Annotated in this window: 38 protein-coding genes and 2 pseudogenes; 14 read left to right on the plus strand and 26 right to left on the minus strand. The window is 71.9% G+C overall.

Going from position 1 to position 44,639, the window contains the following annotated elements; translation table 11 throughout:
• Positions 1-296: 296 nt before the first annotated feature.
• The 9 genes and pseudogenes from prs to HUN59_RS15145 all read right to left on the minus strand — a co-directional run.
• Positions 297-986: pseudogene (gene prs / locus HUN59_RS15105) on the minus strand (ribose-phosphate diphosphokinase); the annotation flags it as partial.
• Positions 987-1,035: 49 nt separating this feature from the next.
• Positions 1,036-2,472 carry a bifunctional UDP-N-acetylglucosamine diphosphorylase/glucosamine-1-phosphate N-acetyltransferase GlmU gene (gene glmU, locus HUN59_RS15110; RefSeq protein WP_174778830.1) on the minus strand — a complete coding sequence of 479 codons (1,437 nt, stop codon included), beginning with the start codon at positions 2,470-2,472 and terminating at the stop codon, positions 1,036-1,038.
• A gap of 191 nt (positions 2,473-2,663) precedes the next feature.
• Positions 2,664-4,064 carry an MFS transporter gene (locus tag HUN59_RS15115; RefSeq protein ID WP_174778831.1) on the minus strand — a complete coding sequence of 467 codons (1,401 nt, stop codon included), beginning with the start codon at positions 4,062-4,064 and terminating at the stop codon, positions 2,664-2,666.
• A gap of 160 nt (positions 4,065-4,224) precedes the next feature.
• Positions 4,225-5,271: an NAD(P)-dependent alcohol dehydrogenase gene (locus HUN59_RS15120; protein WP_174778832.1), complete on the minus strand. Its 1,047-nt coding sequence runs from the start codon at positions 5,269-5,271 to the stop codon at positions 4,225-4,227.
• Complete coding sequence (locus HUN59_RS15125; RefSeq protein WP_174778833.1) at positions 5,268-6,575, minus strand: ROK family transcriptional regulator; 1,308 nt, start codon at positions 6,573-6,575, stop codon at positions 5,268-5,270. The genes HUN59_RS15120 and HUN59_RS15125 overlap by 4 nt, the downstream gene beginning before the upstream one ends.
• A gap of 156 nt (positions 6,576-6,731) precedes the next feature.
• Entirely contained in the window at positions 6,732-7,775 is a 1,044-nt protein-coding gene (locus HUN59_RS15130; protein ID WP_174778834.1) for a sugar phosphate isomerase/epimerase family protein, read from the minus strand.
• A 26-nt stretch (positions 7,776-7,801) separates the two neighbouring features.
• Entirely contained in the window at positions 7,802-8,902 is a 1,101-nt protein-coding gene (locus tag HUN59_RS15135; protein WP_174779518.1) for a Gfo/Idh/MocA family protein, read from the minus strand.
• Positions 8,899-9,597 (minus strand): ThuA domain-containing protein, encoded by a 699-nt coding sequence (locus HUN59_RS15140; protein ID WP_141860448.1) that lies wholly within the window; start codon positions 9,595-9,597, stop codon positions 8,899-8,901. Before HUN59_RS15140 ends, HUN59_RS15135 begins: the two co-directional genes overlap by 4 nt.
• Positions 9,594-10,790 carry a Gfo/Idh/MocA family protein gene (locus HUN59_RS15145; RefSeq protein WP_254629903.1) on the minus strand — a complete coding sequence of 399 codons (1,197 nt, stop codon included), beginning with the start codon at positions 10,788-10,790 and terminating at the stop codon, positions 9,594-9,596. The genes HUN59_RS15140 and HUN59_RS15145 overlap by 4 nt, the downstream gene beginning before the upstream one ends.
• Before the next feature lie 97 nt (positions 10,791-10,887).
• Here HUN59_RS15145 and xylA point away from each other — a divergent pair, with 97 nt between their 5' ends.
• From xylA to HUN59_RS15160, 3 genes are all read left to right on the plus strand, one after another.
• Positions 10,888-12,081, plus strand: a complete 1,194-nt coding sequence (xylA, locus tag HUN59_RS15150; RefSeq protein ID WP_174778835.1) for a xylose isomerase — start codon at positions 10,888-10,890, stop codon at positions 12,079-12,081.
• A gap of 56 nt (positions 12,082-12,137) precedes the next feature.
• Positions 12,138-13,622 (plus strand): xylulokinase, encoded by a 1,485-nt coding sequence (locus tag HUN59_RS15155; RefSeq protein ID WP_174778836.1) that lies wholly within the window; start codon positions 12,138-12,140, stop codon positions 13,620-13,622.
• A 147-nt stretch (positions 13,623-13,769) separates the two neighbouring features.
• The gene (locus HUN59_RS15160; protein ID WP_174778837.1) at positions 13,770-14,759 is read left to right on the plus strand and encodes an acetylxylan esterase; all 990 of its coding nucleotides are present in this window, start codon (positions 13,770-13,772) and stop codon (positions 14,757-14,759) included.
• 22 nt (positions 14,760-14,781) lie between these two features.
• On the opposite strand, the gene HUN59_RS15165 is transcribed toward HUN59_RS15160, so the two are convergent.
• Together HUN59_RS15165 and HUN59_RS15170 are read right to left on the minus strand one after the other, a co-directional pair.
• Positions 14,782-15,354, minus strand: a complete 573-nt coding sequence (locus HUN59_RS15165; protein ID WP_058742651.1) for a TetR/AcrR family transcriptional regulator — start codon at positions 15,352-15,354, stop codon at positions 14,782-14,784.
• Between the two features lie 120 nt (positions 15,355-15,474).
• Positions 15,475-15,645 (minus strand): hypothetical protein, encoded by a 171-nt coding sequence (locus HUN59_RS15170; RefSeq protein WP_167510013.1) that lies wholly within the window; start codon positions 15,643-15,645, stop codon positions 15,475-15,477.
• An 83-nt stretch (positions 15,646-15,728) separates the two neighbouring features.
• On the opposite strand from HUN59_RS15170, the gene HUN59_RS15175 reads away from it, so the two are divergent.
• Entirely contained in the window at positions 15,729-16,127 is a 399-nt protein-coding gene (locus HUN59_RS15175; RefSeq protein ID WP_174778838.1) for a hypothetical protein, read from the plus strand.
• Positions 16,128-16,138: 11 nt separating this feature from the next.
• Here HUN59_RS15175 and HUN59_RS15180 read toward each other — a convergent pair whose 3' ends face one another.
• The 5 genes from HUN59_RS15180 to HUN59_RS15200 form a co-directional block, all read right to left on the minus strand.
• A complete protein-coding gene (locus HUN59_RS15180) occupies positions 16,139-16,573 on the minus strand; it encodes a bleomycin resistance protein (protein ID WP_174778839.1) in 435 nt (144 codons plus the stop codon).
• A gap of 148 nt (positions 16,574-16,721) precedes the next feature.
• A complete protein-coding gene (locus HUN59_RS15185; RefSeq protein ID WP_174779520.1) occupies positions 16,722-19,112 on the minus strand; it encodes a glycoside hydrolase family 3 N-terminal domain-containing protein in 2,391 nt (796 codons plus the stop codon).
• 111 nt (positions 19,113-19,223) lie between these two features.
• The gene (locus tag HUN59_RS15190) at positions 19,224-20,102 is read right to left on the minus strand and encodes a carbohydrate ABC transporter permease (protein ID WP_114848865.1); all 879 of its coding nucleotides are present in this window, start codon (positions 20,100-20,102) and stop codon (positions 19,224-19,226) included.
• On the minus strand, positions 20,099-21,127 hold the full coding sequence (locus tag HUN59_RS15195) for a carbohydrate ABC transporter permease (RefSeq protein WP_058743122.1): 1,029 nt from the start codon (positions 21,125-21,127) through the stop codon (positions 20,099-20,101). Before HUN59_RS15195 ends, HUN59_RS15190 begins: the two co-directional genes overlap by 4 nt.
• 7 nt (positions 21,128-21,134) lie before the next feature.
• Positions 21,135-22,430, minus strand: coding sequence for an ABC transporter substrate-binding protein (locus tag HUN59_RS15200; RefSeq protein ID WP_174778840.1), 1,296 nt, complete (start codon positions 22,428-22,430; stop codon positions 21,135-21,137).
• Between the two features lie 156 nt (positions 22,431-22,586).
• Between HUN59_RS15200 and HUN59_RS15205 the strand changes: the two genes are divergently transcribed.
• On the plus strand, positions 22,587-23,624 hold the full coding sequence (locus HUN59_RS15205; protein ID WP_174778841.1) for a LacI family DNA-binding transcriptional regulator: 1,038 nt from the start codon (positions 22,587-22,589) through the stop codon (positions 23,622-23,624).
• 157 nt (positions 23,625-23,781) lie between these two features.
• Here HUN59_RS15205 and HUN59_RS15210 read toward each other — a convergent pair whose 3' ends face one another.
• Positions 23,782-24,765 (minus strand): helix-turn-helix domain-containing protein, encoded by a 984-nt coding sequence (locus HUN59_RS15210; protein ID WP_174778842.1) that lies wholly within the window; start codon positions 24,763-24,765, stop codon positions 23,782-23,784.
• 115 nt (positions 24,766-24,880) lie between these two features.
• On the opposite strand from HUN59_RS15210, the gene HUN59_RS15215 reads away from it, so the two are divergent.
• Both HUN59_RS15215 and HUN59_RS15220 read left to right on the plus strand, forming a co-directional pair.
• Positions 24,881-25,327 (plus strand): MarR family winged helix-turn-helix transcriptional regulator, encoded by a 447-nt coding sequence (locus HUN59_RS15215; RefSeq protein WP_058743118.1) that lies wholly within the window; start codon positions 24,881-24,883, stop codon positions 25,325-25,327.
• A 160-nt stretch (positions 25,328-25,487) separates the two neighbouring features.
• The gene (locus HUN59_RS15220; protein ID WP_167510011.1) at positions 25,488-25,643 is read left to right on the plus strand and encodes a hypothetical protein; all 156 of its coding nucleotides are present in this window, start codon (positions 25,488-25,490) and stop codon (positions 25,641-25,643) included.
• A 100-nt stretch (positions 25,644-25,743) separates the two neighbouring features.
• On the opposite strand, the gene HUN59_RS15225 is transcribed toward HUN59_RS15220, so the two are convergent.
• The 4 genes from HUN59_RS15225 to HUN59_RS15240 all read right to left on the minus strand — a co-directional run bounded on the left by HUN59_RS15225 (position 25,744) and on the right by HUN59_RS15240 (position 30,070).
• Positions 25,744-26,592 carry a carbohydrate ABC transporter permease gene (locus HUN59_RS15225; RefSeq protein ID WP_217508269.1) on the minus strand — a complete coding sequence of 283 codons (849 nt, stop codon included), beginning with the start codon at positions 26,590-26,592 and terminating at the stop codon, positions 25,744-25,746.
• Positions 26,592-27,560 carry a carbohydrate ABC transporter permease gene (locus HUN59_RS15230; protein ID WP_174778843.1) on the minus strand — a complete coding sequence of 323 codons (969 nt, stop codon included), beginning with the start codon at positions 27,558-27,560 and terminating at the stop codon, positions 26,592-26,594. Before HUN59_RS15230 ends, HUN59_RS15225 begins: the two co-directional genes overlap by 1 nt.
• Positions 27,557-28,876: an ABC transporter substrate-binding protein gene (locus HUN59_RS15235; RefSeq protein ID WP_174778844.1), complete on the minus strand. Its 1,320-nt coding sequence runs from the start codon at positions 28,874-28,876 to the stop codon at positions 27,557-27,559. Before HUN59_RS15235 ends, HUN59_RS15230 begins: the two co-directional genes overlap by 4 nt.
• A gap of 165 nt (positions 28,877-29,041) precedes the next feature.
• Positions 29,042-30,070 (minus strand): LacI family DNA-binding transcriptional regulator, encoded by a 1,029-nt coding sequence (locus HUN59_RS15240; RefSeq protein ID WP_231050230.1) that lies wholly within the window; start codon positions 30,068-30,070, stop codon positions 29,042-29,044.
• Positions 30,071-30,295: 225 nt separating this feature from the next.
• On the opposite strand from HUN59_RS15240, the gene HUN59_RS15245 reads away from it, so the two are divergent.
• The 5 genes from HUN59_RS15245 to HUN59_RS15265 are packed head-to-tail and all read left to right on the plus strand — an operon-like array spanning position 30,296 to position 35,368.
• Positions 30,296-31,531, plus strand: a complete 1,236-nt coding sequence (locus HUN59_RS15245) for a sugar ABC transporter substrate-binding protein (RefSeq protein ID WP_174778845.1) — start codon at positions 30,296-30,298, stop codon at positions 31,529-31,531.
• A gap of 58 nt (positions 31,532-31,589) precedes the next feature.
• The gene (locus HUN59_RS15250; RefSeq protein ID WP_058743274.1) at positions 31,590-32,537 is read left to right on the plus strand and encodes a carbohydrate ABC transporter permease; all 948 of its coding nucleotides are present in this window, start codon (positions 31,590-31,592) and stop codon (positions 32,535-32,537) included.
• Complete coding sequence (locus HUN59_RS15255) at positions 32,534-33,424, plus strand: carbohydrate ABC transporter permease (RefSeq protein WP_058743273.1); 891 nt, start codon at positions 32,534-32,536, stop codon at positions 33,422-33,424. Before HUN59_RS15250 ends, HUN59_RS15255 begins: the two co-directional genes overlap by 4 nt.
• Positions 33,425-33,467: 43 nt before the next feature.
• Positions 33,468-34,262 carry a ThuA domain-containing protein gene (locus HUN59_RS15260; protein ID WP_174778846.1) on the plus strand — a complete coding sequence of 265 codons (795 nt, stop codon included), beginning with the start codon at positions 33,468-33,470 and terminating at the stop codon, positions 34,260-34,262.
• The gene (locus HUN59_RS15265) at positions 34,259-35,368 is read left to right on the plus strand and encodes a Gfo/Idh/MocA family protein (RefSeq protein WP_302690929.1); all 1,110 of its coding nucleotides are present in this window, start codon (positions 34,259-34,261) and stop codon (positions 35,366-35,368) included. The genes HUN59_RS15260 and HUN59_RS15265 overlap by 4 nt, the downstream gene beginning before the upstream one ends.
• Positions 35,369-35,626: 258 nt before the next feature.
• Here the strand turns inward: HUN59_RS15265 and opgC are convergent, their stop codons facing one another.
• The 4 genes from opgC to HUN59_RS15285 form a co-directional block, all read right to left on the minus strand.
• Entirely contained in the window at positions 35,627-38,185 is a 2,559-nt protein-coding gene (gene opgC / locus HUN59_RS15270; RefSeq protein ID WP_174777775.1) for an OpgC domain-containing protein, read from the minus strand.
• Complete coding sequence (locus HUN59_RS15275) at positions 38,173-38,580, minus strand: ATP-binding protein (RefSeq protein ID WP_058742853.1); 408 nt, start codon at positions 38,578-38,580, stop codon at positions 38,173-38,175. Before HUN59_RS15275 ends, opgC begins: the two co-directional genes overlap by 13 nt.
• Before the next feature lie 2 nt (positions 38,581-38,582).
• Positions 38,583-40,610 carry a glycosyltransferase gene (locus HUN59_RS15280; protein WP_254629904.1) on the minus strand — a complete coding sequence of 676 codons (2,028 nt, stop codon included), beginning with the start codon at positions 40,608-40,610 and terminating at the stop codon, positions 38,583-38,585.
• Positions 40,611-40,730: 120 nt separating this feature from the next.
• Positions 40,731-41,465: a TetR/AcrR family transcriptional regulator gene (locus HUN59_RS15285; protein ID WP_174777776.1), complete on the minus strand. Its 735-nt coding sequence runs from the start codon at positions 41,463-41,465 to the stop codon at positions 40,731-40,733.
• Between the two features lie 122 nt (positions 41,466-41,587).
• On the opposite strand from HUN59_RS15285, the gene HUN59_RS15290 reads away from it, so the two are divergent.
• The gene (locus HUN59_RS15290) at positions 41,588-42,520 is read left to right on the plus strand and encodes an NAD-dependent epimerase/dehydratase family protein (RefSeq protein ID WP_174777777.1); all 933 of its coding nucleotides are present in this window, start codon (positions 41,588-41,590) and stop codon (positions 42,518-42,520) included.
• A 123-nt stretch (positions 42,521-42,643) separates the two neighbouring features.
• Here the strand turns inward: HUN59_RS15290 and HUN59_RS15295 are convergent, their stop codons facing one another.
• Positions 42,644-44,467: a DEAD/DEAH box helicase gene (locus tag HUN59_RS15295; RefSeq protein ID WP_058742849.1), complete on the minus strand. Its 1,824-nt coding sequence runs from the start codon at positions 44,465-44,467 to the stop codon at positions 42,644-42,646.
• Between the two features lie 16 nt (positions 44,468-44,483).
• On the opposite strand from HUN59_RS15295, the pseudogene HUN59_RS19785 reads away from it, so the two are divergent.
• A pseudogene (locus tag HUN59_RS19785) lies at positions 44,484-44,639 on the plus strand (DEAD/DEAH box helicase); the annotation flags it as partial.

The raw sequence follows: 44,639 nt of genomic DNA on the forward strand, positions 1-44,639 counted from the left end.
CGCGCGATCCACGAGGTCTTCGACGACGGTTCCGTCACGTCGATGTTCGACGGCGCGGCTTGACCACAGCGCGGGACGCGCTCGCCGCCCGGCTCCGGGCGGCGGGCAGCGTGTTCGCCGAGGACGAGGCCGACCTGCTGCTCGAGGCAGGCGACGGCGATCCGGTCCGTCTGCGTGCCCTGGTGCAGCGGCGCCTCGCCGGTGAGCCGCTCGAGGTCGTCCTCGGCTGGGCGGCCTTCGACGGGCACCGGGTCCGCGTCGCCGCGGGGGTCTTCGTGCCCCGGGCACGCACCGCGGTCGTCGNCGAGCAGGCAGACGCGGCCGGAGACGTCACCGACGATCTCGTGCACGGAGACCTGGTTCGGGACGAGCGGGTCACGCCGCTTGTGGATGATGGCGAGCGGGGCGCCGAGCTTCTCGGACCAGATGTCGGCGACGCGCACGCGGCCCATGTCCGGCGAGACGACGGTGAGCGTCTCCGGGTCGAGGATCTGCTGGAAGCGCTCGAGCAGCACGGGCATGGCGAACAGGTGGTCGACGGGGCCGTCGAAGAAGCCCTGGATCTGGGCGGCGTGCAGGTCGACGCTCATGATGCGGTGCGCTCCGGCGGCCTTGAACAGGTCGGCGACCAGTCGGGCCGAGATCGGCTCGCGACCGCGACCCTTCTTGTCCTGTCGGGCGTAGGGGTAGAACGGCGCCACGACAGTGATGCGCTTCGCCGAGGCACGCTTGAGCGCGTCGACCATGATGAGCTGCTCCATGAGCCACTCGTTGATCGGTGCGGTGTGCGACTGGATGACGAACGCGTCGCAGCCGCGGACCGACTCGTCGAAGCGGGCGTAGAGCTCACCGTTCGCGAAGGTGCGGGCGTCGGTCGGGACCAGCTCGACCCCGAGTTCGTCGGCGATCTGCGCCGAGAGCTCCGGGTGCGCTCGTCCCGAGACGAGGACGAGTCGTTTCTGGCCGGTTGTCTTGATTCCGGACAAGTGCGGTGCTCACTCCCTGACCCGCTCGGGGTCGCTGCCGACGGCCGGGTCAGGTCGCCGTGTTCTGTTCGCCGTGCGCGCGCCGAGCCGCCTCGGCCGCCGGCGTACCGGGTCGGTGTTCCTCGACCCATCCGTCGGTGTTGCGCTGCGGGGCGTAGCTGATCGCGAGCGACCCGGCCGGTACGTCCTTGCGGACGGTCGTACCCGCGCCGGTGTACGCCCCGTCGCCAATCCTAACCGGGGCGACGAACACGTTGTGCGAGCCCGTCCGCACGTTCGACCCCACCTGGGTGCGGTGCTTGTGCACGCCGTCGTAGTTCGCGGTGATGGTGTTGGCCCCGATGTTGGAGTCCTCGCCGACCTCGGTGTCGCCGATGTAGGACAGGTGCGGCACCTTGCTGCCCCGCCCGATCACGGCGTTCTTGGTCTCGACGAACGTGCCGATCTTGCCCTGGTCGCCCAGGATCGTGCCCGGCCGCAGGTACGCGAACGGGCCGACCGAGGCACCGTCCCCGATCACGGCGAGCGTCGCGTCGACCCGGTTCACGGTCGCGCCGGCGCCGACCTCGGTGTCGCGCAGGGTCGTGTCCGGTCCGACGACGGCCCCGGCCGCGATCGCGGTGGCGCCGATCAGCTGGGTGCCCGGGAGCACCTCGGCGTCGGCCTCGATGGTGACGTCCAGGTCGATCCACGTCGTCGCGGGGTCCTGGACGGTGACGCCGGCGAGCTGGTGCCGACGGACGATCCGGGCGTTCAGCTCCCGCGCGGCGTCGGCGAGCTGTGCACGGTCGTTGATCCCCGCGACGAGCCACGGGTCGGTGAGGGTCACGACGTCGATCGCTCCGCCGCGCGCGGCGATGAGGGCCGGCACGTCGGTGACGTACTTCTCGCCCTGGGCGTTGGCCGTCGTGAGACCGGGGAGCACGGCACGGAGGTGCGCGACGTCGAACGCGTAGATCCCGGCGTTCGCCTCGGTGATGGTGCGCTGCTCGTCGGTCGCGTCCTTGTGCTCGACGACGGCGACGAAGGCCCCGGAGGCGTCGCGGACCACGCGGCCGAGGCCGGTCGGGTCGGGGGCGATCGCACTGACCAGGGTCGCGGCGTTCCCGGCGTGGGCGTCCACGAGCATGCGGAGCGACGCGGCGTCGAGCAGCGGGACGTCGCCGGAGAGCACGACCACGGCGCCCTCGAAGTCGGCGGGGAGTGCCTGGACCGCGACCTCGACGGCGCGCCCGGTGCCGGGGACGTCGTCCTGGTCGACGACGATCGCGCCGGGTGCGCGCTCGGCGACCTCGGCGGCGACGCGCTCCCGCTCGTGCCGGACCACCACGGCGACGTGCTCGGGCTCGAGCGACGCCGCGGTGCGGAGCACGTGGGCGACGAGGGGCAGGCCGGCGAGGCGGTGCAGCACCTTGGGGGTGGAGGACTTCATGCGCGTGCCCTGCCCGGCGGCGAGGACGACGACGGCGATCCGCTGGTCGGTCATGCCCTCCATCCTGGCGCACGGGAGCCGAGCGGGTGCCACGGGGCCGTCACCGTGGACGATCCGGCCCATCGCAGGTGAAATGGGAGGCAAGACCGCGCAAGGGGTGCCGGAAGGAACGACACACCACGCGCGGATCAGCACCCGACGAGCGGAAACGCCTCCGACGCGCGGAACGGCACCCGACGCGCGGATCAGCCTCCGACGCGCGGGACGGCCGCCGCCCCGTCCTCCCGCTTGACGAACGCCATGAGCACGAGGCCCGCGACGAGCACCACCACGATGCCGAGGATGCCGAACCGCGTCGAGCCGGTCACGGTCACGGCGACCCCGAACAGCGCCGGCGCCAGGAACGACGCCGCCCGCCCGGTCGTGGCGTACAGGCCGAACAGCTCCCCCTCGCGGCCCGGCGTCGCGAGCCGCGCCAGGTACGCCCGCGACGACGACTGCACCGGCCCGACGAACACGCACAGCGCGAGCCCGAGCACCCAGAACCCGATCTGGGCCGTCCCGACCGCGAGCACCGCCGTGCCGCACACGACGAGTCCGATCAGCGACACCGTGATGAGCGCCCGGGAGCCGAACCGGTCGTCGAGCCGCCCGGACAGGAACGTCGCGACCCCGGCGACGACGTTCGCGACGATGGCGAACAGGATCACCTCGGACGCACTGAAGCCGAACACCTGCGCGGCGATGATCCCGCCGAACGTGAACACCGCCCCGACCCCGTCGCGGAACACCGCGCTCGCGACCAGGAACGCCAGGACGTTCCGCCGCTCGCGCCACAGCCGGGCGACGTGGCGTCCGAGGTCCCGGTAGGCCCCGAGCAGGCCGCCGGTCTGCGTCCGGTCCGGCGCGGCCTCGGGGACGGTCAGGAACAGCGGCACCGAGCTCACGGCGAGCCACACGGCGGCGATGCCGATCGCGACGCGGACGTCCCACTGCCCGGTCGCCACGGTCGCCGGCAGCTGCAGGACCCCGGCCACGCCGGGCGTCCCGAAGTCCTGGATGCACAGGACGAGCAGCACGACCAGCAGCACGATGCCGCCGAAGTACCCGGCCGCCCAGCCGATCGCCGAGACCCGGCCGGTCTTCGGCCCGGAGGCGACCTGGCCGAGCATCGCGTTGTACCCGACGGTCGCGATCTCGTACGCGACCGTCCCGATCCCGAGCAGGGCCGCGCCGAGCACGAGGTACGGCTGGCTCGGTGCGACGAACACCATCGCCCCGATCGACAGCGCGATGCCGATGGTCGCGACGAGCACCGACCGGCGCCGGTGCCCGGAGGAGTCCGCGAGCCGGCCGACCGCGGGGGCGACGAGCGCCACGACGATCCCGGCGACGGTCAGGGCGGTCGAGACGGTCGCCGCGTTCTGCGCGAGCTCCCGATCGACCGCGCGGGTGGCGGCAGCCGAGGCGCCCTCGGCCGCGACGAGCCGCGGGTCGACGAACGCGCGGCTCGCCAGGTAGGTGCTGAACACGAAGGTGGTGACGACGGCGTTGAACGCCGCGGACCCCCAGTCCCAGAGGGCCCAGGACACGAGGGCCCGTCGGTCGGTGCGCTGCGGCACTGCGGCCGCCGGTGTCGCCGTCATGGCCGAACCGTAGCGCGTCGCGGTGTCGCGCCGGTGCCCCCGGTCCGGGTGCGCCGGCAGGTGCGGTCGCCGGACACGACCGCAGGACGGACTGGAGGCACGTGGCGGGCCCGCCACGTGCCTCCAGTCCCTGTCCTGGTCGCGCCGCGACGGAGGCGGGTCACGAGGCGGACGGGACCCCGTTCGGGTAGACGACCGACTTGAGGGAGGCCGGGTCGGTGTCGCTCTCGAGGGCCTCGCGGACGTCGTCGAGCCCGAAGCGTCCCGTGACGAGTGCGTCCAGGTCGACCTGTCCGGAGGCGACCAGCCCGATCGCGACCGGCCAGGTGTTCGTGTAGCGGAAGATGCCGGTGACCGTCACCTCGAGGTTCTGGATGTGCTCGACGGGCAGCACCATCTCGGAGTTGCCGAGCCCGACCAGGACGGCGGCGCCGGCCGGTCCGACCGCCTTGATGCCGTCCGAGACCGCGCGGGGTGCGCCGCTGGCGTCGATGAAGGCGTCGACGGGGACGATGTCCGACGTGACGTCCACCGTGACGGGGTCGACCACCTCCGTCGCGCCGAAGGACAGCGCCCGCTCGCGGCGCTCGGGGACGAGGTCGCTGACGACGACGCGGGTGGCGCCGAACGCGCGGGCGACCTGTGCGCAGATGACGCCGATCGGGCCGGCGCCGGCGATGAGGACGCTCGACCCGGGGACGATCCCGGCCTTGCGTGCGGCGGCGATGCCGACGGACAGGGGTTCGAGGAGGGCGCCGGCCTCGAACGAGACGGTGTCGGGCAGGGTGTGGGCGAACTCGGCCTCGATCGTGACGTACTCGGCGAACGCGCCGTCGACCGGCGGCGTCGCGTAGAAGCGCATGTGCGGGCAGAGGTTGTAGCGACCGGCCAGGCACTGCGCGCAGCGGTGGCAGGGGCGCTGCGGTTCGACGGCGACGCGTTCCCCGACGCGGGCGGGGTCGACGCCCTCGCCGACGGCGGTGATCGTGCCGGAGAGCTCGTGACCGAGGACGAGGGGCGCCTCGACGACGAAGTCCCCGATGCGGCCGTGGCGGTAGTAGTGCACGTCGGAGCCGCACACGCCGACGGCGGCGACGCGGACGAGGACGTCCCCCGCGGCGACCTCGGGGACGGGGCGGTCCTCGACGGTGAGGTCCTGGGTGCCGAGCAGGACGCTCGCGCGCTGGGTGGTGGCGATGTCGGTCATGCGGATCTCGCTTCCTCGACCGCGTCGTCGCGGTCGGACGGGGTGGTCGGTGTGTCGGCGGCGGGCGGGGCCGTCTGGGCCGGGACCCGCGTCGCTCGGGCCGGGGCCTGCGCCGCCTGGATCGGGGTCGCCGTCGCCTGGCCGTCGCGGAGCAGGTCGGTGAACCCGAGCTCGGCGGCCCCGCGCACCAGGACGTCCCGGCCGAGCGCCGCCGGCACGACCCGGAGCCGGTCGGTCATGGCGGCCATCGTCTGCGCCCGGACCTCGTCCTCGACGCGGTCCCCGACGTGCCCGAGCAGCTCGCCGAGGAACCCGCCGAGGACGACGACCTCGGGGTCGACCGTGTGGACGGCGTTCCGGATCGCGGTGGCGAGCGCCGTGACCTGCCGGTCGACGACCCGCTCGACCTCGTCCCGGCCCTCGGCGAGCGCCGCGGCGAGGGCGTCGAGGTCGTCCGGGGGTGTCCCGGTGACCGCGGTCAGGGACTCGCGCGAGGCCTCGGTCTCCAGGCACCCGACGGCCCCGCAGTGGCAGCGGATGCCGTTCGCGGCGACGAAGGTGTGCCCGAGCTCGCCCGCGTACCCGTCGGCACCGCTGAACGGTCGGCCGGCGCTGACGATGCCGCCGCCGATGCCGCTCGCGCCGCCGTTGAGGTAGACCAGGTCGTCGACGCCGCGGGCGCTGCCGTACAGCCGTTCGGCCCAGGCGCCGACGTTCGCGTCGTTCGCGGCGCGGACGGGCAGGCCGAGGCGATCGGCGAGCGGTCCCGCGAACGGCTCGTCCCGCCATCCGAGGTGCGGGGCGTCCCGGACGACCCCGTCCTCGACGCGGACGATGCCGGGGACCGCGACGCCGACCCCGACGAGCCGTAGGCCCGGTGCCGCCCGGGTGGTGAGGGTGCCGAGCACGCGGGCGACGGCGTCGATCGCCACGGCCGCGCTCGGGACGCTGGGCTGGGGTTCGACGAGCCGGTCGCGCACGGTGCCGTCGAGCGCGACGAGGGCCACCCCGACGGCGTCGATCTCGACCGTGACGGCGGCGGCCACGACGTCCGGCGACGCGCGGACGATCGCGCTGGGACGTCCGACGCCGGCTGTGGGGCGATCGGCACCGGGGCCGCCGGGGGCGGGGGACTCCTCGTGCACGAGCCCCTGTTCGACGAGCTCGCCGACGATCGCCAGGACCGTCGAGCGGTTCAGGCCCGTACGACGGGTGAGCTCGGCGCGCGGGAGCGGCCCGCCCTCGTGCACGATGCGGAGGACGCGCGCGGCGTTGCCGGGCGTGGTCGTGGCCGGTCGGGCCATGGGTCCTCCTCGTGGGGTGGTGGTGCGGGGTCGGGCGGTGCCGAGTCTCGGCACGAGCGACAAGTCTCGCGCGGCGCTCCGCGGAACTCGTCGCCCAGGCCGAGACTCGGCGCGGCGCCGGCGCCGGCGGCGCGGGGCCGCCGGCGCGGCCGGCGGCTAGCGCGAGCGCGAGAACGCGGCGTCGAACGCGGCGTCCGGCGGCGCGATGGTCCCGAGCTGCCGCACGAACGCCAGCGCCTCCGGGCCGCCGACGAGCCGGTCCATGCCCGCGTCCTCCCACTCGACGCTCGTCGGCCCGTCGTACCCGATGTGGTTCAGCACGCGGAACACCCGCTCCCACGGCACGTCCCCGTGCCCGGCGGTGACGAAGTCCCACCCGCGCCGCGGGTCGCCCCACGGCAGGTGCGACGACAGGCGTCCGTTGCGGCCGTCGAGCTGCTTCACCGACTCCTTGCAGTGCACGTGGTACACCCGGTCCGCGAAGTCGAGCAGGAACGCGGCGGGGTCCAGGTCCTGCCAGACGAAGTGCGACGGGTCGAAGTTGAAGCCGAACGCCGGCCGGTCCTGGAACACCTCCAGCGCCCGCTTCGCCGTCCAGTAGTCGTAGGCGATCTCGGACGGGTGCACCTCGAGCGCGAAGCGGACGCCGACCTCCTCGAACACGTCGAGGATCGGCGACCACCGGTCGTGGAAGTCCTGGTAGCCGGCGTCGATCATCGAGGGCGGCACCGGCGGGAACCCGGCGACGGTCTTCCAGATCGACGACCCGGAGAACCCGGTGACGGTCGTGACGCCGAGCGCCGCGGCCGCGCGGGCGGTCCACTGCAGCTCCTCGGCTGCCCGCTGACGGACGCCCTCGGGGTCGCCGTCGCCCCACACGTGCGGCGCGAGGATGTCCTCGTGCCGCTGGTCGATCGGGTCGTCGCACACGGCCTGCCCGGTCAGGTGGTTCGCGATCGTCCAGACCTGCAGGCCGTTGCGCTCCAGGATCGCCTTCCGGTCCGCCACGTAGTCGGGGTCCGTCGCGGCGCGACGGACGTCCAGGTGGTCGCCCCAGCAGGCGATCTCCAGGCCGTCGTAGCCCCACTCCCCCGCCAGTCGGGCGACCTCCTCGAACGGCAGGTCCGCCCACTGGCCGGTGAACAGGGTGACCGGTCGCGTCGCCACGCTCGGCCGGGAGGCACGGGTCGTCTCCGTCATGCTGCTTCCTTCCTCCTGCTGCTCGTTCACCAGGTGCTCGGCTCGGCTCCGGCGGGAACGGTCTCCGGTCGGTCGACGCGCGACCGCACGTCGACCACGGCGTGCTCGCGGGCGGCGGTCGAGACCGCCTCCATCACCTCGAGCACGTGGAACGCGAGGTCGCCGGACGCCCGGTGCGGCCGGTCGGTGGCGATCGCGTGTGCCATGTCGGCGAGGCCGTACCCGCGTCCGGCGTCGGCGTACCCGGCGCTCGTCGGCAGGTCCCGCCACTCGCGGGGCCGTGCTGTTCCCCCCTGGGCATCGGCGATCGACACCGGATCGGAGAACCGGTTCGGGTCGGGGACCCCGAGCGTGCCCGCGGTGCCGTACACCTCGAACAGTGGCGCCCGGGTGGCCCAGACCTCGAAGGACACCGTGACCGTGGAGACGACGCCGTTCGCGTGCTCGAGGACGGCGACCACGTGCGTGTCGATGTCGACCCGAAGCGGGGTGCCCGCGGCGGGTCCGGTCGCGATCCTGCGCTCGCGGTCGGAGCGGGTCGAGGCGCCGCTCACCCGGACGACCGGTCCGAAGAACGACACGAGGCTCGTCAGGTAGTACGGCCCCATGTCGAGCAGCGGCCCACCACCCGGCTGGTAGTAGAACGCGGGCGCCGGGTGCCACAGCTCGTGCCCGGGCGCCGACCAGGACACGGCGGCACCGACGGGCGTGCCGATCGCACCGCTGTCGAGCGCCTGCCGGGCCGTCTGGATCCCGGTGCCGAGCACGGTGTCCGGCGCGCTGCCGACCCGCAGCCCCGAGCGCCGGGCGAGGTCGAGCACGGGCTGCGCCTCGGCCGTCGACATCGCGAGCGGCTTCTCGCCGTACACGTGCTTGCCGGCCTCGAGCGCCCGGGTCGCGATCTCGGCGTGCGCGGCCGGGATCGTCAGGTTGAGCACGACGTCGACGTCGTCCGCGGCGATGAGCTCGTCGACGCTCGTCCCGCGGACGCCCTGGGCCGCGCCCACGGACTGCGCCCGGGCGACGTCGATGTCCGCGACGGCGGTGAGCTCGAGTCCGGGCAGCGCCGGGAAGTGCTCGAAGTACTGCTGGCTGATGACGCCGACCCCGACGACACCGACCTTCATCGCGCTGCCCACAGGAGTCCCCTCTCGATGATCGTGCGGAGCGGCTGCGACTCGACGACCTCGAGCCGGTGCCCGGGCGCCGAGACGAACACGCGCCCCTGCCCCCACTGCCGGGTCCAGATCGCCGGCGCCGTGACCGGGCGGTTCCAGGCGTCGAAGTCCCGGGCCTCCTGCGTCGTGGTCGCCAGCACGTCGTTGTACTCGTCGGAGAGCACCCAGTACTGCTCGGTCACCAGGTCGAAGTCCTCGATGCCCTGCGTGATCGGGTGCTCGTGCCCGGCCTCGGTGATGTGCACCGTGTACGGGATGTAGTTGTCGGACTGCTCGCCGGTGCGCTCGGACGGGTGCTTGCCCGCGTGGTGCGCGAACTGCCCGCCGATCATGTGCAGGTAGTCGGCGGTGTTCCGGAACGCGTCCGCGATCCCGCCGTGCCATCCCGCGAGTCCGGCGCCGCCGAGCACGGCCTTCTGCAGTCCGGCGAACTCGTCGTCCGCGATGGTCGACATGGTGACGACCTGCACGATCAGGTCGACGTCGGCCATCACGGACTCGTCGGCGTACACCGCGGTCGAGTCCGACACCTGCACGTCGAACCCGTTGTCCCGCAGGAACGGGACGAACAGGTCGGTGGTCTCGACCGGCATGTGCCCGTCCCACCCACCCCGGACGACCAGGGCCTTCTTCCCGCCGGTCATCGGATCGCCGTCCAGGCGCTGCCGTCGGCCGCGCTGCGCTCGACCGCGTCGAGGACCCGCTGCACGTGCAGGCCGTCCGCGAACGACGGCTGCGGGTCGGTGCCGGCGACGATCGCCCGCACGAAGTCCGTGACCTGGTGGCTGAAGGTGTGCTCGTAGCCGATCAGGTGCCCGGTCGGCCACCACGCGGCCATCCACGGGTGCTCCGGCTCGGTGACGAGGATGCGGCGGAAGCCCTGCTCCCCCGCGGGCGCCGACGACTCGTACAGCCGCAGCTCGTTCATCGACTCGAGGTCGAACTGGATCGCGCCCTCGGACCCGCTGACCTCGAGCGTCAGGCCGTTCTTCCGACCGGTCGCGTAGCGCGTGGCCTCGAAGGTGCCGATCGCGCCGTCGGCAGCGCCACCGCTGAGCCGCCCGAGGAAGAACGCGGCGTCGTCGACGGTGACCTGTCCGCGTTCGCTCGACGCGGTGCCCGACAGGCCGACGCCCTCGGCCATCAGCGGGCGTTCGTGCACGAAGGTCTCGAGCGTGCCGGACACGGTGGACAGCTGTGCGCTGGTGACGTGCTCGACGAGGTCGATCGCGTGCGCGCCGATGTCGCCGAGCGAGCCGGAACCGGCGAGCGCCTTGTCGAGGCGCCACGTCATCGGGCCCTCGGCGTCGGCCAACCAGTCCTGCAGGTAGAGCGCGCGGACCTGGCGGACGGCCCCGATCCTCCCGTCCTGCACCAGCTGGCGCGCGAGCGCGATGGCGGGCACGCGGCGGTAGCTGAACCCGACCATGGCGCGGACGCCGCGCGCAGCGGCGGACTCGGCGGCGGCCGTCATCGCCTCGGCCTCGGCCACGGTGTTGGCGAGGGGCTTCTCGCACAGCACGTGCTTGCCGGCCTCGAGCGCGGCAATCGCGACCTCGACGTGCGAGGAGCCGGGCGACACCACGTCGACGACGTCGATGTCCGGGTCGGCGACCACCCGGCGCCAGTCGGTCGACGCGGCCTGCCAGCCGTACTGCCGGCGCGCGGCCTCGGTGCGCTCGGCGTCCCGCCCGACGACGACCGCCATCTCGGGCTCCACGCCGAGGTCGAAGAACCGCGGGGCGGTCCGCCACGCCTGGGAGTGCGCCGCCCCCATGAAGCCGTGCCCGACCATCGCGACCCGCAGTCGACCCGGTCCGTGTCCGTCCTGTGCCATCCACTCGCTCCTTTGCGATCCGGTGTTGCCAGGATCCACCCTACCGCTTATGTTGGGCGCGGCAACATTTTGTTTCGACGACGAACGGTGACCCACCATGGCAACGACGCCCACCCGTGACGACAAGTTCTCCTTCGGTCTCTGGACCATCGGCTACAACGGCTCCGACCCGTTCGGCGGCCCCACCCGTCCCGCGCTGGACGTGGTCGAGGCGGTCGAGAAGCTCGACGAGATCGGCGCCTACGGCCTGACCTTCCACGACGACGACCTGTTCGCGTTCGGTTCGACCGACGCCGAGCGCCAGGGCCAGATCGACCGCCTCAAGGGCGCCCTCGAGTCGACCGGGATCATCGTGCCGATGGTCACGACGAACCTGTTCTCGGCCCCGGTGTTCAAGGACGGCGGCTTCACCTCGAACGACCGCCAGGTCCGCCGGTTCGCGCTCCGCAAGGTGCTCCGCAACATCGACCTGGCCGCCGAGCTCGGTGCGAAGACCTTCGTCATGTGGGGCGGCCGCGAGGGCTCGGAGTACGACTCCGCCAAGGACGTGCAGGCCGCGCTCGAGCGCTACCGCGAGGCCGTCAACCTGCTCGCCCAGTACGTCACGGACAAGGGCTACGACATCCGCTTCGCCATCGAGCCGAAGCCGAACGAGCCCCGCGGCGACATCCTCCTGCCGACCCTGGGCCACGCGATCGCCTTCACCGAGACGCTCGAGCGCCCGGAGCTGTTCGGCATCAACCCCGAGGTCGGCCACGAGCAGATGGCGGGCCTGAACTTCACGGCCGGCATCGCCCAGGCGCTGTACCAGGGCAAGCTCTTCCACATCGACCTGAACGGCCAGCGCGGCATCAAGTACGACCAGGACCTGGTGTTCGGCCACGGCGACCTGCAGAACGCGTTCTCGCTCGTCGACCTGCTCGAGCACGGCGCCCCGCAGGGCGGTCAGGCGTACGACGGCCCGCGGCACTTCGACTACAAGCCGTCGCGCACCGAGGACATCACGGGTGTCTGGGACTCCGCGAAGGCGAACATGCGCATGTACCTGCTCCTCAAGGAGCGCGCGCAGGCGTTCCGCGCCGACCCCGAGGTGCAGGAGGCCCTGTCCGCCGCGAAGGTCGACGAGCTGAGCACCCCGACGCTGAACAGCGGCGAGTCGTACGACGACTTCCTCGCCGACCGCTCGGCGTTCGAGGACTTCGACGCCGACGCGTACTTCGGCGGCAAGGGCTTCGGCTTCGTGCGCCTGCAGCAGCTCGCGATCGAGCACCTCATGGGCGCGCGGAATTGAAGGCAGACGCGCCAGCGGCTGCATTCCGCGCGCTGAGGCGGCCTGCCGCCGAAGGGGTGACCCTGGTCGCCGGGGTCGACTCGTCGACCCAGTCCTGCAAGGTCACCATCCGTGACGCGTCGACCGGTGCGGTCGTCCGGGAGGGGCGTGCGTCCCACCCGGACGGCACCTCCGTCGACCCCCGCCACTGGTGGGACGCGCTCGGCACCGCGATCGTGGACGCCGGTGGGTTCGACGACGTCGCCGCGGTCGCGGTCGCCGGGCAGCAGCACGGCATGGTCGCGCTGGACGCGGACGGTCGCGTGGTCCGCGACGCGCTCCTCTGGAACGACGTCCGCAGTGCCGACGCGGCCGCGCAGATGGTCGAGGAGCTCGGACGGGAGGCATGGGTCGCCCGGACGGGTCTGGTCCCGGTGGCCTCGTTCACCGGGACCAAGCTGCGCTGGCTGCGGGACGCGGAGCCCGAGAACGCGGCGCGGGTCGCCGCGGTCGCGCTCCCCCACGACTGGCTGTCGTGGCGGCTGCGCGGGTACGGCCCGGCGGACGAGAGTCCGCTCGGTCCGGACCTCGACGCGCTCGCGACCGACGGCTCCGACGCCAGCGGCACGGCGTACTGGGACCCGGTGCGCCGCGAGTACGACGCGGAGCTGTTCGCGGCCGCCCTCGGTCGTGGCCTCCGGGTCGCGGGTGGCGCAACCGCAGCCGCAGCCGGTGACGACGACGCGGTCGTGGTGCCGCGGGTGGTCGCACCGGACGAGGCGATGGGCACGCTGGGGTCCGACGTCGCGCTGCCGGGCGGCGCGACCGCCCGCGCCGGACTCGTGGTCGGCCCGGGACTCGGCGACAACGCCGGGGCCGCGCTCGGCCTCGGCCTCGGTCCCGGCGACGTCGCGGTGTCCCTCGGCACGAGCGGGACGGTCTTCGGGGTCACCGACACCGAGGTGACGGACCCGAGCGGGACCGTGGCGGGCTTCGCCGACGGGACCGGGTCGCGCCTCCCGATCGTGACGACGCTCAACGCGGCCCGCGTGCTCGAGGTGATCGGCGGGCTCCTCGCCGTCGACCACGACGGCCTCGGCGAGCTGGCGCTGCAGGCGCCGGCCGGCGCGGACGGGCTCGTGCTCGTGCCGTACTTCGTCGGCGAGCGCACCCCGAACCGACCGGACGCGACCGCCTCGCTGCTCGGGATGACCCCGGCGACCACGGACCGGGCACACCTCGCCCGCGCCGCCGTCGAGGGCATGCTGTGCGCCCTCGCCGACGGGCTCGCCGCGGTCGAGGGCACCGGCGTCACGGTGTCCCGACTGCTGCTCATCGGCGGGGCCGCGCGGAACGAGGCAGTCCGGGCCGTCGCCGCGCAGGTGTTCGGCCGCGACGTGTCGATCCCGGAGCCGGGCGAGTACGTGGCGTCCGGTGCCGCTCGACAGGCCGCGTGGGTGCTGACGGGGAGCCTGCCGTCGTGGGAGGTCTCCGCCACGGTCGTCCCCGCGGACCCGCGCCCCGAGGTGCTCGAGCAGTACCGGGCACACGCCGCGCGCTGACACCGCTCGCGAGCGATCGATCCCATCGCGCACGGTGTAGGAAGACGTTCTGCGCGTCGGAGGTCGGAAGGTTCGTCCTCCGACGCGCGGAACGACCCACGATGCGCGGAACGCCATCCCACGCGCAGAACGACCCCGGAGGACCTCATGCCGCTCACCGACCTGCCCCTCGACCAGCTCCGGGCGTACCGCCCCGAGGTGCGGCGTCCGGCCGACCTCGACGCCTTCTGGGCGGACACGATCGCCGAGGCCCGGGCAGCCGGTGCCGGCACCGCGCCCGTCACCACCCCCGCCGAGACCCCGGTCACCGCCCTCGACGTGCAGGACCTGACGTTCCCGGGCTTCGGCGGCGACCCCGTCCGCGCCTGGGTCTCCCGCCCCGCGGGCACGGCCGACCAGGACCTGCCCGTCGTGGTCGAGTTCCTCGGGTACGGCGGCGGCCGCGGGCTCCCCGGGGAACGGGTGTCGTGGGCGCTCGCGGGCTTCGTGCACGTCGTGATGGACACCCGCGGGCAGGGCAGCGGCTGGGGCTCCGGCGGGGACACGCCCGACCCGCACGGCTCCGTGCCGCACGTCGGCGGGTGGATGGCGAGCGGCGTCGACGCCCCGGCGAACCACTACTACCGCCGCGTGTTCACCGACGCGGTGCGGCTGGTCGAGGCGGTCCGCACGCTCCCCGGCGTCGACGTCGACCGGATCGCGCTCACCGGCGGCAGCCAGGGCGGCGGGATCACCCTCGCCGCGGCGGCCCTGGTCGAGGCACACGTCGGCCCGCTCGTCGCCGTGCTGCCCGACGTCGCGTTCCTGTGCGACTGGGAGCACGGAACGGCCGTCGCCGTCGGCGGCCCGTACCTCGAGCTCGCCACGCACCTGTCGGTCCACCGCGACGACGTCGACCGGGTGTGGGACACGGTGGCCTACTTCGACGGCGTGCACTTCGCCGAGCGCATCGCCGCGCCGGCGCTGTTCTCCGTGGCGCTGATGGACGACGTCGTGCCGCCGCGGACGACCTTCGCGGCGTACAACGCCCTGGGCTCGGCCGACCGCGAGATCGCCGTCTACCCGTACAACGGGCACGAGGGCGGCGGCTTCCGGCACTGGGAGCGCCAGGTGGCGTTCCTGCGCGACCGGCTCTAGCGGGTCCCGCGTCCTGGGCGGTTCAGCGGCCGAGCAGCTGGGCGACCGCATCCACGACGACCTGCCGACGGCGCGCGGCCACCACGGCGGACACGGAGCCCGTCGCCTCGGCGGGCAACGCGGTCCACACCCCGGCGAGCTGCTGCACGAGGGCCAGGAGCACCGCCGGCCGGAACGACCGCGGCAGGACCCCCGCGCGCTGCGCCCGCTCGACCTCGGCGACGCTGGACTCGTACCGCTCGACGAGCGCGGGGACCGGCGCGTCCGTGCGCTCGAGGCGCTGCCAGGTCGCCAGGCGCGCGACCCACGGCCGCTCGACGACCGCGTCGTGCAGGCGTCCGGCCCACGCGGGCAGGTCGTCCGTGTCGAGCGGGACGGCGTCGTGCAACCCGCCGAGCTCCTGCACGAGGAGCGCGTCGAAGAGCCCCTCCTTGCCCCCGAAGTAGTGGAAGACCTGCGCCTTGTTGCTGTCCGCCGCCGCGGCGAGGCGCTCGACGCGCGCCCCCGTCAGCCCGTGGGCGGCGAACTCGTCGCGGGCGGCGTCCAGGATGCGCGCGCGCATCGCGTCGGCGGCAGGGGGCGTGAAGCGGGCCATGCGACCACGGTACCGACCCGACGGACGGTCGCCGTCGCGACGTGGTGACCGGGCGACGCAACGGGAGGCCCGTGGCGGCGTCGCCACGGGCCTCCCGTTGCGTCGTGTGGTCGCGTCCGCCTATTCGGCTGCCTCGTCCTCTTCGTGGTTGAAGTGCGAGTCGTCCCCGGCGAAGCCGGCGGCGACGCCCTCGGGGTGGTCGGGGATGGTCCCGTCCTCGCCGAGACCGTCGGGCTTCGGCGTGCCCTCGGGGTCGTTCGTGGTGTCGCGGGGGTCGTGGGCGTCGGACATGGCCTGCTCCTTCGAGGGTCGTGAGGAACGCGACGGTACGCGCGCTCCCCGGGAGTTCGACGGCGTGCTCGTAGGATGCGACCGTGACGGACGACCTGTGGCACCGGGACGGGCCGTGGGCGCCGCTCACCAGGGACCGGGCCGGCAGGAGCGCGGCGGGGTCGGTCGGTGTGCTGGTGGCCCTCGTGTGGACGACGGTGTACCTCGCCGTCGCCGCGGCGGAGCCCGCCCTCGGCCCGGAGGACCTCACGCCCGCCGCCCGCGAGCAGATCGCGATCGGTCTGGTGCTGGCGACCGCGCTCCCGGTCGCCGTCGTCGTGACCCTGCTCGGCGTGCGGGGCGTCCGCCGTGGTGCCGTGCGCGGTCGGGCGATCGGCTGGTTCGCACTCCTGCTCGGCGGGGTCGCCCTGTTGCCGGCGCTCGTCGTGTCGGCGCTCGGTGTCCTCGCGAGCTGGCTCGCGACGGGTGTACACGTCTCCTGAAGGCGGGCTCGTCAGTCCACCGGCCGTTGTCGGCGGCCGAGGGACGACTGGAAGCGGACGAGCCACCCGTCGGGATCGGCGACGACGAACTGCTCGACCCCGGTCTCCTCGTCGTCGACGCGGTACCACCGGTGTTCCACCGGCATGAACAGCGCGATGCCGGCGTCGGTCAGGCGGGCCGCGAGCGCTCCGGCGTCGGGGACGGCGACCTGCAGGTTCAGACCGCGGCCGAAGGGGCGTTCGAGGGGGCCCGCGAGCCAGTTGCGCCCGACGCCGACCTGCTCGAGCAGCAGGTGCGCCGAGCCGAGGGCGATGGCCGCGAAGCGCTCCTCGGGGCGGGCGTACCGGACGACGAAGCCGCAGCTGTCCCGCCAGAACGCCAGGCTGCGGTCGAGGTCGGTGACCAGGAGTTCGGGCACCAGGGCGGGGTCGGGATCGAGCGGCACCCGGCCATCGTCCCATCCGGGTGCCCGGTCGGCGGCGCCCCCGAGACTCGGCCAGGCGGGCACGTTCGCGGCCGTGGGGCCGCGAACGTGTCCGCAGAGCCGAGTCTCGCGCGGGCGCACCGCGCGGTGCGCGAGCGCACCCGCGCCCTCAGACGAGCGACCAGGTGACCGTCCGCCGGTCGGCGAGCGACACCTCGTGCACCGCACCGGTCACGCGCACGACCGCACGGTCCGTGGCGGACCCGGGCACCTCGTGCCGGACCGGACCGTCCCCGGAGGCGACGATCCCACCCGTCGGCACCGGGCCTCCCGGCCGGGACGCCGCCGCGTCGGACGCGACCCAGACCTGCACGTCCCCCGGCTCGACGACCTTCCGCATCGCCCGGTCCGTGAACGCGAACCGCTGCACCGGCACGTCGAAGCGCACCCGCACCGACCCGCCGGCGGGGAGCGCGACCCGGGCGTAGCCGAGCAGCTGGGCGACCGGACGGGTGACCGACGCGGCGACGTCGTGCCCGTAGAGCTGCACGACCTCGATCCCGTCCCGGTCCCCCGTGTTCCTGATCGTGACGGACGCCGTGAACGCACCGTCGGTGGCGACGGCGTCGTCGACCTGCAGGTCCTCGTACGCGATGCTCGTGTACGTCAGGCCGAAGCCGAACGGCCGCACGGGCGTCGAGTCGGTCGCGGTGACGTCCGACGGGCCCCCGAGCCGCGGGTGCAGGTACGAGTACGGCTGCGCACCGGCGGACCGGGGCAGCGAGACCGGCAGACGACCGGACGGCGACGCAGTCCCGGTCAGCAGGTCGGCGATCGCGAGGCCACCGCCCTCCCCCGGGAAGAACGCCTGCACGACGGCGGACGGCTTCGCGTGGTCGCCGTCGAGCATCCAGCCGATCGCGTACGGCCGGCCGGTCAGCAGCACCACGACGGTCGGGGTGCCGGTCGCGACGACGGCCTCGACGAGCTCGCGCTGCACGCCCGGCAGGTCGAGCGTCTCGGAGTCGTTGCCCTCGCCGACGGTGCCACGGCCGAACAGACCGGCCTGGTCACCGACGACGACGATCGCGACCGCGGCACCGCGCGCCGTCGCGACGGCCTCCGCGAAGCCGGAGCGGTCGTCGCCCTCGACCGCGGCGCCGGGGGCGTACCGCACGGCGTCGTCCCCGAGGGCGTCCTGCAGGGCCTCGAGCACGGTCGGGATCGCGAACCCGAGCGGCAGACCCGGGTGCGTCGCGAGCACGTGGTTCGCGAAGGAGTAGCAGCCCTGCAGGGCCTCGGCACGGTGGGCGTTCGGGCCGATCACCGCGACCGGGCCCCGCAGGACTGCGCCCGCAGCGGCGACCGCGCCCGCCGCGGCGTCGACCGCGCCCGTCGCGGCGCCGGAGACCGGGCCGCCGAGCGGGAGCACGCCGTCGTTCGCGAGCAGGACGAGCGACTCCGCCGCGAGCCGCCGCGCGAGCGCCCGGTGCTCCGGCGAGTCGAGGTCGACGCCCGTCGGGGGCTCGTCCTCGAAGGCATCGGGGTCGAGCAGCCCGAGCCGCTCCTTCTGCCGGAGGACCCGCAGCACCGCCCGGTCGACGAGCGCCTCGTCGACGAGGCCGCTGCGAACCCGCTCGACGAGGGGCGCGAGGTACGCGTCACCCGTCGGCAGTTCGACGTCGATGCCCGCGGTGAGCGCGAGTGCGGCCGCCTCGCCGCGGTCCCGGGCGACGCCGTGCATCACCTCGAGGAACGCGACCGAGAAGTAGTCCGCGACGACCGTCCCGTCGAAGCCGAGCCGGTCGCGCAGGAGCCCGGTCAGGAGCTCGGGGTCGGCCGCCACGGGCACGCCGTCGACCTCGGCGTACGAGTTCATGACGCTGCGGGCGCCCCCGTCGAGGAGCGCCATCTCGAACGGCGGCAGGAACACGTCCGCCACCTCGCGCGGTCCGGCGTGCACGGGCGCGTGGTTGCGTCCGGCGCGCGAGGCCGAGTAGCCGAGGAAGTGCTTGAGGGTCGCGTCGACGCCGGCACTCTGCACCCCGCGCACGTACGCGGAGCCGACGGTGCCGACCAGGTACGGGTCCTCGCCGATGCACTCGTCGACGCGACCCCACCGGGGGTCACGCACGACGTCGAGCACGGGCGCGAGGCCCTGGTGCACCCCGAGTTCGCGCATCGAGCGGCCGATCACCGCGCCGACCTGCTCGACGAGCTCCGGGTCGAACGCGGCACCCCACGCGAGCGGCGTCGGGAAGGTCGCGGCGCGCCACGCGGCGAGCCCGGTGAGGCACTCCTCGTGCACGAGCGCCGGGATGCCGAGACGCGTCTCGCGCTTGAGCCGCCGCTGCTCCGCCCACAACCAGGCCGCGCGCTCGTCGGGCTCGACGGGCCGGGTGCCGTACACACGGGTGTACTGCCCGAGCCCGTGCCGGGTCACGTCGGCGAGCGTCTCGCCGCCCTGCGCGGCCGCCATCTCGCCCTGCATCGGCGCGACGACACCGTTCTGGTCGAGCCAGTAGCCGACGAGCTGCGCCGTCTTCTCCTCGAGGGTCATCGCGGCCAGCAGCGCGGTCACCCGGTCGGGCGCCGTCCCGTCCGTCCGTCCGGTGGCGTCCGTCCGTCGGCTGGCGTCCGTCCGTCGGGTGCGTGGACGTGTCGAGCGCCGTCACCCCTTCACCGCCCCGGTCAGGCCACCGACGATGCGGCGCTGGAAGATCGCGAAGAACACGAGCGCGGGGATCATCGAGAGCGAGGTGAACGCGAGCACGCGCGCGGTGTCCACCGAGTACTGCGACGAGAACGCCTGGACCCCGAGGGGCAGCGTGTACGCCGACGAGTCGTTGAGGATGAACAGCGGGAGGATGTAGCTGTTCCAGCTGCCGATGAACGCGAGGATGCCGACCGTCACGACCCCGGGCAGGGACAGCGGCACGACCATGCGGAAGAAGAACCCGAGCCGGCTCGCCCCGTCGATCGCGGCGGCCTCCTCGAGCTCGTCCGGGATCGCCCGCAGGAACGGCACGAGGATGATGACCGTCGTCGGCAGGGCGAACGCGATCTGCGGCAGGATCACGCCGGCCAGGCTGTTCGTCAGGCCGAGGTCCTTGACGAGCAGGTACAGCGGGGTGATCGCGACGGTGATCGGGAACATCAGGCCGGCGGCGAACAGCGAGTAGAGCGCGCCGCGACCACGGAACCGGTACCGGGCGAGCACGAAGCTCACCATGAGCCCGAGGACGACGACGCCGACCGTGGTGGTGACACCGGCGACGACGGAGTTGCCGAGCTGCTGCCAGAAGACACCGCTCGTCAGGACCGAGACGTAGTTCCCGATCTGCCACGGGTTCGGCAGGCCGGCGGGGCTCGCGGTGATCTGCGAGTTCGTGCGGAAGCCGCCCAGGATGATGTACGCCACCGGCGCGATGCAGACCGCGATGAAGACGAGGGCGATGAAGTACGTGCCGAGGTTGCGTTCCTTGCGGACCGGACCGTGGTCACGGGAGCGGCGGCGGTTCGGCGCGACGATGGAGGCGGTGGCGGTCATCGGTCGCCCTTCTCGGTCAGGGCGCCGGCGGTGTCGCGGCGCAGGACGAACCGCTGGTAGACGAGGGCGACGACCAGCGAGATGAGGAAGATGACCACGGCCACGGCGTTGCCGTACCCGTAGTTGCCGGAGAGCCGACCGTTGGCGACCATGTACGTCGCCATCGTCGAGGTCCCGGCGGTGGCAGCGATGTACTGACCCCAGATGATGTAGACGAGGTCGAACAGCTGGAGCGAGCCGATGATCGACAGGAACGCCCAGATCCGGATCGTCGGGCCGAGGAGCGGGAGCGTGATGCGCCGCTGGATCTGCCAGTAGCTCGCACCGTCGAGCTGCGCGGCCTCGAACAGCTCCTCCGGGATGCTCTGCAGGCCGGCGAGGAACAGGATCACCGCGAAGCCGATGTACTTCCACGAGATGATCGCGAGCAGCGTCCAGATGGCGATGTCCGGGTTCGACAGCCAGTCGTTCCGGAGGGCTCCGAGCCCGACGGCCTGGAGCAGGTCGTTCACTGCGCCGCTCGACTGGAGCATGAGGCTCCAGCCGGTGCCGACGATCACCTCGGAGATGACGTACGGCACGAAGATGAGCACGCGGATCAGGCCGCGCCCCCGGATGCGCTGGTTGAGCAGCAGCGCGAGGATGATCGCGATCGGCCCCTGCACGACGAGCGACCCGACGACGATGAACAGGTTGTGCCAGAGCACGCCCCGGAAGTCCGGGTCGGTGAAGATGATGGTGTAGTTCTGCAGGCCGACGAAGTCGGTCGGGGTGCCGTACCCCTGCCACTTGTAGAAGCCGTAGTACGCGGCCAGCACGACGGGCAGGATCACGAACCCGACGAACATCAGGGTGGCCGGTCCGGCGAGGACGGCGATCTCGACCCGGGTGCGGACGTCGTTGCCCTTGCGGGCCCGGCGGGCCGGGGCCGACGGCGAACCGTCGGCCCCGCCCGTGCGACGCCCCGTCCCGGACCGCGCTGCCCCGGACTGGTCCGTGGAGCGACTGGTGACGGAGGTGGTCATGGGTTCGTCAGCCCTTCGCTGCTGCCTGGTTGACGGTCGAGACGATGTCCGACACGGACCCCTTGCCGGCGAGCAGGTTGACGACGCTCGTGTTGAGGGCGTTGCCGACGTTCTGGCCGTAGACGGTGTCGAGGTAGTTCGAGACGAACGGTGCCTTGTTGTAGGCCTCGAGGACCGTCTTCAGGTAGGGCTCGCTGACGACCGACTGCGCCGACTTGTTCGCGGGGATCGCGTTGAAGGCCTTGTAGTAGGCCTCCTGCACGGGCTTCTCGGTCATGTAGTTGAGGAAGTCGGTGCAGGCCTTCTTCGGGGCCTTCGCCGAGCAGGAGTACCCGTCGACGGCGCCCATCATCGAGCCGGGTGCGCCCTTGCCGCCGGAGACCTCCGGGAAGGGGAAGAAGCCGAGGTCGGACAGCGGCTTGCCGTCCGGGGTGAGCGAGGAGATCACACCCGGGTCCCACGCGCCCATGAGCTCCATGGCCGCCTTGTGGTTCGCGATGAGACCGGCCGAGCTGCCGGCGCCCTGCTGTGCGGCGGTGGTCAGGTAGCCGTCGTTGAAGGGCTTCGTGTCGAAGAAGGCCTTGGTCTCCTCGCCGGCCTGCTTCCAGCACGAGTTCGTGAACTTCAGGTCCTGCGCGGTCTTGTTGAGGACGCTCTCGGGGCAGGCCCGGAGCGCGAAGTTGTAGTACCAGTGCGCGGCCGGCCAGGCGTCCTTCGCACCCACGGCGACCGGCTGGATGCCCGCGTCCTTGAGCTTCTGGATGTCGGCGTTCAGCTCCTCCATCGTGGTGGGGGTGCCCTCGATGCCGGCCTGCTTGAAGAGGTCCTGGCTGTACCAGATGCCCTCGGGGTTGACGTCGACCGGCATGGCCCACGTCTTGCCGTCCTGCTGGTAGCCCTTGAACGAGCCCTCGCTGATCTCGGACTTCGCGGTGGACCCGATCGAGTCGGAGATGTCGAGCAGCTGGCCGGCGTTGACCATGGCGGCCATCTTGCCGCCGCCGCGCTGCAGGAACACGTCCGGGGCCGAACCGGAGTTCAGGGCGGTCTGCAGCTTGCCGTCGAGGTCCTCGTTCTGGATGGCCTGGACCTTGATCGTGACGTTCGGGTTCTTCGCCTCGAAGTCCTTGACGGTCTGGTCCCAGAAGGCCTTGCCCGGACCGGTCGTCGAGTTGTGCCAGAAGGTCATGGTGACCTTGCCGCCGTCGCTGGAGGCATCGCTGCCCGCTGAGCAGCCTGCCGCTGTGAGAGCGGTCGCCCCGATCAGCGCGATGGCTGCCGCGGCACGGATCTTCCTCGTCATCGTGGAACTCCTCGGTGTCGTCGTTGACGTGCGGCAGCGGATGCCGCTGCGGAGAGCGTGCCAGGCGCCGAGCAGGCTTGTCAATCGTTATCGATAACGTTTTCTTTATCTGGCTCCCGAGCCGTGCCGGGTCCTGAGCGGTTGTACGGTGAGCACATGCAGACGGCCCTCGACACCCCGCCCGGACCGGGCCGGGTCACGATCGCGGACGTCGCGCGGGCTGCCGGGGTGTCCATCCCGACGGTGTCGAAGGTGATCAACAACCGGGACGGTGTGGCCGCGGCGACGATCGTGCGCGTGCAGGAAGTCGTCGAGCGACTCGGGTACGAGACCTCGCTCGTCGCGCGGAGCCTGCGGAGCACCCGGACGAACGTGATCGGCATCCTGGTCACCGAGTTCGAGCCGTTCTCGACCGAGCTGCTGCGTGGCATCTCCGCCGCGACGACGGGCACCGGGTACGAGCTGCTCGCCTACGCCGGCCTGCTCACCGGGTCGAGCCGACCGGGGTGGGAGCGGCGGTCGCTGTCCCGCCTGTCCGGCACGCTCATCGACGGCGCGATCGTCGTCACCCCGTCCGAGGCGATGTCCGCCGCATCGATCCCGGTCGTCGCGATCGACCCGCACACCGGGCCGGAGGGCCACGCCACCGTCGACACCGACAACGCCGCCGGCGCCCGCGAGGCCGTCGAGCACCTCCTGGCGCTCGGGCACACGCGGATCGCGCACCTGCAGGGCCGCGGCGACCTGGCGTCGTCCCAGCTCCGCGACGCGGGCTTCCGCGCGGCGATGGCGGCGGCGGGCGTCCCGGTGGACGAGCACCTCATCCGCCCCGGCGACTACCAGGAGGAGCGCTCAGCCGCGGTCGCGCACGAGCTCCTGACCCTGCCGGACCGGCCGACCGCGGTCTTCGCGGCGAACGACTCGTCGGCGATCGGCGTGCTGCACGCGGCCGAGGCGCTGGGCCTCCGCGTCCCCGAGGACCTGTCGGTGGTCGGCTTCGACGACGTGCCGCAGGCGTCGACGACCACGCCGCCGCTGACCACCGTCGCCCAGCCGCTGGTCGACCTCGGCGCGAGCGCGGTGTCGATGCTGCTCGCGATGCTCCGCGGCGAGCCGACGACCGACCACGTGCGGCTCCGCACGACGCTGCGCGTCCGCAGCAGCACGGCGGCGCCGCCGGTCGCGCGCGGCTGACGCCGCGGCCGCGCGCGGCGCAGGGGGCCCGTCGAAGCATCCCGTGCGCTCCGCACAACCGGAAGCACGCCGCACCACGCAAGACCACGGCTCGGCGTGCTTCCGGTTGTGCGCGAGCACACCGCACCACGCGGGCGGCCGCGCCGCGCGCCGCGCGTCAGCGCCGGAGCGTCTGCTTCGGGTACTCGCCGAACCGCTCGGCGTACGACGCCGAGAACCGCCCGAGGTGCGCGAAGCCCCACCGCCGCGCGATGTCCCCCACGGCACCGGCGTGCGGCCCGGCCTCGAGCAGCTCCTCGTGCACGTGGTCGAGCCGGACCTGGCGCAGGTACGTCAGCGGCGACACGTCGAACACCCGGCGGAAGGACTCCTGCACGGACCGGACGCTCAGACCGGCGGCGTCGGACAGGTCCGTGATGCTGACGTCCTCGGCCGCGTGCGCGTGGATGTACTCCACCGCCGCACGGACCCGGGCGTTCCGGGGCTCCGCCAGGACGTCGGGCAGGTCGTCGGTCTGCGGGGGGAACATGTCGAGGAAGACCTCGGCGGCCGACACCTTGGCGTCCTGCCACACGTCCGACTCCGGCCCGCCGACGCGCAGCGCCCGGGACAGCGCCGTGAGCGCCCCCTGCCAGCGCTGCCCGATCGTCTTCTCGGGTGAGCGGAACCCGTCGAAGCGCAGCCCCTGCTCGCCGACCTCGCCGCGGGTGGCCGCGACCCGACGCACGAAGTCGCGGTCGAAGTGCACGAGCCGCTGGTCGTAGTCGGCGCTCGTGAACCAGAACTCCTCGTCCGCGGGGAACAGCACGGGGACGTCCCGCTCCATCGGCCAGCGCTCCCCGCGGACCTCGACCTCGCCGGTGCCGGCGCTGATCCACGTGACGACGTAGTCGCCGCCGCCCTGGACGACGCCGCGGATCTCGCCGTGCATCTGGGACCGGCGGATCGTCACCTCGCTGTCGCCGATCGCGGTGTACCGGTAGTCGAACCGGCCGCCGGACGCGCTCGCGCTCCACCGGTCGCCGGCGTAGATGCCTCCGAGGTCGCGGACGGCGTGGTCGGTCCGGGTGCCGGACACCTCGAACCGGACCGGGGCGATCGTGGCCTCGGCGGCGAACGCCTCGATGAGCGGGTCAGCCACGGTTCCCTCCGACTGTCCACATGGCGCGGTACATCTCGTTATCTGGATACGCTTCCGGGGTAGGGGCGGCGTAACGTCGCCCAGGACCACGACGCGACGAGGGGGCGACCACCACGTGAGCGAGATCGACCTGACCGCCGCCCTGACCCGGCTCGAAGCCGCGATGGGCGCACTGCGTGGACGACTCCGTGAACGCCTGTCGGTCTCCGGCTCGGACCTGACCGTGCTGCAGTTCGTCGCTCGCGCGGAGGCCGCGGAGCGGAAGGTCCGCGTGAAGGACCTGGTCTCGCACCTCGGCCTGACGAGTCCCGCGGTGACGGGCACGATCGACCGCCTGGAGCGGGCCGGGCACCTGTGCCGCGTCCCGAACCCCGACGACGGCCGCAGCCGGTTCATCGAGCTCACCCCGGAGACCCAGCGCGCCTACGCGTCCGCCATGGACAGCACCAACGAGCATCTGCACGAGCTGTTGTCCTCCTTCTCGGAACGCGACCGGGTCAAGTACGTGCGGGTGATCAACCGCGTGATCGAGGCGCTCGAGTACGGCGCTCCGACCCCCTGACGCAGGCTACGGGCGCGCGAGGACACTGCTCGAACATTTGTCCAACAAGCGCAACTAGGTAACTTCCCGACCTATCTTGCCGGACGTGACGGCCGCACGTCCGTAGCGTCCTCCGTGGGAGCCCCCGATCGGGGGCAACACAGGGAGACGGGGAGGCACCATGGGCGCGTACCAGTCCGAGCCGGGCATCGACCCGGTGCGCATCGAGACGTTCCGTCGCATGCGCAAGCGTTGGAAGTACGGGGAACTGCAGGACAGCAACGGCCTGTACGCCGACTTCTTCACCGACACCGCTCGGGACCCGCGGCGCGGCTGACCGCGCGGCGCACGGTCGCCCAGGGCGACCGGCAGACGGACGGGAGGCCCGTGGCTCGACAGCCACGGGCCTCCCGTCCGTCTCCTGGGCACGCCCGGCATCAGCCCTTCACGGCACCCGAGGTGAGCCCCGACACGATCGACCGGCGGAACACCAGCACGAGGATGACGATCGGGATCGTCGCCGCCACGCTCGCCGCGAAGATCTGCGCGAAGGGCACCGTGAACTGGGTGCCGAAGAGCGCGATGCCGACCGGGATCGTGCGGAACGAGTTCTCGCTGTTGAACGTCAGCGCCATCAGGAACTCGCTCCACGACGCGGTGAACGTGAACACGCCGACCGTGAAGAGCCCCGGCTTCGACATCGGCAGGATCACCGACAGCACCGTGCGCCAGGCTCCGGCGCCGTCGATCTCGGAGGCTTCCTCGATCGTCGAGGGGATGCCCTGCAGGTAGTTCCGCATGATCCAGATGGCGAACGGCAGGTTGAACGCCACGTACGGCACGATCAGCCCCGGGTACGAGTTGAGCAGCCCGAGGTTCCGCTCGAGCAGGTACAGCGGCGTCAGCACCGCGATCGCCGGGAACACCGACAGCATCAGCAGCGACGTCATGATCGCCGTCCGCCCCGCGATCCACCGGCCGGCGAGCGCGTACCCGGCGAGGAACGACAGCGCGAGGACGATCACCGTCGTCGAGACCGACACGACGACGCTGTTCACCATGTACTGCCCGAGCGCGTTGTCCCGGAACGCCGTGACGAAGTTGTCGAACGTCAGGGAGCGCGGCCAGATCGTCGGCGGCGACTGCGCGATCTCGGACGACGGCTTGAGGGACGTCGAGACGAGCCAGTACAGCGGCAGTGCGGTGAGCACCGCGATGACGACACCGCTGACGTTGACGGTGTTGACCCACCGCCGCCAGCCCTTGCGCACACGTGTCCGGGGCATCAGTCGTCCCCTCCCTTCGCCTGGTTCCGGAACGCCCGGAGGAACAGCAGGCACCCCGCCGCGACGATGACCGCCGTGCTCGTCGCGATGGCCGCGCCCGGTCCGATGTTGATGTCCTGGAAGAGCACCTTGTAGCCCATGATCGCGAGCGACTGGGTCGCGGTGCCCGGGCCGCCGTTCGTCAGCACGAACGGCAGGTCGAAGACGCCGAACGCCTGCAGGACGCGGAAGAGCACCGCGATCGTCAGCGTCGGCGTGAGCTGCGGGAGCACCACGCGCCAGAACGTCTGCCACCCGTTCGCGCCGTCGAGCTCTGCCGCCTCGTAGTGGTCCTCGGAGATCTGCACGAGCCCCGCGAGCAGGATGATCACGACGAACGGCGTCGTCTTCCAGATGTCGGCGACCATCAGGCCGGTGATCGCGGGGACCGGTTCGCCGAGGATGACCGGGGCGTCCCCGAACAGCCCGAAGAACCACGTCGCGACGCCGTACGTCGAGTCGTAGATGTACTTCCACAGCTGGGCGTTCACGATCGTGACGAGCGACCACGGGACGAGCATCAGCGCGAGCATCCACCCGCGGGTGGCCCCGAGCCGCTCGAGGACGAGCGCGACGAGCATGCCGAGGACGAGCTCGACCGAGACGGTCACGAGCGTGTACGACACCGTGAAGCCGAGCGCCCGGTACCAGTCGGCGCTCTGCAGCAGGGCCGCGTAGTTGCCGAGCCCGAAGCCCTGGATGCTGAAGCCGTCGTAACCGATCTCGACGTCCGCGAAGCTCAGGACGATCGAGTACACGACCGGGAAGATCGTCACCGCGGCGACCACGAGGAGCGCCGGGGCCGCGAAGCCCCACGCCCCGCGCGCCCGGATGCGCTCCATGCGCGACCGGGCCGAGGTCCGGCGGTACCCGTCCGGTCCGGCGCCCGGGGTCCGTGCGGCGGGCCGGGTGGCGGTCCCGGCGCTCACAGCGCCTCCCCCGACAGGGCGAGCGAGATCGCCGAGGCCATCGCCCGGGTGCCGCCGTCCACCGACGCCTGGCCCCCGAGGATGCTGTTGCCGTTCTGGTAGACGCCCTGCGAGACCTTCGGGTAGTACGCGGTCGACGTCGGGCGGGGCACGAGCGTGATGCCGGCGGCGGTGTCGTACGTCGGCCGGTTCTGGCGCTTCGCGTCCTCGCTGACCAGGCTCGCACTGCGGGCCGGCAGGACACCGCCCTCGCGGGTCAGGAACTGCTGCGCGGTCTCGCTCGACATCCACCGGGCGAACGTCAGCGCGGCGGCGGGCTGCTGGGTGTGCGGGTTGATGTAGTTCCCCCACCCGCCGATCGTCGAGTGGTGCTCGTCCGTGCCGTCGAACGTCGGTCGGGCGGCGAGCCCGACCTTGCCCGCGACGGCGGAGTCCGGCCCGTTCGCGATCCCCCACGCGTACGACCAGTTCCGCAGGAAGGCCGCCCGTCCGCTCGAGAAGGCGTCGTTCGTGTCCTGCTCCTGGTAGGTGAGGGTCGCCCGGGGTGCGGCACCGTCGGTGATGAGCGAGCGCATGAACTCGAAGGCGCGCTTGGTCTCCGAGCTCGTGGTCTCCGGCCGGGTCAGGTCGTCGTTCAGGAGCGAGCCGCCGGCGTCCGCGACGAACTCGGTCACGTTGCAGGTGAGCCCCTCGTACACGTCGCCTTGGAACGCCAGGCCGTAGCTGACGTCACCGGTGTCGACGAGCTTCGCGGCGGTGTCCTTGACCTCCTCCCACGACCGGGGCACCTGGAAGCCGTGCTTGTCGAGCAGGTCCTGGCGGTACAGGAAGAACGACTCGTCGATGTAGAGCGGGAACATGTAGTACGTCCCGTCGACGCTCGCCGCCTGCCGCAGTCCCTCGGGGAACTGCTCGAAGAAGTCCGCCCCGACGAGCTCGTCCACGGGCGTCGCGAGCTTGTTCTTCGCGAACTGTCCCGGCCAGGCCACGTCGCCGAGGTACACGTCCGGCGTGGGGCTGCCCGCGGCGATCTGCGTCGTCAGGCTCGTCCGGTTCGTGTCGGTGTCGCTCGGTGCGCTGACGATCCGGACGCGGATGTTCGGGTGCTCCCGCTGGAACTCCGCGATGAGGCGCCGTCGCAGGTCGCCGCCGTCCTTCGAGGCGACCTGTCCGGCCCACCAGCTGATCGTGACGTCGCCGTCCGGCGGGTCCGTCGGCCAGTCCTGGACGGTGGTGCGCTCGGGTCGCGTGGAGCAGCCGGCGAGCAGCAGCACCCCCGCTCCCCCGAGCAGGAACAGTCTCCGGTCGATGGCCATCCGTCCTCCTCGACGTGTGGTGCTGCGAACCTGTGAGTCCACACAACCAAGCGTCCCTGGGAGGGCGTGCAGGCGGTGCCGTCGTCGCACTCGGCGCACGTCCGCGCGCGGCCGGCACGGACGGACGGGAGGCACGTGGCGGCGCCGCCACGTGCCTCCCGTCCGTCAGGCGGTCGCGCCGGTGGGGGCCGCGGCCACCGACTCCGCGGGGCGGAGCACGCAGGGCAGCAGGAAGTGCGGTTTGCCCTCGCTCGCGCCGTCGAGCTGGTCGATCAGGGCGTCCGCCGCACGCTCGCCGAGCTCGCGACCCGGGGCGACCATCGTCGTCAGGCGGGGGTGGTGCTGGTCGCCCGCCGTCCCGGACGAGGCGATGCTCAGCACCGAGACGTCGTCGGGGACCCGCCGCCCGGCCGCGTAGAGCCCGACGAGGAGCCCGGCAGACGAGTCGTCCTTCATGACGAGCACGCCCGAGACCTCCGGGTCGGCGTCGAGCAGTGCGCGGGCCGCCTCGCGTCCGCCCTCGCTGCCGGCTCCGGCGTAGACCACGGTCCCGACCGCGCCGCGGGCCGCGACGGACCGTCGGAAGGTGTCCTCGACGCGCAGGTGCGGGGCGTACCCGGCCATCGGCGTGCCCTCGAGGTTCTCGAGCACGAGTCCGAACCGGCGGTGTCCGAGCTCCTGCAGGTGGTCGAGGGAGTCCTCGATCGTGGTCTCGAAGTCGATGTCGACGAACGGCAGGTCGCTGCTGTCCCGGGTCCGGCCGATCAGCGTGAAGGGCACGTCGAGCTCGCTGAGCTTCCGGACGCGCGGGTCGTCCATCCGCACCTCCATGAGCACGACCCCGTCGACGAGCCCACCCGACACGAGGTCGTCGAGGTCCTCACCCGCGGGGTCGACCGGCCAGAGCACCAGGTGGTAGCCGCGCTGGGACGCCCGCTCGGCGGCGCTCATGAAGAACTCCGACGTCGTCGGGCTGAACCGGTTGCCGACGGTCGGGAAGAGCAGCGCGATGATCCGGGTCCGCCGGCTCGCGAGCGCGCGTGCCACGAGGTTGCCGCGGAACTTCAGCTCGCGCATCGCCGCCTCGACCCGGGCAGTGGTCGCCGGCGTGACGTACTTCGTGCCGTTCACGACGAAGGACACCGTCGCGATCGAGACGCCGGCGCGGTCGGCGACCTGCTGCATCGTGGCCATGGCGCCTCCGGGTCGGGTCGTGCTGTCTCGTCAGCCTGTGTGGTCAGCCTGTGTGTGGTCAGCCTGCGTCTCGTCAGCATAGACCTGCCGATCTCCAAAAAAAGCGCTTTACAGGCTAAGCGCTTTGCTGTTACGTTCTCGCCCCAAGGACCACCGCGACGACGACGTCGATGGAGCCGTCGCCGGGCGTCCCCTCATGCATCCGCCCAAGAGAAGAGCTACGCAATGAAGCACCGGTTCCACTCCTCGTCCCGTCGGATCCGCGCCCTCGTCGGCGCGGTCGCCGTGGTCGCCACGGTCCCCCTCGTCCTGTCCGGCTGCTCCGGCTCCGGGTCCGCCTCGTCCGGCGGCGGCTCCAAGACCCTCACGATCGAGGACTACTACGCCGCCAACTACGACCCCATCTACCAGCAGTGCGCGAAGACCGTCGGCGCCCAGGTGAAGATCAACCACGTCGCCGGTGCCGGTCTCATCTCGAAGGTGCTGCAGCAGGCGTCGTCGCGGACGCTGCCCGACGTCCTCATGCTCGACAACCCGGACGTGCAGCAGATCGCCGCCTCCGGCGCCCTGTCCGATCTCGGCGACTACGGCCTCGACGCGAACGACGACGTCCCGGGCGTCAAGGGTGCGAACACGTACGAGGGCAAGCTCTACGGCCTGCAGCCCGTCACCAACTCGATCGCGCTGTACTACAACAAGAAGCTCCTGGCGGACGCCGGGGTGCAGCCCCCGAAGACGTGGGACGAGTTGAAGGCCGCCGCGAAGAAGCTCACGAGCGGGTCGACGTACGGCTTCGCGATGAGCAACATCAACACCTACGAGGGCACCTGGCAGTTCCTGCCGTTCTTCTGGTCGAACGGCGGTGACGAGAAGGACATCGCGACGCCCGAGGCCGCGCAGGCCCTGCAGCTCGTCGAGGACCTGCAGAACGACGGCTCGATGTCGAAGAGCTCGATCAACTGGGCGCAGGCCGACGTCAACAACCAGTTCATCGCCGGCAAGGCCGCGATGATGATCAACGGCCCTTGGCAGCTGCCGGCGCTGAAGGAAGCGAAGAACCTGGAGTTCGACAGCGTCCCGATCCCGACCCGCACCGGCTCGGCGACCGTCGCCCCGCTCGGCGGCGAGGCCTTCACCGTCCCGCAGACCGGCGACGAGGCGAAGATGCAGCTCGCCGGCAAGTTCGTCGGCTGCCTGAACAGCGACAAGATGCAGAACGTCATCGCGGGCGTCACGGGCAACGTGCCGACGAACACCGAGGTCGGCGCCGCGTGGGCGAAGGACCACCAGGACGTCGCCTCGTTCGTGACCACGGTGCAGACCGCCCGGGCCCGCACCGGCGAGCTCGGCCCGGACTGGCCCAAGGCCGCCACGAAGATCTACACCGCCGTGCAGCTCGCGCTGACCGGGAAGGCCGACCCCGAGCAGGCGCTCGAGCAGGCGCAGTCACAGAACCAGTAGCGGATCCGGGGAGCCGGTCCCCCGACCGGCTCCCCGTCCTCGACGCAAAGGACCTGACATGAGCGCCTCGACCCAGCTCCGTTCGCGAGCGACGTCCCCGGCCCCCGTACGACCCGGACAGCGCCGCGCGCGGCTCCGTTCCGGCCTGACCCGATGGCTGTTCGTCATCCCCGCCGCCGTCTTCGTGGCCCTGTTCTTCGGCTACCCGGTGGTCAAGAACGTCGTGATGTCGTTCCAGGACTACACGACGAAGACCTTCTTCACCGGCGAGGCCCCGTGGGTGGGCTTCGGCAACTACGTTTCGGTGTTCACGAGCGCCGTCTTCACGACGAGCGTCGTCAACACCGCCCTCTTCACTGCGGGGTCGATCGTCCTGCAGTTCGTCCTCGGGCTCGGGCTCGCGCTGTTCTTCCGGCGGCACTTCCCGCTGTCCGGGTTCCTGCGCGGCCTGCTGCTGCTGCCGTGGCTGCTCCCCCTCATCGCCTCGAGCGCGGTGTGGAAGTGGCTGCTCGACCAGGACAGCGGCGCGCTGAACCAGCTGCTCGGGGTCGTCGGCATCGGGCCGGTGCCGTGGCTGGTCAGCCCGAGCCTCGCGCTCATCGCGGTGATCGGCGTCAACGTCTGGCTCGGCATCCCGTTCAACACCACGATCCTGTACAGCGGTCTGCAGTCCGTGCCGCCGGAGCTCTACGAGGCCGGCGCGCTCGACGGCGCCACCGGGTTCAAGGCCTTCTGGTACATCACCTGGCCGAGCATCCGGTCGGTGGTCAGCGTGGTGATCGTGCTCGGGGTCGTCTACACGCTGAAGGTCGTGGACATCATCCTCGGCCTGACCGGCGGCGGACCCGCGAACTCGACGCAGACGCTCGCCACGAACGCGTACCACCAGTCGTTCATCAACTTCCAGTTCGGCATCGGAGCCGCGGTGAGCAACGTGCTCATCGTCGTCTCGTTCGTCTTCGCGATGGTCTACATCGCGATCTCCAGGAAGGCGGTCGACGAATGAGCGTCGGACTCGCAGGCAGGACCGTCACGGCGACCCGGGCGATCACCACGGCACGGAGCACCCGGGCCCGCCGACCCCGTTCGAGCCGCAAGGGGATCCCGTTCACGATCCTCGGCATCGTGTTCCTCGCGATCATGATCTTCCCCGTCTACTGGATGGTGAACACGTCGTTGCAGGCCACGTCCGGTGCCGCCACCGCGACCTGGTTCCCCTGGAACCCGACGTTCGCCGGCTACCAGGCGGCGTTCGCCCAGCAGGGGCAGAACTTCGTCTCGAGCATGATCATCGGCCTCGGCACCGTCGTGCTGACGCTCGTCATCGCGACCCCGGCGGCCTACGGACTCGCCCGCTTCCGGATGCGCGGAACGAAGGCGTTCCTGCTCGTGCTGCTCATCACGCAGATGATCCCCGGGATCGTGATCGCGAACGCGCTCTACACGCTGTTCAACAACGTCGGGCTGCTCAACAGCTACCTCGGACTGATCCTGGCGGACAGCGCCGTGCAGGTCCCCTTCGCGGTGCTGCTCATGCGCGCGTTCATGGAGTCGATCCCGCCGAGCCTGGTCGAGGCCGCGCTCGTCGACGGTGCGAACGACCTGCGGGCCTTCGTGTCGATCGTCCTGCCGATCAGCCGGAACGCGATCGTCACCGCGGCGCTCTTCACGTTCCTCGGTGCCTGGGGCGACTTCCTCATCGCGCTCACCCTGACGTCGACCGACGCCGTCCGACCGATCACGCTCGGCATCTACAACTACATCGGCTCGAACGTGACCGACTGGGGCCCGGTGATGGCGACGTCCGTGCTGGCATCGCTGCCGGCCGCGGTCCTGCTCATCGTCGCCCAGCGCTACATCTCCGCCGGTGCGCTCGGCGGTGCCGTCAAGTGACGACGGCCCGCCCCGCGCTCCCACAGCCAGGAAGGCACACACCATGACCACCACCCCCCTCCGCGTCACCGTCTGGGGCGAGAACGTCCACGAACAGGTCGAGCAGCACGTCGCCGAGCGCTACCCCGAGGGCATGCACGGGGCGATCGCCGCGGGCATCCGCGAGCACCTGCCCGAGGCCGTGGTCCGCACCGCGACCATGCAGGAGCCCGAGCACGGCCTGACCGACGCCGTGCTCGCCGAGACCGACGTCCTCACCTGGTGGGGGCACGCCGCCCACGCGGACGTCGACGACGCCGTCGTGGACCGGGTGCACAAGCACGTCCTGTCCGGCATGGGGCTCGTCGTCCTGCACTCCGGCCACTGGTCGAAGATCTTCGGCAAGCTCATGGGCACGACCTGCACGCTCCGGTGGCGCAGCGAGCACGACCAGGAGCTCGTCTGGACCGTGAACCCGCAGCACCCCATCACCCGTGGCGTCCCGAACCCGATCGTCATCCCCGAGCAGGAGATGTACGGCGAGTACTTCGACGTCCCGACCCCCGACGAGTTGATCTTCATCTCGGGGTTCACCGGCGGCGAGGTCTTCCGGAGCGGCATGACCTACCGCCGCGGCCTCGGGAAGATCTTCTACTTCTCGCCGGGCGACCAGGACTTCCCGGTGTACCACCACCCGGACGTCCGTCGCGTGGTCGCGAACGGCGCGGAGTGGGCCCGGCCGGACCGGGAGCGCGAGCTGCCGACGCTCCGCCGCTACGACCTGGGCGAGTACTTCGACGGCCAGCACTACCGGGGCCCGTTCGACGACGAGCCGGTCGACGAAGAGGTCCCGGCGTGACCGCCCCGCTGCGGGTCGTGCAGGTCGGTGCCGGCGGGATGGGCCGCGCGTGGCTCGCCACCGTCGCCGCCGCCCCCGACGTCGAGCTCGTCGGCGTCGTCGACCTCGACCTCGACGCCGCACGCGCCGGGGCCGACCTGGCCGGCGCCCCGTCGATCCCGGTCGGCCGGGACCTCACGGCGCTCCTCGCGGAGACCGGTGCCGAGGCCGTCCTCGACATCACCGTGCCCGTCGCCCACCACCAGGTCACGATGGACGCCCTGCACGCCGGCCTGCCGGTCCTCGGCGAGAAACCCGCCGCCCAGACCGTCGCCGAGGCCCTGTCCCTCGCCGCCGCGGCCGAGGTCACCGGGCAGCTGTTCATGGTGTCCCAGTCCCGCCGCTACAACGACCAGCTCGTCGCCTTCCGGCAGCACGTCCGCGCGCTCGGCGGGGTCGGGAGCCTGAACACCCGGTTCGCGAAGGCACCGCGCTTCGGCGGCTTCCGCGAGGAGATGGACGACGTCCTGCTCCTCGACATGGCGATCCACGCGTTCGACTCCGCCCGCTACGTGCTCGAACGCGAGCCCGTGTCGGTGTACTGCGAGTCGTGGAACCCGTCGTGGTCCTGGTACCGCGGGCACGCGAACGCCGCCGCGGTGTTCACCTTCGAGGACGACGTCCGCTACGTCTACGACGGCTCGTGGTGCGCGCCGGGCGACGAGACGTCCTGGAACGGCGACTGGCGGGCCACCGGCGCGACCGGCTCGGCCGCCTGGGACGGCGACCACGACCCGTCGAGCGTCGTCGACGGCGGAGCGGGGTCGCCCGAGCCCGCCGCAGGGGTCGGGACGGAGATCGCGGGAGCGCTCGCCTCGTTCGTCCGCGCGGTCCGGTCCGGGCACCGCCCCGACGGCGAGGTGCACGGCAACGTGATGAGCCTGGTGATGGTCGACGCGGCGATCGCGTCGGCGCGCTCCGGGCAGCGCGTGGTCGTCGACGAGGTGCTCGAGCAGGCGCACGCGACGGCCCTCGAGACCGAGCGGGACGCGGCGGTCCGGGAGCGGCTCGCCGCGTGGGGTCCGGTCCGGCAGGCGCTCGCGACCGACAGCGGCGCGCTCGCCTGACCTGCCCCACGCGACCACCCCACGGACGGGAGGCGCGGTGCCGGCCGGCACCGCGCCTCCCGTCCGTCCGTGGTCGCGTCCGCACCCGCCCACCCGCGCTCGCGCTGCCGGATCCACGGATGCCGGGCCGATCCGTGCAACGAAGGCCGATCCGCGCGTACTGGGTCGAATCGCGCGTACCAGGTCGTTCGTTCTGACCAGGTATGCGCGGATCGGCTTCCTACGTCACGCGCGATGGGAACGACCGCGCGGGCGGGGTCAGCGGGGGATGACCGAGAAGAGGAACTTCTTGCGGATCATGTACCAGACCAGCAGGATCAGCGCGGTGTGGGCGGCGAAGCCGATCCACCCGTTGAACCAGTCGACACCGGGGATCGACGCGATGGCCAGCGCGAAGAACACCTGCCACACGAAGACGTAGAGGCTCGCCTGCCCGATCGGGATCCAGAGCCAGCCGAGGACCGCCGCGATCGGCTTCCAGAACACCGTGAGGATCGCGTACGACACGATCGCGAAGAACGCGATGTCGACGAGCCGGCCCCACTGCAGGTCCACGCGCTGGTACGCCGTGTTGTAGAGCTGGTCGTACATCGTCGCGGGGAACGGGGTCGGGGTGAAGCCGAACTGGTTGCCCGCCCAGACGTAGACCAGGAACAGCGCGTACCCGGTGATGCCGACGCCGATGAGCACCTTGCCGAGCCGACCGGTGAGCGCGCCGATGACCTGTCGGCGGTAGTAGCCGAGCACGAGTCCGTGCGTGAAGACGACCTGCCACGTGAGGAGGGGGAAGACCGCCTCGAACTGCGAGTTCAGCGGACGGAAGTCGGGGTTGAGGGCCTGGAAGACGTAGACACCCCAGCTGACGACGAGCAGCGCCCACCAGAACCCGCGCCGGATCACCCACATGAAGAGCGGGATGAACAGGCTCAGCACCACGAAGAGTCCCATGATGTTGAACGGCCACGGGCCCATCTCGAGCAGCAGGAACTGCCGGATCGCGTACCAGGGCGGCGGGTACGCGAGCAGCTGCATCGCGTTCGGGTACAGGTCGTACACGCGTCCCTCGGCCCCGACACCGCCGGTCCCGGTCCCCCGGTCCGTGAAGGTCGTGATCGCGTCGGTGTTCAGGAAGGGGATGAAGCTCATCGCGAAGACGACCAGGATCACCCCGAGCGTCACGAGGTACTGCTTCCGCGCACGCTTCCACGCGCCGACGGCGGCGACCCACTCGCCGAACTTCTTGATCGCGAACGGGTAGGTCATGCCGAGGACCATGCCGGACAGGAACACGAACATCTCGGCGCCGGTGATCGCGCCCGTGGCGTGCAGCGTGATGTACGAGTACGGCCCGCCGATCTCGATGTGCGTGATGACGACGGCGAGGATGATGAAGCCGCGGAACAGGTCGAGCCGCAGGTCGCGCCCGGGCTTGCCGTCGTCGGGGTAGCGCCAGCTCGGCAGGAGGCGACCGACGAGGCCGCTGAGCAGGAACACCGCCGCCAGACCGGCCGCCAACCAGACGATCCACGCCATCTGGTCGCCGCCGGTCTCGTACTCCTGGCTGATGGCGGCGGCGCCGTCCTGCGGTGTGATCCGCTCGGTGACCGGCCCGAAGACGAAGTGGTCGGCGTCCTGCAGGTCGGTGCGGAACGACCCGGCGATCCCCGGGACGGCCGTGTCCCGCCAGTCCGCGACCCGGTTGCTGGCCTCGGGCTCGCGGCGGTTCGTCTCGAGGAACGTGACGCCGCGGACCTCGGGGTGCTGCTGCACGGCGGCGATCACCTGCCGCCACCACTCCTGCTTGACCGGGAGCTCCGCGGCTCCCTCGAGCGAGTGGTCGTAGAGCGCCCCGGTGTCCAGGAGCATCGGACGGTCCTGGTCGACGGCGAAGCGCTGGGTGAAGGTCCCCTCGGTCTGCGGCTGCTGGTAGCCCCAGGTCTCGTCGAAGCGTGCCTGGACCTCACCGGCGGCGGGGACCTCGTTGGTGGTGAGGGGGACCTCGCGCCCGGCGGCCTCGGTGGCCTTGCCCTTGCCGAAGGAGAACATCGACAGGCCGACCCAGTCGACGCTCGAGGCACCGGGCCAGTACGGCGCGTACGGGTCGTCGGCCGCGGTGAGCTGTCCGTCGCCGTTCGTGTCGAGCTTCGACACGTCGGTCGCCGACAGGTCCTGCAGGCGGCCGGCGGACTCCCCGAACGGATAGCCGGCCCCGTACGACGGCGACCACACCATCGCGGCCGACGAGTCGCCGGCGTGCACGACGCGGGCGAGCGTACGGAAGGCGTCGACGAACGCGGTCGGCTGCTGCCCCCACCGGACCCACGTGCCGTTCATCTGCGGCGCGAAGCGGACGAGCACGCGGGTGTCGTACTGCCGGTGGACCTCCTCGAACAGGCGGTTCGCGGTCTCGGCGTCGGCGCGGGTCAGGGAGCCGAGCGACTGCGAGGGCTCGAGGCTGACGACGAGGACGGCCCCCTGGGCGGCCGCGGCCCGGGTCGCCCGGAGGAACTCCTTCCGGGCGCTCCGGTCGAAGGGGTACTCGATCTCGACGCCGTACATCGACGGCACGGCACCGAGTCGGCCCGCGTAGCCGTCCGGGCTGTCGTCGCCCCAGTCCAGGTCGGGGCCGAACCACGTCCGGTCGGACGCCGGGAGCGCACCGCGGTCCGAGGCCGCCGCCGAGGTCGCCGCCGCCGGGGTCGCCGTCGCCGGGTTCGCCGTCACCGCGGCCGCCGGGAGTGCGCCGCCGAGCAGCAGCGTCCCGAGCACGACGAGGAGCGCGACGGCCTTGGCCAGGACGCCCCTCACCGTGTGCACGCCAGCGTCCAGATGTTGTGACCGCCGACGTGCTGGTGCTCGAGCCGGTCGAGCGCGGCGGTGGCGAGCGCGAGGCCGCGGCCGCTCTCCTCGTCGACGTCCGCCATCGTCACCGCGGACAGGTCGACGTCCGCCGGCTGCCCGTTGTCGGTGAGCACCGCGAGGAGTTCGCGGTCGGTCGCCAGGAGCTCGACCGTGTACCGGCGGCCCTCGACCCGGTCGGTGCGCTTCGTGTGCTCGACGATGTTCGCGGCGATCTCGGCCAACGCGGTCTCGAGCGCGAAGCGGAGCCGCACGTCGTCGACGTCGAGCGTCTCCCACCAGGCGGCGAACCGGTCCTGCACCTCGTCGAGGGACGCGGCGACGGCCGGCACCTCGAAGGTCACGTGCTGCATGGTCACAGCGGGCCTCCTGCGGTCGAGGACTCGTGTTCGGACTGCACCGTCCCGGGGCCGGGACCGCCGTAGCGGACGGCCCGGATCACGATGCTGAAGATGAAGAGGTCGAAGACGACCCAGGCGGAGTTGACGAGGGGCGCGATCCCCTCCGCCTGGCCGGTCAGGTAGCGGATGCCGATGAGCACGAGCGACGCGACGAGGGCCGCCATCGCGATGAGCTGCGGCTTGACGAGGTCCCACCGCGGCTTCTGCTCGGACTCGTCGCGGACCTTCGGGGTGACCCGGAAGCCGAGCGGCTTGCCCCGGAACACGTTCTCGAAGGCGCTCGTCACGGACTCGATCCACACGGGGAACAGCGCGAGCGAGTACTGCTGCCCGCGCCACGTCGGTCTCCCAGCGGCCACCACCCAGAACAGGGCCTGGTTGAGCACGAGGAACGGGATGAGCCGCACGAAGAAGTCGACGCTGTACGCCTGGACCGGGACCACCCCGAACGACAGGCAGAGCACCGGGGCCGCGATGTAGACGACCGCGGCGAAGCCCGACAGGTAGCTCCACATCGTCGAGAAGTACATGAGGCGCTGCCCGAACGAGAGCCCCTTCTGCACGAGGGGGTTCTCGCGGAAGAACACCTGCATGGTGCCCTGTGCCCACCGGAGGCGCTGCACGAGCATGGTCGGCAGGTCCTCGGGCGCCAGGCCCTTGGCGAGGATCTCGTCGTGGTACGCCGACTTCCAGCCGAGGCCGTGCAGGCGCATCGCGGTCGCCATGTCCTCGGTCACCGAGATCGTGGCGAGCGGCATGATCGGCTGCGCCTCGTCGTCCCGGTTGACGTCGAGCGCGCGGGCCAGGACGGCGATCGACTCGATGGCCGCGACGGGCGAGGCCTCGCGCCGACCGAGCACGTCGAGTGCGGCGTCGTCGAGCCCGGCGAACGTGTCCGCCTCGGTCGACATCGCCGCGAGCTCCTGCAGGTCACGGCGGACCGCCTCGAGGTCGGCGGCGGCGAACCGGAAGGCGATCGCGTCGATGCCGCGCTGGAAGTCGTACGTGACGTCGCCGAGCGGCTCGCCCCGGTCGATCTGGTCACGGGCGCGGTCGACGACCTGCTCGGCCCCGTCGAGCGCGTCGAGCACGCGCGGGTCGGTCTCGGTCTCGCGCGCCCGGGCCAGGAGCTTCCGCGAGGTCTTGATCGTCCGCTCGACGGACTCCTCGACCTCGCGCACGTAGCGGGTGACGCCGAGCTGCATGAGGGCCTCGCGGCGCAGGATCGCGTTCGAGCCGCAGAAGAACGCGGCGTTCCAGCCGTCCTTCGACTGCTGGATCGGCCCGTAGAACAGGGGCGCCTGGCTTCCGAGGAGATCGGCGTCCGGGACGTTCTCGAACCACTGCGGGGTCTGCACGAGCGCCATCCGCTCGTCCTTGAAGTACCCGAGCGTGCGGTCGAGGATCGACGGTTCCGGGACCTGGTCGGCGTCCAGGATGAGCAGGAACTCCCCCTGGGTGGCGAGCAGCGCGTTGTTCAGGTTGCCGGCCTTGGCGTGGCGGGGACGATCGACCCAGTCGGCACCGCGGGTGATGACCCCGATCCCGAGCGACTCGGCGGCGGCGCGCATCTCGGGGCGGTTGCCGTCGTCGAGGATCCACGTGCTGTGCGGGTGCGTGATCGCCTTCGCCGCACGGGCGGTGCGGACGACGAGCTCGACGGGCTCGTTGTACGTCGTGATGAAGACGTCGACCGTGACGTCCCCGGCCGGCTTCGTCGGCGGCTCCCCCCGCTCGCGCAGCCGCCACGCTCCGAAGGCGAACAGGAGCGAGTCGATGACGCTGTAGGTCTCCGCCAGGATCAGCGGCACCGCGATCCACCACGAGTGCCAGTTCACGGACGCGGCCCAGCGCCAGACGATGTAGTTCACGCCGGCGATCGAGGCGACCAGTGCGACGGTCCGGACCACGGCGAGACGCCGGGTCGGGGTTCCGGTCGTGAGCCGTCGCCGGTCCTGGCGGCTGACGTCGAGCGCCGTCATCGGCATCCTTCCCTGCTGCTGCCGGACAGCGCTGGTGAGTGCGCTGCGTACCAGCCTGTCTACCGCAGCACACGAGGACCTGTCAGCCCGACGCCCCGATGGACCGCCGTCCGACCGTGCTCAGCGGTGCACGAGGCCCAGGTCGTGCGCGAGACGGACGATGACCTCGTCGAAGTAGGCGTCGGGATCGGACACCGATCCGACGGCGTGACCGAACAGTTCGAAGGACAGGACGCCGAACACCGTGGTCCACGCCATGAGCAGGCGGAGCACGGCCTCGGGGGGCGGATCGGCGTGGAAGCCTCGCTGTCGTGTGTAGGCCACCGCATCGGCGATCGCGGCGGCCGTCCGCACCGGATCGCCCACCGCGGGACCGTGCCCGATCCGCGGAGCGGCGCCGTCCAGGCCGGACCATGCGTCCGTGACGATGCGGATGAGCACGTGCGTGGTGCGCGAGGCCGGCTCGATCGTGTCCTGCGGTGCGACGTAGCCGGGCACGGGTGAGCCGTAGAGCAGTGCGAAGTCGCCGGGGTGGGAGGTCGCCCACGTCCGGATCGCCCGGCACGCCGCCGTCCAGCGGCCGAGGTGGTCGGCGCGGTCGACCGGCGCCTCGGCGGACTCGACCGCGGCGCCGAGCTCGTCGTAGTCCGCGACGAGCAGCGCCGTGAGCAGGTCGTCCCGGCTCGGGAAGTACCGGTAGACGGCGGAGGACACGAGTCCGACGTCCCGCGCGACGGCGCGCAGGCTGAGCTGCGCGGGACCCTCCTCGGTCAGGCGCACCCGAGCCGCAGCGAGGATCCGCGCGCGGACGGTCTCGCGCGCCAGGGCACGGGCGGTCGGGGCCTTGTCGGACATCCCGTCAGGATGCCATGCGAGAGCAGTGCACACAAACAAGAGCACCGCTCTTGCAATCGGAGCCGAAGCGCGCCACACTGCTTCCGAGAGCACCGCTCTCCGAATCGACCCAGGAGGCCACCATGTCCCGTCACCACGTCGTCGTCGGCGCCGGTCCCGTCGGGCGGCACGTCGCCGCCCACCTCGCCGACCGCGGGGAGGAGGTGGTCGTCGTCACGCGGTCCGGCCGCGACACCGGCCAGCCAGGGGTCCGGCACGAGGCGCTCGACGCATCCGACGCCCGCGCACTGACCCGCGTCACCGAGGGCGCCGCTGCGCTCTACAACTGCGCCAACCCCGGCGACTACACGCAGTGGGAGCGGGTGTGGCCGCCGCTCGCGGACGCCCTGCTGACCACCGCCGAGCGGACCGGGACCGTGTACGGCATCACCGGCAACCTGTACCCGTACGGCCCCGTCGACGGACCGATGCACGAGGACCTGCCCGACGCGGCGACGGACCACAAGGGCGTGCTGCGGGCACGGATGTGGGCGGATGCCCGGGCCGCGCACGAGGCCGGACGCCTGCGGGCCGTCGAGGTCCGCGGTTCGGACTACGTCGGACCCGGCATCGGCCAGAACGGGCACGTGACACGGGTGTTGCCCGCCGCCCTGCAGGGGAAGGCCGTGACGGTGATCGGTCGGACCGACCGGCCGCACACCTACACGGACGTGCAGGACGTCGCGCGGACGCTCGTCGCGGCCGTCGACGACCCCTCGTCGCACGGGCGTACCTGGAACGTCCCGTCGAACCCACCCCGGACCCAGGAGCAGGCGCTCACCGACGTGCTCCACGCCGCTGGTCGTCCGCCGGTCCCCGTGCGCGGGCTGCCGATGGGGCTGGTCCGGGCCATCGGCCTGGTCACGCCCCTGATGCGCGAGGTCGCACAGCTCGGGTACCAGTGGACCGCGCCGTACGTGCTCGACGACCGGCAGGCGCGGGCGCACTTCGGGATCGAACCGACGCCGTGGGACGAGGTGTGCCGCCGGACCCTGTCAGGGCTCGTGACGGTGTAGCGAACCGCGCGCCGACACACCCCCGAACGCACCGAGACGCCCCCGAACGAGCGAGACGCCCCCGGATCCGGGGGCGTCTCGGCGACGGCAGGGCGTCTCGGCGACGGCAGGGTGCCGGGCGCCTCAGTACCGGGGCTTGCGCGGCGCGCGCTCCCGGTCGCCACCACGGAACCCGCGGTCGTCGCGGTCGCGATCGCGATCCCGGCCCCCGCCACGCGGCCCACGGTCATCCCGGTCCCGGTCACGCCGCACGCCACCACCCCGGCGGTCCGGCTTGATCTCGATGAGCTTCCCGCTGATCCGGGTGTCCGACAGCCGGTCGAGCACGCCGGCGTCCATGTCCTGCGGCAGCTCCACGATGGAGAAGTCCGGCCGGATCTGGATCGCGCCGAAGTCGTCACGGCGCAGGCCGCCCTCGTTCGCGAGCGCGCCGACGATCTGCCTTGGCTCGACGCGGTGGCGACGCCCGACCTCGATGCGGTAGGCGGTCATCGGCTGCGAGCGGCGCGGGCCACGGTCCTCGCGGTCCCGGTCGGGCCGGGCGGCGCGGGCGCCGTCGCGGTCGACCTGGTTCCGCAGCTGGTCGTCCGCGGGGTCGAGCAGCAGCGGCGACTCGCCCTGCGCGACGACCGCGAGCGCGGCGGCGACGTCGTCGGCCGGCACGTCGTGGTTCCGCACGTAGTGGGCGATGACGTCACGGAACGCCGTGATCCGGTCCTGCTGCTCGAGCGCCGCGGTGATCGCGTCGTCGAAGCGGGTCAGGCGGGTCTCGTTGACGTCGTCGATCGTCGGGAGCTGCATCTGCGTGAGCGGCTGCTTGGTGTGGCGTTCGATCGCCGAGAGCAGGCGACGCTCGCGCGGCGTGACGAAGCTGATCGAGTCGCCCTTGCGGCCGGCGCGACCGGTGCGGCCGATGCGGTGCACGTAGGACTCGATGTCGACGGGGATGTCGAAGTTCACGACGTGCGTGATGCGGTCGACGTCGAGACCGCGGGCGGCGACGTCGGTCGCGACGAGGATGTCGAGCTTGCCGGACTTCAGCTGGTTGACCGTCCGCTCGCGCTGCGCCTGCGCGACGTCACCGCTGATCGCGGCGGCGGCGTAGCCGCGGGCGCGGAGCTTCTCGGCCAGGGTCTCGGTCTCGCTCTTGGTGCGGACGAAGATGATCATGCCCTCGAAGTCCTCGACCTCGAGGATGCGGGTGAGCGCGTCGACCTTCTGCGGGTACGACACCATGAGGTACCGCTGCGTGATGTTCGCCGCGGTCTTGGTCTTCGTCTTGACGGTGATCTCGGCCGGGTCCGTGAGGTACTGCTGCGAGATGCGGCGGATCTGCGCAGGCATGGTCGCCGAGAACAGCGCGACCTGCTTGTCGTCCGGGGTCTCGGCGAGGATCGTCTCGACGTCCTCGGCGAAGCCCATCTTGAGCATCTCGTCGGCCTCGTCGAGCACGAGGTACTTCAGCTCGGACAGGTCGAGCGTGCCCTTCGCGATGTGGTCCATGATGCGACCGGGCGTGCCGACGACGACGTCGACGCCGCGGCGCAGGGCGGACAGCTGCACGCCGTACGCCTGGCCGCCGTAGACCGGCAGCACGTGCACGTGCTTCATGTGGGAGGCGAACTGCTCGAACGCCTCGCAGACCTGGAGCGCGAGCTCGCGGGTGGGCGACAGCACGAGGGCCTGCGGCACCTTCGCGCCCGATTCCATGCGGGACAGGATCGGCAGCGCGAACGCCGCCGTCTTGCCGGTCCCGGTCTGCGCGAGGCCGACGACGTCGCGCCCCTCGAGCAGCGTCGGGATGGTCGCCTCCTGGATCGCGGAGGGGGTCTCGTAGCCGATCTCCTTGACGGCCTTGAGCACCGGGTCGCTCAGGCCGAGGTCGGCGAAGGTCACCACGGGCCCCTCGTCGGTGGTCTCGGTGGTGGTGGCGGTGTCCGTGCTCATGCGGAAACGGTACCCCGGCTGCGACCTGTCCGAGCTGAAGTACCTCGTGCTCGACGAGGCCGACGAGATGCTCAAGATGGGCTTCGCCGAGGACGTCGAGACGATCCTCGCCGAGACCCCGGACGACAAGCAGGTCGCGCTGTTCTCGGCGACCATGCCTGCGCAGATCCGC

This window comes from Curtobacterium sp. Csp2, from assembly GCF_013347165.1.

Coding starts and splice junctions, on each gene's coding strand:
- glmU (WP_174778830.1), bottom strand. CDS start 2,472: ATGACCGACCAGCGGATCGCCGTCGTCGTCCTCGCCGCCGGGCAGGGC.
- HUN59_RS15115 (WP_174778831.1), bottom strand. CDS start 4,064: ATGACGGCGACACCGGCGGCCGCAGTGCCGCAGCGCACCGACCGACGG.
- HUN59_RS15120 (WP_174778832.1), bottom strand. CDS start 5,271: ATGACCGACATCGCCACCACCCAGCGCGCGAGCGTCCTGCTCGGCACC.
- HUN59_RS15125 (WP_174778833.1), bottom strand. CDS start 6,575: ATGGCCCGACCGGCCACGACCACGCCCGGCAACGCCGCGCGCGTCCTC.
- HUN59_RS15130 (WP_174778834.1), bottom strand. CDS start 7,775: ATGACGGAGACGACCCGTGCCTCCCGGCCGAGCGTGGCGACGCGACCG.
- HUN59_RS15135 (WP_174779518.1), bottom strand. CDS start 8,902: ATGAAGGTCGGTGTCGTCGGGGTCGGCGTCATCAGCCAGCAGTACTTC.
- HUN59_RS15140 (WP_141860448.1), bottom strand. CDS start 9,597: ATGACCGGCGGGAAGAAGGCCCTGGTCGTCCGGGGTGGGTGGGACGGG.
- HUN59_RS15145 (WP_254629903.1), bottom strand. CDS start 10,790: ATGGCACAGGACGGACACGGACCGGGTCGACTGCGGGTCGCGATGGTC.
- xylA (WP_174778835.1), top strand. CDS start 10,888: ATGGCAACGACGCCCACCCGTGACGACAAGTTCTCCTTCGGTCTCTGG.
- HUN59_RS15160 (WP_174778837.1), top strand. CDS start 13,770: ATGCCGCTCACCGACCTGCCCCTCGACCAGCTCCGGGCGTACCGCCCC.
- HUN59_RS15165 (WP_058742651.1), bottom strand. CDS start 15,354: ATGGCCCGCTTCACGCCCCCTGCCGCCGACGCGATGCGCGCGCGCATC.
- HUN59_RS15170 (WP_167510013.1), bottom strand. CDS start 15,645: ATGTCCGACGCCCACGACCCCCGCGACACCACGAACGACCCCGAGGGC.
- HUN59_RS15185 (WP_174779520.1), bottom strand. CDS start 19,112: ATGACCCTCGAGGAGAAGACGGCGCAGCTCGTCGGCTACTGGCTCGAC.
- HUN59_RS15190 (WP_114848865.1), bottom strand. CDS start 20,102: ATGACCGCCACCGCCTCCATCGTCGCGCCGAACCGCCGCCGCTCCCGT.
- HUN59_RS15195 (WP_058743122.1), bottom strand. CDS start 21,127: ATGACCACCTCCGTCACCAGTCGCTCCACGGACCAGTCCGGGGCAGCG.
- HUN59_RS15200 (WP_174778840.1), bottom strand. CDS start 22,430: ATGACGAGGAAGATCCGTGCCGCGGCAGCCATCGCGCTGATCGGGGCG.
- HUN59_RS15205 (WP_174778841.1), top strand. CDS start 22,587: ATGCAGACGGCCCTCGACACCCCGCCCGGACCGGGCCGGGTCACGATC.
- HUN59_RS15220 (WP_167510011.1), top strand. CDS start 25,488: ATGGGCGCGTACCAGTCCGAGCCGGGCATCGACCCGGTGCGCATCGAG.
- HUN59_RS15225 (WP_217508269.1), bottom strand. CDS start 26,592: ATGCCCCGGACACGTGTGCGCAAGGGCTGGCGGCGGTGGGTCAACACC.
- HUN59_RS15235 (WP_174778844.1), bottom strand. CDS start 28,876: ATGGCCATCGACCGGAGACTGTTCCTGCTCGGGGGAGCGGGGGTGCTG.
- HUN59_RS15240 (WP_231050230.1), bottom strand. CDS start 30,070: ATGGCCACGATGCAGCAGGTCGCCGACCGCGCCGGCGTCTCGATCGCG.
- HUN59_RS15245 (WP_174778845.1), top strand. CDS start 30,296: ATGAAGCACCGGTTCCACTCCTCGTCCCGTCGGATCCGCGCCCTCGTC.
- HUN59_RS15250 (WP_058743274.1), top strand. CDS start 31,590: ATGAGCGCCTCGACCCAGCTCCGTTCGCGAGCGACGTCCCCGGCCCCC.
- HUN59_RS15255 (WP_058743273.1), top strand. CDS start 32,534: ATGAGCGTCGGACTCGCAGGCAGGACCGTCACGGCGACCCGGGCGATC.
- HUN59_RS15260 (WP_174778846.1), top strand. CDS start 33,468: ATGACCACCACCCCCCTCCGCGTCACCGTCTGGGGCGAGAACGTCCAC.
- HUN59_RS15275 (WP_058742853.1), bottom strand. CDS start 38,580: ATGCAGCACGTGACCTTCGAGGTGCCGGCCGTCGCCGCGTCCCTCGAC.
- HUN59_RS15280 (WP_254629904.1), bottom strand. CDS start 40,610: ATGACGGCGCTCGACGTCAGCCGCCAGGACCGGCGACGGCTCACGACC.
- HUN59_RS15285 (WP_174777776.1), bottom strand. CDS start 41,465: ATGTCCGACAAGGCCCCGACCGCCCGTGCCCTGGCGCGCGAGACCGTC.
- HUN59_RS15290 (WP_174777777.1), top strand. CDS start 41,588: ATGTCCCGTCACCACGTCGTCGTCGGCGCCGGTCCCGTCGGGCGGCAC.
- HUN59_RS15295 (WP_058742849.1), bottom strand. CDS start 44,467: ATGAGCACGGACACCGCCACCACCACCGAGACCACCGACGAGGGGCCC.